54 protein-coding genes and 1 pseudogene (1 of these 55 running past the window's edge) are annotated in these 56,667 nt (G+C 64.3%); 29 read left to right on the plus strand and 26 right to left on the minus strand.

Features of this window, described 5'->3' with window-relative positions; translation table 11 throughout:
• Positions 1-1,252 (plus strand): flavin-dependent oxidoreductase (locus tag UP06_RS20425; protein WP_045005212.1); only part of this gene is annotated, 1,252 nt, incomplete at its 5' end.
• A 229-nt stretch (positions 1,253-1,481) separates the two neighbouring features.
• On the opposite strand, the gene UP06_RS20430 is transcribed toward UP06_RS20425, so the two are convergent.
• Positions 1,482-1,904 (minus strand): PaaI family thioesterase, encoded by a 423-nt coding sequence (locus tag UP06_RS20430; protein WP_045005213.1) that lies wholly within the window; start codon positions 1,902-1,904, stop codon positions 1,482-1,484.
• Between the two features lie 67 nt (positions 1,905-1,971).
• Positions 1,972-3,063, minus strand: coding sequence for an A/G-specific adenine glycosylase (gene mutY / locus UP06_RS20435; protein ID WP_045005215.1), 1,092 nt, complete (start codon positions 3,061-3,063; stop codon positions 1,972-1,974).
• A gap of 84 nt (positions 3,064-3,147) precedes the next feature.
• Between mutY and UP06_RS40080 the strand changes: the two are divergent.
• The 11 genes and pseudogenes from UP06_RS40080 to UP06_RS20485 all read left to right on the plus strand — a co-directional run bounded on the left by UP06_RS40080 (position 3,148) and on the right by UP06_RS20485 (position 13,888).
• A pseudogene (locus UP06_RS40080) lies at positions 3,148-3,427 on the plus strand (type II toxin-antitoxin system RelE/ParE family toxin).
• Positions 3,399-3,722 carry a HigA family addiction module antitoxin gene (locus UP06_RS20440; RefSeq protein WP_045005216.1) on the plus strand — a complete coding sequence of 108 codons (324 nt, stop codon included), beginning with the start codon at positions 3,399-3,401 and terminating at the stop codon, positions 3,720-3,722. The pseudogene UP06_RS40080 and the gene UP06_RS20440 overlap by 29 nt, the downstream one beginning before the upstream one ends.
• 2 nt (positions 3,723-3,724) lie before the next feature.
• Complete coding sequence (locus UP06_RS20445; protein WP_082078447.1) at positions 3,725-4,213, plus strand: DUF721 domain-containing protein; 489 nt, start codon at positions 3,725-3,727, stop codon at positions 4,211-4,213.
• A gap of 127 nt (positions 4,214-4,340) precedes the next feature.
• The gene (locus UP06_RS20450; RefSeq protein ID WP_045005217.1) at positions 4,341-4,997 is read left to right on the plus strand and encodes a DsbA family protein; all 657 of its coding nucleotides are present in this window, start codon (positions 4,341-4,343) and stop codon (positions 4,995-4,997) included.
• A 217-nt stretch (positions 4,998-5,214) separates the two neighbouring features.
• Positions 5,215-8,679, plus strand: a complete 3,465-nt coding sequence (gene smc, locus UP06_RS20455; protein WP_045005219.1) for a chromosome segregation protein SMC — start codon at positions 5,215-5,217, stop codon at positions 8,677-8,679.
• Positions 8,680-8,829: 150 nt separating this feature from the next.
• Positions 8,830-9,810 (plus strand): small ribosomal subunit Rsm22 family protein, encoded by a 981-nt coding sequence (locus tag UP06_RS20460; RefSeq protein ID WP_045005220.1) that lies wholly within the window; start codon positions 8,830-8,832, stop codon positions 9,808-9,810.
• 133 nt (positions 9,811-9,943) lie between these two features.
• Positions 9,944-10,504: a LemA family protein gene (locus UP06_RS20465; protein WP_045005221.1), complete on the plus strand. Its 561-nt coding sequence runs from the start codon at positions 9,944-9,946 to the stop codon at positions 10,502-10,504.
• Between the two features lie 32 nt (positions 10,505-10,536).
• Positions 10,537-11,769 (plus strand): M48 family metallopeptidase, encoded by a 1,233-nt coding sequence (locus UP06_RS20470; protein ID WP_045005222.1) that lies wholly within the window; start codon positions 10,537-10,539, stop codon positions 11,767-11,769.
• Between the two features lie 208 nt (positions 11,770-11,977).
• The gene (locus tag UP06_RS20475; protein ID WP_045005223.1) at positions 11,978-12,733 is read left to right on the plus strand and encodes a P-loop NTPase family protein; all 756 of its coding nucleotides are present in this window, start codon (positions 11,978-11,980) and stop codon (positions 12,731-12,733) included.
• 63 nt (positions 12,734-12,796) lie between these two features.
• On the plus strand, positions 12,797-13,465 hold the full coding sequence (locus UP06_RS20480) for a hypothetical protein (protein ID WP_045005224.1): 669 nt from the start codon (positions 12,797-12,799) through the stop codon (positions 13,463-13,465).
• A 90-nt stretch (positions 13,466-13,555) separates the two neighbouring features.
• A complete protein-coding gene (locus tag UP06_RS20485; RefSeq protein ID WP_045005225.1) occupies positions 13,556-13,888 on the plus strand; it encodes a GIY-YIG nuclease family protein in 333 nt (110 codons plus the stop codon).
• Between the two features lie 22 nt (positions 13,889-13,910).
• Here UP06_RS20485 and UP06_RS20490 read toward each other — a convergent pair whose 3' ends face one another.
• The 5 genes from UP06_RS20490 to petA form a co-directional block, all read right to left on the minus strand.
• Positions 13,911-14,450 (minus strand): adenine phosphoribosyltransferase, encoded by a 540-nt coding sequence (locus UP06_RS20490; protein WP_045005226.1) that lies wholly within the window; start codon positions 14,448-14,450, stop codon positions 13,911-13,913.
• 76 nt (positions 14,451-14,526) lie between these two features.
• The gene (locus UP06_RS20495; protein ID WP_045005227.1) at positions 14,527-16,692 is read right to left on the minus strand and encodes an anthranilate synthase component I; all 2,166 of its coding nucleotides are present in this window, start codon (positions 16,690-16,692) and stop codon (positions 14,527-14,529) included.
• A gap of 393 nt (positions 16,693-17,085) precedes the next feature.
• Positions 17,086-17,760: a dienelactone hydrolase family protein gene (locus UP06_RS20500; protein WP_045005229.1), complete on the minus strand. Its 675-nt coding sequence runs from the start codon at positions 17,758-17,760 to the stop codon at positions 17,086-17,088.
• Between the two features lie 150 nt (positions 17,761-17,910).
• Positions 17,911-19,974: a cytochrome b/c1 gene (gene fbcH, locus UP06_RS20505; protein ID WP_045005231.1), complete on the minus strand. Its 2,064-nt coding sequence runs from the start codon at positions 19,972-19,974 to the stop codon at positions 17,911-17,913.
• Between the two features lie 62 nt (positions 19,975-20,036).
• The gene (gene petA, locus UP06_RS20510) at positions 20,037-20,567 is read right to left on the minus strand and encodes a ubiquinol-cytochrome c reductase iron-sulfur subunit (protein ID WP_082078448.1); all 531 of its coding nucleotides are present in this window, start codon (positions 20,565-20,567) and stop codon (positions 20,037-20,039) included.
• A 278-nt stretch (positions 20,568-20,845) separates the two neighbouring features.
• On the opposite strand from petA, the gene UP06_RS20515 reads away from it, so the two are divergent.
• From UP06_RS20515 to UP06_RS20540, 6 genes are all read left to right on the plus strand, one after another.
• A complete protein-coding gene (locus UP06_RS20515; protein ID WP_045005234.1) occupies positions 20,846-21,304 on the plus strand; it encodes a tRNA (cytidine(34)-2'-O)-methyltransferase in 459 nt (152 codons plus the stop codon).
• Positions 21,305-21,322: 18 nt separating this feature from the next.
• Positions 21,323-21,955, plus strand: a complete 633-nt coding sequence (queE, locus tag UP06_RS20520) for a 7-carboxy-7-deazaguanine synthase (RefSeq protein WP_045005237.1) — start codon at positions 21,323-21,325, stop codon at positions 21,953-21,955.
• 17 nt (positions 21,956-21,972) lie between these two features.
• Positions 21,973-22,338: a 6-pyruvoyl trahydropterin synthase family protein gene (locus UP06_RS20525; RefSeq protein ID WP_045005239.1), complete on the plus strand. Its 366-nt coding sequence runs from the start codon at positions 21,973-21,975 to the stop codon at positions 22,336-22,338.
• A gap of 113 nt (positions 22,339-22,451) precedes the next feature.
• Positions 22,452-23,339 carry an oxygen-dependent coproporphyrinogen oxidase gene (hemF, locus tag UP06_RS20530; RefSeq protein ID WP_045005315.1) on the plus strand — a complete coding sequence of 296 codons (888 nt, stop codon included), beginning with the start codon at positions 22,452-22,454 and terminating at the stop codon, positions 23,337-23,339.
• Positions 23,330-24,091 carry an HAD family hydrolase gene (locus UP06_RS20535; RefSeq protein ID WP_197087333.1) on the plus strand — a complete coding sequence of 254 codons (762 nt, stop codon included), beginning with the start codon at positions 23,330-23,332 and terminating at the stop codon, positions 24,089-24,091. Before hemF ends, UP06_RS20535 begins: the two co-directional genes overlap by 10 nt.
• Positions 24,092-24,410: 319 nt before the next feature.
• A complete protein-coding gene (locus UP06_RS20540; protein ID WP_045005241.1) occupies positions 24,411-24,620 on the plus strand; it encodes a YodC family protein in 210 nt (69 codons plus the stop codon).
• A 182-nt stretch (positions 24,621-24,802) separates the two neighbouring features.
• Here UP06_RS20540 and UP06_RS20545 read toward each other — a convergent pair whose 3' ends face one another.
• From UP06_RS20545 to UP06_RS20555, 3 genes are all read right to left on the minus strand, one after another.
• Positions 24,803-25,753 carry an amidohydrolase family protein gene (locus tag UP06_RS20545; protein WP_082081528.1) on the minus strand — a complete coding sequence of 317 codons (951 nt, stop codon included), beginning with the start codon at positions 25,751-25,753 and terminating at the stop codon, positions 24,803-24,805.
• Positions 25,754-25,757: 4 nt separating this feature from the next.
• Entirely contained in the window at positions 25,758-27,077 is a 1,320-nt protein-coding gene (locus UP06_RS20550; RefSeq protein ID WP_082078450.1) for an MFS transporter, read from the minus strand.
• A 64-nt stretch (positions 27,078-27,141) separates the two neighbouring features.
• Entirely contained in the window at positions 27,142-28,236 is a 1,095-nt protein-coding gene (locus tag UP06_RS20555) for an isocitrate/isopropylmalate dehydrogenase family protein (protein WP_045005244.1), read from the minus strand.
• Between the two features lie 41 nt (positions 28,237-28,277).
• On the opposite strand from UP06_RS20555, the gene UP06_RS20560 reads away from it, so the two are divergent.
• Positions 28,278-28,961 (plus strand): GntR family transcriptional regulator, encoded by a 684-nt coding sequence (locus UP06_RS20560; RefSeq protein WP_045005246.1) that lies wholly within the window; start codon positions 28,278-28,280, stop codon positions 28,959-28,961.
• A gap of 1,032 nt (positions 28,962-29,993) precedes the next feature.
• Here the strand turns inward: UP06_RS20560 and UP06_RS20565 are convergent.
• The 7 genes from UP06_RS20565 to UP06_RS20595 all read right to left on the minus strand — a co-directional run bounded on the left by UP06_RS20565 (position 29,994) and on the right by UP06_RS20595 (position 35,909).
• The gene (locus UP06_RS20565) at positions 29,994-31,067 is read right to left on the minus strand and encodes a TauD/TfdA family dioxygenase (RefSeq protein ID WP_045005248.1); all 1,074 of its coding nucleotides are present in this window, start codon (positions 31,065-31,067) and stop codon (positions 29,994-29,996) included.
• Between the two features lie 177 nt (positions 31,068-31,244).
• Positions 31,245-32,042 (minus strand): class I SAM-dependent methyltransferase, encoded by a 798-nt coding sequence (locus tag UP06_RS20570; protein ID WP_045005250.1) that lies wholly within the window; start codon positions 32,040-32,042, stop codon positions 31,245-31,247.
• 293 nt (positions 32,043-32,335) lie between these two features.
• Positions 32,336-33,106, minus strand: a complete 771-nt coding sequence (locus UP06_RS20575; protein ID WP_045005252.1) for a sulfite exporter TauE/SafE family protein — start codon at positions 33,104-33,106, stop codon at positions 32,336-32,338.
• Positions 33,103-34,359: a CCA tRNA nucleotidyltransferase gene (locus tag UP06_RS20580; protein WP_045005254.1), complete on the minus strand. Its 1,257-nt coding sequence runs from the start codon at positions 34,357-34,359 to the stop codon at positions 33,103-33,105. Before UP06_RS20580 ends, UP06_RS20575 begins: the two co-directional genes overlap by 4 nt.
• Before the next feature lie 10 nt (positions 34,360-34,369).
• Positions 34,370-34,633, minus strand: a complete 264-nt coding sequence (locus tag UP06_RS20585) for a DUF6111 family protein (protein WP_045005257.1) — start codon at positions 34,631-34,633, stop codon at positions 34,370-34,372.
• Positions 34,630-35,301 (minus strand): CoA pyrophosphatase, encoded by a 672-nt coding sequence (locus UP06_RS20590; RefSeq protein ID WP_045005259.1) that lies wholly within the window; start codon positions 35,299-35,301, stop codon positions 34,630-34,632. Before UP06_RS20590 ends, UP06_RS20585 begins: the two co-directional genes overlap by 4 nt.
• Positions 35,298-35,909 (minus strand): DUF1285 domain-containing protein, encoded by a 612-nt coding sequence (locus tag UP06_RS20595; RefSeq protein ID WP_045005261.1) that lies wholly within the window; start codon positions 35,907-35,909, stop codon positions 35,298-35,300. The genes UP06_RS20590 and UP06_RS20595 overlap by 4 nt, the downstream gene beginning before the upstream one ends.
• 312 nt (positions 35,910-36,221) lie before the next feature.
• On the opposite strand from UP06_RS20595, the gene UP06_RS20600 reads away from it, so the two are divergent.
• From UP06_RS20600 to UP06_RS20630, 7 genes are all read left to right on the plus strand, one after another.
• The gene (locus UP06_RS20600) at positions 36,222-37,220 is read left to right on the plus strand and encodes an AAA family ATPase (RefSeq protein ID WP_045005262.1); all 999 of its coding nucleotides are present in this window, start codon (positions 36,222-36,224) and stop codon (positions 37,218-37,220) included.
• Positions 37,220-38,164: a DUF58 domain-containing protein gene (locus tag UP06_RS20605; protein WP_045005263.1), complete on the plus strand. Its 945-nt coding sequence runs from the start codon at positions 37,220-37,222 to the stop codon at positions 38,162-38,164. The genes UP06_RS20600 and UP06_RS20605 overlap by 1 nt, the downstream gene beginning before the upstream one ends.
• Positions 38,161-40,974 carry a DUF4159 domain-containing protein gene (locus UP06_RS20610; RefSeq protein ID WP_045005264.1) on the plus strand — a complete coding sequence of 938 codons (2,814 nt, stop codon included), beginning with the start codon at positions 38,161-38,163 and terminating at the stop codon, positions 40,972-40,974. Before UP06_RS20605 ends, UP06_RS20610 begins: the two co-directional genes overlap by 4 nt.
• Before the next feature lie 154 nt (positions 40,975-41,128).
• Positions 41,129-43,192 carry a membrane protein gene (locus UP06_RS20615; protein WP_045005266.1) on the plus strand — a complete coding sequence of 688 codons (2,064 nt, stop codon included), beginning with the start codon at positions 41,129-41,131 and terminating at the stop codon, positions 43,190-43,192.
• Positions 43,193-43,334: 142 nt separating this feature from the next.
• Positions 43,335-43,733 (plus strand): DUF2946 domain-containing protein, encoded by a 399-nt coding sequence (locus UP06_RS20620; RefSeq protein WP_045005268.1) that lies wholly within the window; start codon positions 43,335-43,337, stop codon positions 43,731-43,733.
• 143 nt (positions 43,734-43,876) lie between these two features.
• The gene (locus UP06_RS20625; protein ID WP_045005270.1) at positions 43,877-46,147 is read left to right on the plus strand and encodes a TonB-dependent receptor; all 2,271 of its coding nucleotides are present in this window, start codon (positions 43,877-43,879) and stop codon (positions 46,145-46,147) included.
• A 164-nt stretch (positions 46,148-46,311) separates the two neighbouring features.
• Positions 46,312-46,725 carry a nuclear transport factor 2 family protein gene (locus UP06_RS20630; RefSeq protein ID WP_082081530.1) on the plus strand — a complete coding sequence of 138 codons (414 nt, stop codon included), beginning with the start codon at positions 46,312-46,314 and terminating at the stop codon, positions 46,723-46,725.
• Here the strand turns inward: UP06_RS20630 and UP06_RS20635 are convergent.
• The 5 genes from UP06_RS20635 to UP06_RS20655 form a co-directional block, all read right to left on the minus strand.
• On the minus strand, positions 46,701-47,198 hold the full coding sequence (locus UP06_RS20635) for a GNAT family N-acetyltransferase (RefSeq protein WP_045005272.1): 498 nt from the start codon (positions 47,196-47,198) through the stop codon (positions 46,701-46,703). The genes UP06_RS20630 and UP06_RS20635 overlap by 25 nt on opposite strands.
• A 121-nt stretch (positions 47,199-47,319) precedes the next feature.
• Positions 47,320-47,835: a GNAT family N-acetyltransferase gene (locus tag UP06_RS20640; protein WP_045005274.1), complete on the minus strand. Its 516-nt coding sequence runs from the start codon at positions 47,833-47,835 to the stop codon at positions 47,320-47,322.
• A gap of 55 nt (positions 47,836-47,890) precedes the next feature.
• The gene (locus UP06_RS20645) at positions 47,891-48,826 is read right to left on the minus strand and encodes a glycosyltransferase family 2 protein (RefSeq protein WP_045005276.1); all 936 of its coding nucleotides are present in this window, start codon (positions 48,824-48,826) and stop codon (positions 47,891-47,893) included.
• Positions 48,823-49,974 (minus strand): hypothetical protein, encoded by a 1,152-nt coding sequence (locus UP06_RS20650; protein ID WP_045005278.1) that lies wholly within the window; start codon positions 49,972-49,974, stop codon positions 48,823-48,825. The genes UP06_RS20645 and UP06_RS20650 overlap by 4 nt, the downstream gene beginning before the upstream one ends.
• A gap of 48 nt (positions 49,975-50,022) precedes the next feature.
• Complete coding sequence (locus UP06_RS20655) at positions 50,023-50,514, minus strand: NUDIX domain-containing protein (RefSeq protein ID WP_045005280.1); 492 nt, start codon at positions 50,512-50,514, stop codon at positions 50,023-50,025.
• 104 nt (positions 50,515-50,618) lie between these two features.
• On the opposite strand from UP06_RS20655, the gene UP06_RS20660 reads away from it, so the two are divergent.
• Positions 50,619-51,500 carry a metallophosphoesterase family protein gene (locus UP06_RS20660; RefSeq protein ID WP_045005282.1) on the plus strand — a complete coding sequence of 294 codons (882 nt, stop codon included), beginning with the start codon at positions 50,619-50,621 and terminating at the stop codon, positions 51,498-51,500.
• Positions 51,501-51,539: 39 nt separating this feature from the next.
• Here UP06_RS20660 and UP06_RS20665 read toward each other — a convergent pair whose 3' ends face one another.
• The 3 genes from UP06_RS20665 to UP06_RS20675 all read right to left on the minus strand — a co-directional run bounded on the left by UP06_RS20665 (position 51,540) and on the right by UP06_RS20675 (position 54,148).
• A complete protein-coding gene (locus UP06_RS20665) occupies positions 51,540-52,094 on the minus strand; it encodes a hypothetical protein (RefSeq protein ID WP_045005284.1) in 555 nt (184 codons plus the stop codon).
• A 190-nt stretch (positions 52,095-52,284) separates the two neighbouring features.
• The gene (locus tag UP06_RS20670; RefSeq protein WP_045005285.1) at positions 52,285-52,491 is read right to left on the minus strand and encodes a DUF4170 domain-containing protein; all 207 of its coding nucleotides are present in this window, start codon (positions 52,489-52,491) and stop codon (positions 52,285-52,287) included.
• A 22-nt stretch (positions 52,492-52,513) separates the two neighbouring features.
• A complete protein-coding gene (locus UP06_RS20675; RefSeq protein ID WP_045005286.1) occupies positions 52,514-54,148 on the minus strand; it encodes an isocitrate lyase in 1,635 nt (544 codons plus the stop codon).
• 204 nt (positions 54,149-54,352) lie between these two features.
• On the opposite strand from UP06_RS20675, the gene UP06_RS20680 reads away from it, so the two are divergent.
• Positions 54,353-55,798, plus strand: coding sequence for a helix-turn-helix domain-containing protein (locus UP06_RS20680; protein ID WP_045005287.1), 1,446 nt, complete (start codon positions 54,353-54,355; stop codon positions 55,796-55,798).
• A 203-nt stretch (positions 55,799-56,001) separates the two neighbouring features.
• On the opposite strand, the gene UP06_RS20685 is transcribed toward UP06_RS20680, so the two are convergent.
• A complete protein-coding gene (locus UP06_RS20685) occupies positions 56,002-56,295 on the minus strand; it encodes an antibiotic biosynthesis monooxygenase (RefSeq protein WP_045005289.1) in 294 nt (97 codons plus the stop codon).
• A 228-nt stretch (positions 56,296-56,523) separates the two neighbouring features.
• On the opposite strand from UP06_RS20685, the gene UP06_RS20690 reads away from it, so the two are divergent.
• Positions 56,524-56,667, plus strand: the start of a protein-coding gene (locus UP06_RS20690; RefSeq protein ID WP_045005290.1) for a hypothetical protein. Its footprint extends 669 nt past the window's final position; 144 of the gene's 813 nt are visible here — the first part of the coding sequence; its start codon is at positions 56,524-56,526; the stop codon falls past the right edge of the window.

Consider the following 56,667-nt stretch of genomic DNA (forward strand, 5'->3'; position numbering starts at 1 on the left):
CGGCGGGTTGACGCTTGCGCTCAGCCTGCACGGAATCGGCGTTCCCGCAAAAGTGTTCGAGAGCGTCGCGGAACTGAAGCCGCTCGGCGTCGGCATCAACGTGCTGCCGCATGCGGTGCGCGAGCTGATCGAGCTCGGGCTGATGGACAAGCTCGATGCCAGCGGCGTACGCACGCGCGAGCTCGCCTATTTCTCCAAGCACGGCAAGCCGATCTGGAGCGAGCCGCGCGGGCTGGAAGCCGGATACAAATGGCCGCAATTCTCGATCCATCGCGGCACGCTCCAGCAGCTCCTGCTCAACACCGCGATCGAGCGGCTCGGCCGCGAGAATATCCTGACCAGCCATCATCTGACCGGATGGAGCGAGACCGCTGATGGCGTCCGCGCCGATTTCATCGACAAGGCGACCGGCAAGGCCGCAGGGACCTACGACGGCGCGATCCTGATCGCCGCCGACGGCATCCATTCCGCCGCGCGAGAAAAGCTCTATCCGCAGGAGGGACCGCCGATCTGGAACGGCCGCATCCTCTGGCGCGGCGTGACACCGTCGAAAGCGTTCCTCAGCGGGCGCACCATGATCATGGCCGGGCACGAGATCCTGAAATTCGTCTGCTATCCCATCAGCAAGGCGCCGGATGCAAACGGCAACCATCTGATCAACTGGGTCGCCGAGCGCCACATGCCGCCGACCTATCAGTGGCGCCGCGAGGACTACAACCGCACCGCGCGGCTGGAAGAATTTCTGCCCTGGTTCGAGAGCTGGCAGTTCGACTGGCTCGACGTCCCCGGCCTGATCAAGAACTGCCCGCACGCCTATGAATATCCGCTGGTCGATCGCGATCCGGTGTCGCAATGGACGTTTGGCCGCGTCACGCTGATGGGCGACGCCGCGCATCCGATGTACCCGATCGGCTCGAACGGCGCCTCGCAGGCGATCCTCGATGCCCGGACTATCACGCGTGAGATTCTTGCGCATGGCCCAACCAATGCGGCGCTGCTCGCCTACGAGGCCGAGCGCAGGCCGGCGACCACTGACCTCGTGCTGCTCAACCGCAAGAACGGTCCCGAGCAGGTGATGCAGCTCGTCGAGGAGCGCGCGCCTGACGGCTTTGAGGTCGTCACCGACGTGCTCTCGCAGAAGGAGCTGGAAGACATCGCCGCGAACTACAAGCGCGTTGCGGGTTTCCAGGTCGAGGCGCTGAACGCGAAACCGGCGATCGTGAGTGGGGATGCGAAGCGCGTGGGGGCGTGAGTTCGGCTCAATATCCATAGTGCTTTCGCACGAAGCGAGATGCGCATTGATGTGCCCTCGCCCTTGCGGGAGAGGGCAGCGACGCCCGTAAACGCAGACTCACTCGGGTGAGGGGTCTGTCTCCGCGCGTGACTCGCGCGCGTTAGTGTTCGCTGAAGCAACCCCTCATCCGGCGCTTCGCGCCACCTTCTCCCGCAAGGGGAGAAGGTGCACCGCGTGCGCGGCTAGACTATTTACCCACCACCCTCGCGGCTTCGAGCAGCCGCTCGCTGGCCGTTGCTGTCGCAAGCACTGTGCCGTCCTCCGCCATTAGCTTGGCCTCGACGAACGCGATGGTCTTGCCGAGTTGCGTCACCGTTGCTTCGGCGATGATCGGGCCGGGCCCGGCGGGGCTCAGAAAATTGACCGTCATGCTGATGGTGGTGGTGTAGAGCCGGCCCTCGCTCATCACGAGCACCGCGGGCCCCATCGTGTCATCGAGCATGGCCGAGAGCATGCCGCCCTGGATGAAGCCCGCCGGATTGCAGAACTCAGGTCTCCCCTCGAAGGCAAGCTTGATCCAGCCATCCGCGGGACGGGCATCGAGCAGGCGCCATCCCAACAGCTCGGCGCAGGGCGGCCTTTTGAAGTTGTCGAGCGCGGTCTTGACCATGCCAACCTCCGTGACCCCCGACAGATAGCGTAGGCCTGCTGACAGCCTGGTGTCAGCAGGATGTCGGCTAGCGGCCCAGCGCGTGCGCAATCACCTTGCGCATGACGTTGGGCAGCGCCTCGTCGGCAAGCGTCGCGATCGGCACCCAGCGCATGCCATTGGGTGCGCGCGTGCGGGCTTCGGCTTTTGCGGTGTAGACCACGAGCTCCAGCGGGAAATGCGTGAAGACGTGGGTGACCACGCCGACCTTGCGCTGCCAGCGCGATAGTCCCTTCAGCTCCGGCGCCTGCTGCTTCGCGGTCGTATCCTCCTGACCGGCAAGCCAATCCGAGCCCGGCACTTCCGTCATGCCGCCGAGCAGGCCTTTCTCGGCACGGGTGCGGACCAACAGCTCATCGCCACGCGTGACGATGAAAGCCGCACCACGGCGCAGCGTTCCGCTTTTCTTCGGCGTCTTGCGCGGAAAACTCTCCTGCGTCCCCTGCGCGCGCGCCGTGCAATCCTCGTTCAGCGGACATAGCGAGCAGGCCGGCTTCTTCGGCGTGCAGATCGAAGAGCCCAAATCCATCAGTGCCTGTGCGCTGTCGCCGGCGCGCGAATCCGCGAGCATCGTCGCCGCCAATTGCTGGATCAGCGGCTTGGCCTGCGGGAGCTCTTCTTCAACTGCAAAGAGCCGAGACACCACACGCTCGATATTGCCGTCGACCGGCATGGTGCGGCGATCGAAGGCGATCGCGGCAATTGCGGCCGCCGTGTAGGGCCCGATCCCCGGCAGCGCGCGCAGCCCCTCCTCCGTGTCGGGAAACACGCCGCCATGCTCGCGCGTCACCGCGACCGCACAGGCATAGAGATTGCGCGCACGCGAGTAATAGCCGAGCCCGGCCCACATCCGCAGCACGTCATCCTGCGAGGCTTGGCCCAGCGCAGTCACATCAGGCCAGCGCGCGACGAATTTCTCGAAATAGGGCCCGACGGCCTTCACCGTGGTCTGCTGGAGCATGATCTCCGACAGCCAGACACGGTAGGGATCAGACGTCTCGCCGGGAAGGGCCCGCCAGGGCAACCGACGGCGGTGACGGTCGTACCAATCGAGCAGCAGCTTCGGACGGTCAACCGCCGCCGAATGTCGTTGCCGCTTGATGGCCGTCGTTGGGGACATTGAAGCCTTCTAAGGGAGGATTCGGCGGGTGACCAGCGTTGGGCAGGCAGTTGTACGCTATAACGCCTTGCGTTATAGATCAGCATGATCCAGAGCTTCGCAAACTCCGAGACAGAGCTGATCTGGTCCCGGCGGCGAAGTCGGAAATTGCCAGCTGATATCCAGAACGTCGCCCTGCGAAAGCTGCGTTTGCTGAACCAGGCCCGGGTATTGAACGATCTCAGGATTCCTCCGGGCAACCGGCTCGAGGCAAGCGGACCGCCAGGGCCAGCATTCGATCCGGATCAATGATCAATGGCGCATCTGCTTCATCTGGGATGAGGGAGGACCGAGAGATGTCGAAATCGTCGACTACCACGGGTAGGAGCGGGCTTCTTCGCAATCCCCATCCGGGTGAAATCCTGCTGGAGGAATTTTTGAAGCCGATGGAGCTCAGCCAGAACGCGCTGGCGCGCGCCGTTCGCGTGCCGCCACGCCGGATCAACGAGATCGTCCTGGGCAAGCGTGATATCACGGCCGACACGGACCTGCGGCTCGCCCGCTATTTTGGCCTGTCGGAAGGCTTTTTCCTGGGCCTCCAGATGGACTACGATCTCATGCAGCGGCGCCGCGAGATTGATCGCGACTTGAAGGCCATCCGGCCCCGCGCGGCAGCATAGCTATGGCCCGCATATACAAACCCGGCCCCATCAGCGCAAAGCCGCTGTCGCTGCTGCTCAACGACGTCTTTGCCGAGGCCTATGCCAAGCAGGGTTTTGCCGCGCGCGAGCTGGTGACGCGGTGGGCGCAGATTGCCGGACCGGAGATCGCGGCCCATGCCGAGCCGCTGAAGATGCAATGGCCGCGACCGGTCGAGGGCCAGCCGCAGGAGCCGGCGACGCTGGTGCTGCGGGTCGAGGGGCCGATGGCGCTGGAGATCCAGCACTCGGCCGATGTCATCCTGGAGCGGGTCAACCGCTTCTTCGGCTGGAGCGCGGTCGGCAAGCTCGCCTTCCGCCAAGCCCCCCTGTCACGCGCCCGGCGCCCGGTGCGGCCCGGCCCGCCGGACCCCAAGGCCGTCGCCAAGGTCGCCGAGGACCTGGGCGACATCGAAGATGAACAATTGAAAACCGCGCTGGCGCGGCTCGGGGCCGCAATCAAGCGAAATTGAGCCTTATTCTGCCGCCAATCTGGGCCTGTCCTTGCGGCGCGCCATTGCCTCAAACGACGTTTCAAGCTAGCGACAGGCCGCTCGGGAAGGGAACCGGGCGAGACCACGCCAATCCCGGGAGCCGACCTTGATCATCACCCGCCGCGCCTTCACCACGATGCTGTCGCTGACCGGGCTTGCCGCGCTCGCCGGGCTCTCGCCGCTGCGGTTCATCTCCGAAGCCATGGCCCAGGCCGCCGCTGACGTCGCGAAGCCGGTGTCGCTGCCCGACATGGCGCTCGGGTCGAAGGACGCCGCCGTCACCATCACCGAATTCGCCTCGATGACCTGCCCGCATTGCGCGGCCTTCAACGAGCAGGTGTTCCCCAAGATCAAGTCGGAATACATCGACACCGGCAAGGTGCGTTACATCTTCCGCGAATTCCCGCTCGACATCAAAGCCGCCGCCGGCTCGATGCTGTCGCGCTGCATCGCCAATGGCGACGCGCCGAAATATTTTGCGGTCACCGACATGCTGTTCCGCCAGCAGAACGACTGGGTGATGAAGAACACCACTGAGACACTGGCGCGGATCGGCAAGCAGGCCGGCCTCACCCAGCAGCAGGTCGAAGCCTGCCTGAAGGATCAGGCGCTGCTCGACAAGATCGCCGCCGACCAGAAATATGCGAGCGACGTTCTGAAGGTCGATTCCACGCCGACCTTCTTCGTCAACGGCGAGAAAATCAAAGGCGAGACCTCGTTCGAGGAATTCGCCAAGAAGATCAATCCGCTGCTGAAGAGCTGATTCGCTCGTCAAGGTCCTGATTCGCATCTCAAAAGCCGTATCTTTCCCGGCATAAATCCCTTGGGAAAAGCGGCTTTCGCAGGTTGCCCTCGCGGCGCACCGCGGCCATTGTCCGACCGCATGAGGCGCCTCGCGCGACTCGCCCGGATAGCGACACTGCCTTCCATGGTATTGTCCCGGCAGGGGGATTCGCGCCTGCCAAAAGAGATGCGTGCTTATGAAAATCACCCGCCTGCGCCTACACGGCTTCAAGTCCTTCGTTGAGCCCACGGACTTCGTCATCGAGCCCGGCCTGACCGGCGTGGTCGGTCCCAACGGCTGCGGCAAGTCGAATCTCGTCGAGGCGTTGCGCTGGGCGATGGGCGAGACCTCGTACAAATCGCTGCGCGCCGCCGACATGGATGCGGTGATCTTCGCAGGCTCCGGCAATCGTCCCGCGCGCAACCACGCCGAAGTGACGATGACGATCGACAACGCCGATCGCACTGCGCCTGCGGCGGTGAACGACAGCCAGCTTCTCGAAATCTCCCGCCGCATCGAGCGCGAGGCCGGTTCGGTCTATCGCATCAACGGCCGCGACGTGCGCGCCCGCGACGTGCAGATCCTGTTTGCGGACGCCGCCACCGGCGCGCGCTCGCCCGCCCTCGTCCACCAGGGCAAGATCGGCGAAATCATCCAGGCCAAGCCCGAGCAGCGCCGCCGCGTGCTGGAAGACGCCGCCGGCGTCGCCGGTCTTCACGCCCGCCGCCACGAGGCCGAGCTGCGGCTCAAGGCGGCCGAAACCAACCTTACCCGCGTCGAGGACGTGATCGGCCAGCTCGCGGGCCAGATGGAAGGCCTCAAGAAGCAGGCCCGCCAGGCCGTGCGCTATCGCGAGGTCGCATCCAAAGTCCGCAAGGCGGAAGCCACCCTGTTCCATCTGCGCTGGATCGGCGCCCACGCCGACGTGAATGAGTCCGGCCAGACCCATGATCTCGCGGTCCGCGAGATGGCCGAGCGCACCCAGCATCAGGCCGAAGCGGCCCGCATCCAGGCGATTCGTGCCGCCGAAATGCCGGCGCTGCGCGACGCGGAAGCGCGCGCCGCAGCAGGCCTTCAGCGCCTCACCAATGCGCGCGAACTGCTCGACCGCGAGGAAGAGCGCGCCAAGGAGCGCGTCGCCGAGCTCGAGCGCCGCCTGGCGCAGTTCGAAGGCGACATCGCCCGGGCCCAGCAGCAGACCATGGATGCCGATGTCGCGCTCGAGCGGCTCGACACCGAAGACGCCGAGCTGAAGGAAGAGATCAAGTCGCGCGTCGAGAAGCGCTCCGGCGTCGACGAGCGCGTCTCTGAAGCAGAAGCGACGCTGACCGAAGCCGAGGGCCAGTTCTCCGAGCTCACCACCGCGCTCGCCGACCTCACCGCCAAGCGCAATCAGCTCGAGGCCAATGTCCGCACCCACCGCGACAAGCTCGCCCGGCTCGACCAGGAAATCACCAATGTCGCGGCCGAAGAGCAGAAGCTTGCTGACGAGACCGGCGGTTTCGGTGACCTCGACGAGCTGACCGCGACGGTCGAGAACGCGGAACAGACGCTGGCGGCTTCCGAAGCGGCCGCCCAGGCGAGCGAATCCGCCCATGTCGCCGCACGCCAGACGCTGGAATCCTCGCGCTCACCGCTGAACGAGGCCGACAAGCGCGTGCAGCGGCTCGAGACCGAGGCGCGCACGATCTCCAAGATCGTCAACGGCGAGACCAAGAATCTGTGGCCGCCGATCATCGACGGCATCACCGTCGACAAGGGTTTTGAAAAAGCGATCGGCGCAGCCCTCGGCGACGACCTCGATGCACCCGTCGATCCGTCGGCGCCGATGCGCTGGACCAATGCAGGCGTCACCGAAGGCGATCCGGCGCTGCCCGAGGGCGTCGTGCCGCTCGCCGACCACGTGCAGGCGCCCGCTGAATTGGCGCGCCGCCTGGCGCAGATCGGCGTGGTGCCGCGCGAGCGTGGCGCCGAGCTCGTCTCGCAGCTCAAGACCGGCCAGCGGCTGGTGTCGCCCGAGGGCGACGTCTGGCGCTGGGACGGCTTTGTCGCCGCCGCTCACGCCCCGACCGGCGCCGCACGGCGGCTGGCCGAGCGCGCCCGCCTCGTCGACCTCGAGAACGAGCTGGAGCAGGCCCGCATCGACGCGCAGATCCAGCGCCAGGCGCTGGAGAACGCCGAAGCCGAATTGCAGATGGCCGCGAGCACCGAAGGTGCTGCGCGCGAAGCCTGGCGCGCCGCACAGCGCGAGCTCAACACCGCGCGCGAGCGCCATGCCACCGCCGAGCGCGAGATCAACCGTCATGCCGCCCGCAAATCGGCGCTGATCGAGGCCCACAGCCGCCTCGCCGCCGACCGCGCCGAGGCCGAGGCCGCGCATGAATACGCCGCCGCCGCGATCTCCGAGCTGCCGCCCAGCGAAGACGCCGAGATCCGTCTCGCCGCAGTCCGCAGCGACATCGAAGGCCATCGCCGCATGGCCGCCCAAGTGCGCGCCGAGGCGCAGGCGCTGGCGCGCGAGGCCGAGCTTGCCGACCGCCGCGTGCAGGCGATCCTCGCTGAGCGCACCGAGTGGCAGAACCGCAAGGGCAGCGCGGCCTCCCATATCGACACCATCCAGGCCCGCATCACCGAAGTCTCGATCGAACGCAGCGATCTCGAGAACGCGCCCGCCGTGTTCGCGGAGAAGCGCAGCGCGCTGATCACCGAGATCGAATATGCCGAGAACGACCGCCGCGTCGCTGCCGACGCGCTCGCTTCCGCCGAAACCGCCATGGCGGAGACCGATCGTGCCGCCAAGCTGACGCTCGAAGCGTTGTCGAGCTCGCGCGAGGCGACCGCACGCGCCGAAGAACGCATGGAAGGCGCGCGGCGCCGCCTCGACGACATCGAGCGCGAAATCCGCGACATGCTCGAGGTCGAGCCGCAGGCCGTCGCCGGCCTTGCCGAGATCGAGCCCGGCGCGGAATTGCCGCCACTCGGCGAGACCGAGGAAGAGCTGGAGAAGCTCCGCCGCGACCGCGAGCGCCTCGGCGCCGTCAATTTGCGCGCCGAGGAAGAGCTGCGCGAGGTCGAGACCCAGCACACCAGCCTCACCACCGAGCGCGACGACCTCGTCGAAGCCATCAAACGGCTGCGCCAGGGCATCCAGAGCCTCAACAAGGAGGCGCGCGAGCGGCTGCTGACCTCGTTCGAGGTGGTCAACAGCCACTTCAAGCGGCTGTTCGTCGAGCTGTTCGGCGGCGGCGAGGCGGCACTGCATCTGATCGAGAGCGATGATCCGCTGGAAGCCGGTCTCGAGATCATCGCCAAACCGCCGGGCAAGAAGCCGCAGACGTTGTCGCTGCTCTCGGGCGGCGAGCAGGCGCTGACTGCGATGGCGCTGATCTTCGCGGTGTTCCTCACCAATCCCTCGCCGATCTGCGTGCTGGACGAAGTCGACGCGCCGCTCGACGACCACAATGTCGAGCGCTACTGCAACCTGCTGAACGAGATGACCGCCTCGACCGACACGCGCTTCGTCATCATCACGCACAACCCGATCACGATGGCGCGGATGAACCGGCTGTTCGGCGTCACCATGGCCGAGCGCGGCGTCTCGCAGCTCGTCTCGGTGAACCTGCAAGAGGCCGTGGACATTCTCGACCAGAACGTGGCGTGAGGCCGCGCGCGTTCGGCAACCATTGACGTCATCATCCGCCTTGTGCGCAAATTGCGCACTGGAGCGGATGATCCAGTACGCCGCGGCTTCTCGGCTGACGGCCCTATCTCGGAATACTGGATGCCCCGCCTTCGCGGGGCATGACCGCGGATGATGATCGCTCCCACCCTCCCTGCCGAACTAAAGGCCGCCCTCGACGGCAAGCTCCAGGGCTTTTCGCGAACCGACGCCGCACAGCGATCGCAGAAGATCTCGAACACCTATCGCTCGGGCGGCGGCTCCGGAACGATCAAGTCGGAGGCTGACGCGCTCGCCTATGCGCTCGCGCGCATGCCGGCCACCTACGCTGCCGTTGCCGCCAGCCTGAACGCACTGACCGAGATCGTGCCGGACTTCGCGCCGGAGACGCTGCTCGATGTCGGCGCAGGTCCGGGTACTGCAAGCTGGGCGGCCGCGGAGGCCTTTTCGTCGCTGCAATCCTTCACCCTGCTCGATGCCAACGGCACGCTGAGCCGGCTCGCGCTCGAGCTTGCGCAAGACAGCGCGCGACTGGGCGATTGCCGCTATCTGCCGGGCGACGCCGGCGCGAACCTCGCGGAAATCTCGCCCGCCGATATCGTCATCGCAAGCTACCTGATCGGCGAGCTCGGTGAGCACGATCAGCGCGCGCTCACGGAAATGATGTGGTCCAAAGCCCGCCACGCGCTGGTCGTGATCGAGCCCGGCACGCCGGCCGGCTATTCACGCATCCTCGCGCTGCGCCAGCAACTGATCGCGGCAGGTGCCTTCGTCGCGGCGCCCTGCCCGCACGAAAAGCCCTGCCCGCTCACGGCACCCGACTGGTGCCATTTCTCCCAGCGCCTGCCGCGCTCGCAGGCGCACCGCCAGATCAAGGGCGCCGAGGTGCCGTTCGAGGACGAACGATTCATCTTCATCGCCCTGACCCGCACGCCGCCCGCAACGCGCGCCGCGCGCGTGCTGGCGCCGCCGGATATCGGCAAGGCTGAGATCACCGCAAAGCTCTGCACCGAGGAAACCCTCACCATCACCAAGGTGCTGCGACGCGACAAGACTGCCTATGCGGATGCCCGGCGCTGGCGCTGGGGCGATGCCGTCATGGCCGAAAGTTAACCTCGTTACCCGCTTTTGCCTTGAACTCGGATGGCTCCCCATTCGACCAAGTCTTACCTTTCCTCCGCGCCGGGCTCTCGCCCGGCCCCGTTTTAGGTTACGCTGCCCGCCTTAATCCCTTCAGGAGTTCTCCATGTCGACCGGCTGGATCGTTCTCGGCGTTATCGTCGTCCTCGTGTTCTTGGCCTTCAGCGCCTACAATCGGCTGGTGGCGCTGGGCCAGCGTGTCAGCCAGGCCTTTGCCGATATCGACGTGCAGCTCAAGCAGCGTCACGATCTGGTCCCGAACCTGGTCGAGACGGTGAAAGGCTACGCGTCGCATGAGCGCGGCACGCTCGACGACGTCATCAAGGCGCGCAATTCGGCGATGTCGGCGCAAGGACCGACGCAGGTGTCCTCGGCCGAGAACCAGCTCTCCGGCGCGCTCGGTCGGCTGATCGCGCTGTCGGAGGCCTATCCCGACCTCAAGGCCAACGCCAATTTCCAGCAGCTCGCGAGCGAGCTTTCCGACCTCGAGAACAAGATCGCGGCGAGCCGCCGCTTCTTCAACAACGCGGTCCAGGAATACAACACCGGCATCCAGCAGATGCCCGCCGCGCTGTTCGCCGGCATGTTCGGCTTCACCAAGAAGGACTTCTTCGATCTCGGCGCGAGCCGCACCGAGGTCGAGGCAGCGCCACAGGTGAAGTTCTGATTTGAGCCGATAGGCCGGCAGGACAGCGCGCCATGGCCGCGTATGGTCTCTACACGCACATCGCCTCGAACAAGTTTCGTTCGATGCTGCTGCTCGCCGGCCTGTTTGCGCTGGTCTATGTGCTGGTCTATGCCGGCGCGCTGGTCGCCGAAGTCGTCATCAACGGCAATGAGACGGTCGCCTATTATCTGAGCCGCGCGTTTTCTGACCTGCTCAAAGCCGCGCCCTTTGCGACGGTCGCGGCGGTCGCCTGGATCATCATCGCCTATTTCTTCCACCAGTCGATGATCGACGCGGTGACCGGCGGCCATGACGTCACGCGTCAGGAAGAGCCGCGGCTCTACAATCTGCTCGAAAATCTCTGCATCTCGCGCGGCATCACCATGCCGAAGCTGAAGATCATGGAAAGCCCGGCGCTGAACGCGTTCGCGACCGGCCTCAACCCGCGGCAATATGCGGTCACCGTCACGACGGGCCTCCTGAAAGCACTGAACGATCAGGAGATCGAGGCCGTGCTGGGCCACGAGCTGACCCACATCAAGAACGGCGACGTGCAGCTGATGGTCGTCGCCGTCATCATCGCCGGCGTGGTCGGCTTCTTCGGCGAGTTGTTCTTCCGCCTGTTCACGAATTTGAGCTGGAGTTCCGGCGGCTCGTGGTCGTCGGGCTCCTCCTCGTCGTCGCGATCGTCCTCGTCATCGAGTGACAGCAAGAGCTCCGGCGGCGGCGCCATCGTGGTCATCATCATCGCGGTCGTGCTGATCGTGGTGGCCTGGCTGGTGTCGCAGGTGGTCAAGCTCGCGCTGTCGCGTTCGCGCGAATATCTGGCGGATGCAGGCTCAGTCGAGCTCACCAAGAATCCCGATGCCATGATCTCGGCGCTACGCAAGATCGAGAATCGCGGCGAACTGCCGGGCGCGACCTCGGCGGTAATGGAGCTGTGCCTGGACAATCCGCGCGAGGGCTTTGCCGATCTGTTCGCGACCCACCCGTCGGTGCAGTCCCGGGTCGATGCGCTGGTCAAGTTTGCCGGCGGCCATGATCCCGGCCCGCTGCCGCCGCCCGCTGAAGAGGCGGAGGCGCCCGAAGAACAACAGGCCGACCAGCAGGACGCCCCTCCGCCGCTGCCACAAGGACCGTGGAACGACGCAGGCAGCCGGCCCAGTCCGCCGCCCGTACCCGCGCCAAGCCCCTCCGGAACCTCTGCCGGCAATCCGCTGGGCAATCCCAAAGGCAATCCCATGGGTCCTTGGGGCCGCCACTGAGCGTGCAATCTGCTGCGCCTTGCGGCCGGTTTCGCGGCGATCGGGAAAAACTCCGGAAATTGCCGCGACCGAACCCCAAGGAATTGAATTCTCCCTTGTTTCTGCCATGTTCGCGCCCAACAGCAGACTCGGGACATCCTTGGGACATCGATTTGGGGCCCGGCCGATTGCGAACCTCGCAATCGGGGGCGCGCGTTAGGGGACAGCAATGGCAAAGCCGGCAGTGGTTGTGGTGGGCGCGGACAAGGGCGGGGTCGGCAAGACCACGGTGTCGCGCACGCTGCTCGATTATTTTTCCGCCAACAACGTACCGACCCGTGCCTTCGACACGGAGTCGCCACGCGGAACGCTGAAGCGCTTCCATCCCGAGATCACCGAGATCGTCGACATGACGACGACCTCCGATCAGATGAAGATCTTCGATACGCTCAACGCGACAAGCCCGTCGGTCACCGTGATCGACGTCCGCGCCGGCCTGCTCTCGCCTGCGCTCGCCTCGCTGCGCGATATCGGTTTCCTCGACGCCGCCAAGGCCGGCCAGATCACCTTCGCGGTGTTCCATATCCTCGGACCCTCGATCGCCTCGCTCGACGAGATCGCCGAGACCGCGGGCTTCATGGGCGGCGCGAAATATTTCCTGGTGAAGAACTTCATCAACGATACCCAGTTCTTCCAGTGGGACCAGGCGACCTACCAATCGTATTTCAACCGCATCAAGGATGCGACCGAGCTGACCATCCCCAAGCTCAACGAAATGGCCTATGAGCAGGTCGAAGTGTCCTCCGTCCCGTTCCTGAAATTCGTCGCCAACAAGGGCATTCACGACGAAGCCGCGAACTATTCGTTTGTGCTGCGCGGTTATGTCCGGCACTGGCTCGCGAACGTCTGGAGCGAGTTCGACCGGATCCGGCTGACCGACATCGTCGGCTCGACGAAATCCGGGGCCCGCAGCAGCGAAAAATAGTTGCGAGCGGCGTGCGGATACGGCTGGATTGGGCGGTGAGTTTCGCTCAGATAGTAGCGCAAGATGCCCGCAACGCCCCTCTACATCATCTGCTCGCCCCGCCCGCAGGTCGGCAAGACGCTGCTGGCGCGGCTATTGAGCGAATTCCTGTTGCTCAAGAACGGCAACGTCACGGCCTTCGACGTCAATCTGAAGGAACCGTCGCTGCTCGACTATCTGCCGAAGGTCACCGAAACGGCTGATGTGATCGACACGTTCGGCAAGATGCAACTGATGGACCGCGTCATCGTCGACGATGGGCTTGCCAAGGTGATCGACCTCGGCTTCCACGCCTTCGACGAGTTCTTCAAGATGGCCGACGAGATCGGCCTGCTGAAAGAGGCGGCGCGCCGGCATGTCGCGCCGATGATCCTGTTCGTCGCCGACACCGACCGCGTCTCGGCCCGTGCCCATGAAATGCTGCGGCAGCAGATCCCGCGGGTGAACCTGATCACAGTGGACAATGAATTCATCATCCGCGGCGAGTTGCCGCCCGCGATGGCCGAGGGCCGGCTGCTCCGCCTGCCGGCGCTGCCCGGGTTCCTGAAGACGTATATCGACCGGCTGAACTTTTCTTTCACCGGCTATCTGCGACAGGAGAAAGACTCCTCCACCGAGCTGCACCAATGGGTCCGGCGGAATTACCTCGCGTTCCGGGAGCTCGAGCTCAGCCTGATCCTGCAACGGTCCTAGGCAATAATTTTACCCGGATAATATTGACTGCAAGCGGGATCGAGCCTATTGAGGGCAGCCATTAGCATCCCCTCAACAAGGGCGCATCCCGTGAGCATCGACCGCAAAGCAGCCATCGCCGCCTACAAGGAGCGCAAGACCGTTGCGGGCATCTACGTCGTTCGTTGCGCGGCCTCGGGCGAGACCTGGGTCGGCCAGGCTCCGAACCTGGAGACAATCCAGAACCGCGTCTGGTTTTCGCTGCGCCAGGGCAGCCACACCTGCCGCACTCTCCAGGCCGCCTGGAACGCGCATGGCGAGGCGGGCCTAACGTTCGGCGAATGCGAGCGGCTGGAAGATGAGGAGACCGCCTATGTCCGCAACGCGCTCCTCAAAGAGCGCATGCTGCATTGGCTGGCAGAGCTGAAGGCCGAGACGATCTGAACGTCGCTAGCGACGACGATCCTCAGTGCCCTTCGAACGTCATCAACGTGCGCACCGGCACGTCCATGGCGCGGAGCTTGGCAGCGCCGCCGAGTTCAGGCAGGTCGATGATGAAACAGGCGGCGACTACATTGGCCCCGATCTGCCGCAACAGTTTGACTGCGCCTTCCGCGGTGCCGCCGGTTGCGATGAGGTCATCGACCAGGATGACGCGCTCGCCGGGCTGGATGGCATCGACATGCATCTCCATCTCGTCGATGCCGTATTCCAGCGAATAGGCGATGCGCACGGTGGTGTGCGGCAGCTTGCCCTTCTTGCGGATCGGTACGAAGCCGGCCGAGACCTGATGCGCCACCGCACCGCCGATGATGAAGCCGCGCGCTTCCATGCCGGCGACCTTGTCGATCTTGTTGCCGGCCCAGGGATTGACGAGTTCGTCGACCGCGCGGCGGAAGGCGCGCGCGTCGGCGAGCAACGTGGTGATGTCGCGGAACATGATCCCCGGCTTGGGATAATCGGGGATGGTGCGGACGCTCGCCTTCAGATCGTGGTCAAAATTCATGGCTGTCTCGTTTCAGTTGTCATTCCGGGCTCGCGCTTCCCGCGCCCCGGAATGACGCGTGTGAAATATCCTGCCCTCAATTCGTCCCCGCTTCCAGCCGGAACGCATTCTCGACAATCCTCAAGCCCACCTCGTTGCCGAGCGACATCAACGATTCCGGGTGGAATTGCACGCCGGCGACCGGCAGCGTCTTGTGCTCGAGTGCCATGGCAACGCCATCTTCAGTGCTGGCGGTGACCGACAAAACCTCCGGCATGCTGTCGCGCTCGACAAAGAGCGAATGATAGCGGCCGATCACGATCTCATTCGGCAAATTGCGCATCAACCGCCCGCCGCGCACCTGAACCCGTGAGGGCCGGCCGTGGGCGGGATGGGTGAGCTGCCCGAGCTCGCCGCCAAAATATTCGCCGATCGCCTGCACGCCGAGGCAGACGCCGAACACCGGCAGCTTGTTCTCCAGCGCCGCATCGATGGTTGTCTTGATCCCGAAATCCTCAGGCCGGCCCGGGCCGGGCGACAGCACCAGCAAATCCCACCTCTTCTGCTTGAGCATGTCGAGCGCATGCACATAGCGGACCACGGTGACGGTGGCGCCGACCTGGCGGAAATAATCGGCGAGCATGTGGACGAAACTGTCGTCATGATCGATCAGCAGCACCCGCTTGCCCGAACCGGTGGCATCGGGCGCAAACGCCGACAGCGGCTTTGGCGGATCGCCGCGCAGCGCCTGGAACAGCGCCGCCGCTTTCACCTGGCATTCGCGATCTTCCGCGGCAGGATCGGAGTCAAACAGACAGGTGGCGCCGACGCGGACCTCGGCAAGACCGTCCTTCATACGAATGGTACGGATGGTGAGGCCGGTGTTGATGCTGCCGTCGAAATTCACCGCGCCGATCGCGCCGGCATACCAGCGCCGCGGCGAGCGCTCATGATCCTCGACGAACTGCATCGCCCACAGCTTTGGTGCACCGGTAACGGTGACGGCCCAGGCATGGGTGAGGAAGGCGTCGAGCGCGTCGAAGCCGGGACGCAGCATGCCCTCAACATGATCGACGGTGTGGAACAGCTTGGAGTAGGTCTCGATCTGGCGTCGCGCCAAAACCTTGATCGTGCCGGGGACGCAGACGCGCGCCTTGTCGTTGCGATCGACATCGGTGCACATGTTGAGCTCGAACTCGTCCTTCTCCGAGTTCAGGAGCTGGCGGATCTGCTCGGCGTCGCCGATCGCATCGGTGCCGCGCGCGATCGTGCCGGAGATCGGGCAGGTCTCGACGCGGCGTCCGTCGGAGCGCACGAACATCTCGGGCGAAGCCGAGACGAGAAATTCGCCGTCACCGAGATTCATCAGCGCGCCGTAAGGCGACGGGTTGATGACGCAGAGGCGCTGGAAGACTTCGGCCGGCGAACGGTCGCAAGGCTCGGCGAAAAGCTGGCCCGGCACGGCCTCAAAGAGATCGCCACGCGCAAAGGCGGCGCGCGCGGTCTCCACCGTGGCCTGATATTCGCCGGGGGCGTGATCGGCAAAACCCTGGCGCGGCGTTTTCTGATACGGGCTGTCGGCCGTCTCGCGCGGCAGGCCTTCCGTCGACTTGCCCTTCCACGCGAAGTCGTAGGTCAGCATCACGCCGCGGCCGGTGGCGCGGTCATAGGCGAGCAGGCGATCGGGGATGTAGAGCACGATGTCGCGCTGGTCTTTTTCGCGCGGCCGCTTCTGCACGATATCCTCGATCTGGAACACGAGGTCGTAGGCGAAGGCGCCGAACAGGCCGAGCAGCCCGTCGTCGTTGGCGGAGAAGGCGGCAACGAGATCGCGCACCAGCGACATCACGCTGGCGCGGCGCGTGCGCTGATCCTCCTCGATCGGCGCAGCGCCGCGAATGATGTGGCCGGCAAGGTGCGATTGCGTCTTCTCGGAGATCACGACGCAAGGTTCGCGCAGCACGTCAGCGAGGAAGGCGATCAGCACGCGCCCACGTTCGTTGAGCGCTTCGAGTTTGAAATTGATGCCGACGGTCTCGAGCTTGAGCGGCGGGTCGGAGAAGCCGAGGTCAAAACTCTCGTAACGGCCGGGCACGGTCGTGCCCGACGACAGCACCACGCCATGGCGGCGGTCGAGCAGGCTGATGAGATCATCGAGCCGGTTGGCACCACCGGTAAACTGCTCCGCCACGCGCGTGACCGCGAGACCTGCGCGGGTCACATAGTCGCTTCTGGGCGGAAGGGTAAATACGGTCCTGTTCATGGGGTCCTCTTACGAAACTTGCCGAGGGAACGCCACACAGGACAAACGATCAGGCCGCCGCACTGCGTGGGCGACCTTCGACGATTTATGGAAAAGAAATCGCACCGGCCACCTCTTAGGAGGTGCGCCACCAAAGACGAGTTGGGCGGACGGCGGTGCTCATGGGGCGGGATACTCACCATGGCCGGGGGACGGCGTCAAGGGTGGCTGCTCGTCGCATAGCCGTCGACGTCGATCTCCGCCGTCGTCCCGGCGAAGGCCGGGACCCATAGCCACAAAATTGAATTTTGCGAAGACTCGGAGTGACAGCTCGCCCTAGCGACAAAATCCTGTGGTTATGAATCCCGGCCTTCGCCGGGACGACACGGAATTTGTGGCGCCGCCAGCAAGCCCCTACCCCAAATGCTTCCGGAAAAACTCCGTCGCCCTGCCCCAGGCGAGTTCGGCGGCTTCGCGGTCGTGCACGGCCTGGCGCTGCTCGTTGACGAAGGCGTGCTCGGCATCATAGCGCAACAGCTCCAGCGACTTGCCGGCGGCCTTCATGGCCTTCTCGAAGCCGTTGACCAGCTCCGGCGTGCACCAATCGTCCTTGTTGGCGAAGTGGGCCTGGAGCGGGATCTTGACGTCGGCGGGCTTGGCCGCCTGCTCCGGCGGAATGCCGTAGAATACGACACCGGCCGCAAGCTCCGGCACATGCACCGAGCCGATGATGGTCACCGCGCCGCCGAGGCAGAAGCCGGTCAGGCCGACCTTGGCGCCGTTGCGCGACAGATATTGCGTGGCGCCGCGCACGGTCTGCGTGGTGGCGTCCATGAAGTCGAGCGAGTTCATCTCTTTGCCGGCGGCATCCGTGTCGTGATACGGCACCACCTTGCCCTTGTAGAGATCGGGCGCCAGCGCATCGAAGCCGGCCAGCGCAAAGCGGTCGCACAGGCCCTTGATCTGGTCCGACAGCCCCCACCATTCCTGGATCACGACCACGCCTGGCGCATTTCCGCGCGCAGCGTTGGCGAGATAGCCCGAGGCCTCCTTGCCGTCCGGGCGCTTGAAGGTGATTGCGGTTCCCATGGTGTCCTCCGACGATGTTGTGGGGAGCGGTTGGAGCTATTTTGGCGGTTGCGCGCGCGATAGGCAATCGCGTCAAACAACACACGCTCGTGTCCCAAACAAAAAAGCCCCCTCGCGGGGGCTTCTTCATTCTCGTCTCGCGTGCGCCGCTCAGTGCGAGTCGGCCCAGACTTTCTTCTTGGTGAAGTACATCAGGCCCGCGAAGATGATCAGGAAGATGAAGACCTGGAAGCCGAGGCGCTTGCGCGCTTCCATGTGCGGTTCGGCGGTCCACATCAGGAACGTGGTGACGTCCTTGGCATACTGCGCGACCGTCGCCGGCGAGCCGTCGTCATAGGTCACCTGGCCGTCGCTGAGCGGCTTCGGCATCTTGATGGCGTGGCCCGGGAAGAACTTGTTGTAGTACGAGCCCTCCGGGATGGTCACGCCTTCCGGCACCTTGTCCTCAAAGCCCTGCAGCACGGCCGCGACATAGTCCGGGCCCTGTTCCTGGTATTGGCTGAAGAAGTCGACCAGGAACAGCGGGAAGCCGCGGCCATAGGAACGCGCCTTGGTGATCAGCGACAAATCGGGCGGCGCCGCGCCGCCGTTCGCCGCGCGAGCCGCCTGCTCGTTCGGGAATGGCGAGGGGAAGTAGTCAGCCGCCCGGCCGGGGCGCTCGAACATGTCGCCCTGATCGTTCGGACCGTCCTTGATCTTGTAGTCGGAGGCGAAGGCCGCGACCTGCGCCACCGAATAGCCGGGGCCGCCGTCGTCTCCGAGATTGCGGAAGGCGATGAAGGACAGGCTGTGGCAGTTGGAGCAGACTTCCTTGTAGACCTTCAGACCGCGCTGGAGCGCACCGCGGTCATACTTGCCGAAAGGGCCGGCAAAGGACCAGCTGTTGCCCGGCGGCTTGGGGCCGCCTTCCTCGGCGCGGGCATCTTGCAACGTGCCGACGAACAGTGCGCCGGCGGCGACGAGCGCGACCGCGATCGAGGCGACAGCCTTGCTGCTCTTGGCGAGGATCGCCTCCGAGATCGAGTTCGGCACCGGCCGCGGCGTCTCGATACGCGAGAGCAGCGGCAGCACGATCAGGAAGTAGGCGAAGTAGCAGACCGTCAGGACCCGGCCGGCGATCACGTAGATGCCTTCCGGCGGCTGCGCGCCGAGATAGCCGAGCAGGATGCAGACCGCGACGAAGATCCAGAAGAACTGCTTGGCCAGCGGACGGTACTTCGACGATTTGGTCTTGGCGGCATCGAGCCAGGGCAGGAAGCACAGGATGATGATCGCCGAGAACATCCCGATCACGCCCGCAAGCTTGTTCGGGATCGAGCGCAGGATCGCGTAGAACGGCAGGTAATACCATTCCGGCACGATGTGCGGCGGCGTCACGCCCGGATTCGCCGGAATGAAGTTGTCGGCGTCGCCGAGATAGTTCGGCATGTAGAAGATGAACCAGGCGTAGAGCAACAGGAAGCAGGCGACGCCGAAGCCGTCCTTGATGGTCGCGTGCGGCGTGAACGGCACCGTGTCCTTTTCCGTCTTCGGCTCGACGCCGTCCGGATTGTTCTGGCCGGCGACATGCAGCGCCCAGACGTGGAGCACGACGACGCCCGCAATCAGGAACGGCAGCAGGTAATGCAGCGAGAAGAAGCGGTTCAGCGTCGGGTTGCCGACCGAATAGCCGCCCCACAGCAGCGTCACGATGCTCTCGCCGACATAAGGAATGGCGGAGAACAGATTGGTGATGACGGTGGCGCCCCAGAAGCTCATCTGGCCCCACGGCAGCACGTAGCCCATGAAGCCGGTCGCCATCATCAGGAGATAGATAATGACGCCAAGGATCCACAGCACCTCGCGCGGCTCCTTGTAGGAGCCGTAGTAGAGACCGCGCAGCATGTGGACATAGACCGCGAAGAAGAACATCGACGCGCCGCAGGCATGCATGTTGCGCAGCAGCCAGCCGTAATTGACGTCACGGACCAGAAGCTCGACCGACTTGAAGGCGAGATCGGCATGCGGCGTGTAGTGCATCGCCAGGATCACGCCGGTCAGGATCTGCATCCCCAGCATGAAGGAGAGGATGGCGCCGAAGGTCCACCAGTAGTTCAAATTGCGCGGGGTGGGATAGACGACGAAGGAGGAATGCACGAGACCCAGGATCGGCAGACGTCGCTCGATCCATTGCAGGGCCGGATTGCTCGGCTGGTAGTCGGATGGTCCGCTCATGATGCGATCCTGAGGAAATAATACGACATGACGGTTCGAGGCTTCGGAGGAGGATCCGAAGCTCAGCCGATCTGGATTTTGGTGTCGGAAACGAACTGGTACGGCGGCACCGGCAGGTTCGCGGGCGCGGGCCCCTGGCGGATGCGGCCGGACGAATCGTACTGCGAACCATGGCAGGGGCAGAAGAACCCGTCGTAATTGCCTTCATGAGCGATCGGGATGCAGCCGAGATGGGTGCAGATGCCGATCACGACCAGCCACTGGTCATGGCCGGCTTTGACCCGGGCCTCGTCGGATTGCGGATCGGGCAGGCTCGCCACAGGAACGGCGCGCGCCTCGTCGATCTGCTTCTTGGTGCGATGGCTGATGTAGATCGGCTTGCCGCGCCAGAACACCTTGATGTCCTGCCCCTCGGCGACCGGGGTCAGATCGACCTCGATCGGCGCACCGGCGGCGATGGTCGAGGCGTCCGGATTCATTTGGGAGATGAAGGGCCAAAGTGCGGCCGCGCCCCCTACTGCTGCGGCAGCCCCCGTTGCAACGAATAAGAAATCACGGCGTGTCGGATGGTCCGCCGAAGACGCTGTCGTCACGATTCCAACCCTTTCTTCTTATGCTGCCGGTGGAACCGCTCTAGGAGCCCCCAAGGTCCCCAGAACAGGCTGCCGGCGCCCGCGGCCCCCCGCGGCGGCAGAACTTGGCTAGTCCCCGCCAAAACAAGGCGAAAACAGCAGTCCAGAATCGTTCTATTGGCACCCTTGCCGGGCGAGCGCAAGCCCGCTAACGGCGCGGAAGGGTGCAATGCACGAATTCCGCGGCTAGCGATGTTTTAATGAGACATTTCCGACCCGCACCAACCCGGTCACGACACATGCAGATCGCGCTTTTCCAGCCGGACATCGCCCAGAACACCGGCACGATTCTCAGGCTCTGCGCCTGTCTGGGCATGGCTGCCCATATCATTGAACCGGCCGGCTTCCCCGTTTCCGACCGACATTTCCGCCGGGCGGGAATGGACTATCTCGACCATGTGAGTGTGACCCGCCACGACTCCTGGTCGAAATTCGAGGAATGCCGCGCGGCGCAAGGCACCCGGCTGCTGCTGTTCACCACCAAGGCCGCCACGGATTACCGCGATTTTCATTACCAGACGTCGGACATCCTGCTATTCGGGCGCGAGAGCGCCGGTGTCACCGACGCGGTGGTCGAGGCCGCGGATGCGCGGCTGGTGATCCCGATCACGCCCGGGCTGCGGTCGCTCAATGTCGCCATGACCGCGGCGATGGCCGCAGGCGAAGCGCTGCGGCAGGTCCGGAACCCGCAAGTTTGATATGTTGAGGAGAGACGAGTGAGTTACGCGGTCAAGGAAATCTTCCTGACCCTGCAAGGCGAAGGCGCCCATGCCGGGCGCGCGTCCGTGTTCTGCCGTTTTGCCGGCTGCAACCTCTGGAGCGGGCGCGAGGCTGACCGCCTCGAGGCGACCTGCAAATTCTGCGACACGGATTTCGTCGGCACCAACGGCACGCTCGGCGGCCGCTACGCCTCGGCCGTGGAGCTTGCCGACACCATTGCCGCGCAATGGCGTGCGACGGCCGACAACCGCTACGTGGTGCTGACCGGCGGCGAACCGCTGCTCCAGGTGGACGCCGACCTGGTCGAGGCGCTCCATGCCCGCGGCTTCGAGATCGGGGTCGAGACCAACGGCACGATTGCTCCGCCCGCGGGGCTCGACTGGATCTGCGTCAGCCCCAAGGGCGGCAGCGAGCTGGTGCTGAAGCGCGGCCATGAGCTGAAGCTGGTCTATCCGCAGGCGCTGGCAGCGCCGGAGACTTTCGAGGGCCTCGCCTTCGAACGCTTCTCGCTACAACCGATGGACGGGCCCGAGGTCGCCCAGAACACCGCACGCGCCATCGATTACTGCCTGCACCATCCGCAATGGCGGCTCAGCGTGCAGACGCATAAATCGCTCGGCATCAGATAGGATTGGTTGACGGACAGATGTGGGAATTGACGAAATCGTTCCGCTTCGAGGCGGCGCATTCGCTGTCGGGAACGACCTTTGGTGCGGACAGCGAAGAGATCCACGGCCACTCCTTCCGCGCCGAGGTGACAGTGCGCGGTACGCCCGATCCTGCAACCGGCATGGTGGTCGATCTCGGCCTGCTCCAGCGCGCGATCGAGGACGTGCGGCTGACGCTGGACCACAAGTTCCTCAACAAGATCGAGGCGCTGGGAATGCCGACGCTGGAAAACCTCTCGCGCTTCGTCTGGGAGCGGCTACAGCATATCGGCCAGCTCACCCGCGTCAGCATCCACCGCGACAGTTGCAACGAGAGCTGCACCTATTACGGTCCGCAAGATTAGACTTCGAGGATTTCGTAGGGTGGGCAAAGCGTAGCGTGCCCACCATTCAAGACGACGGTGAAGGATGGTGGGCACGGCGCAAGGGCGCCTTTGCCCACCCTACAGGAATGCAGATGGACGCATCGACAATCGAAGACCGCAAGACGCGCGCCCGCGCCTGGTTTGAATCCTTGCGCGACGACATCTGCGCGAGCTTCGAGCGGCTCGAGGACGACGCGCCGCAAAGCCTCTATCCCGGCGAGGCCGGCCGCTTCGCGCGCACGCCCTGGCAGCGCACCGACCACAGCGGCGCGCCCGGCGGTGGCGGCGTGATGTCGATGATGTCAGGCCGCCTGTTCGAAAAAGTCGGCGTGCACTGCTCGACCGTGCACGGCGAGTTCGCGCCCGAGTTTCGCGCGCAGATTCCGGGCGCGGCGGACGATCCGCGGTTCTGGGCCTCCGGCATCTCGCTGATCGCGCATCTGCGCAATCCGCACGTGCCGGCCGTGCACATGAACACGCGCTTCGTCGTCACCACCAAGGCCTGGTTCGGCGGCGGCGCCGACCTCACGCCGGTGCTGGACCGCCGGCGCACGCAGGACGATGCCGACACGATCGCCTTTCACGCCGCGATGAAAGAGGCGTGCACGCAGCCGAACGGCATCGCCGACTACGACAAGTATAAGAAATGGTGCGACGAGTATTTCTACCTGCCGCACCGGAAAGAGGCGCGCGGGATCGGCGGCATCTTCTACGACTGGCACGACAGCGGCGATTGGGACGCGGACCTCGCCTTCACGCAGGATGTCGGCCGTACTTTCCTGAACACCTATCCTGACATCGTGCGACGCAATTTCGCGACCGCATGGACCGCGGAAGACCGCCAGGAGCAACTGATCCGTCGTGGACGCTATGTCGAATTCAACTTGCTCTATGACCGCGGCACCATCTTCGGGCTCAAGACCGGCGGCAATGTGGATTCGATCCTGTCGTCGCTGCCGCCGGAGGTGAAATGGCCATGATGACGATGACGCCGCCCAAGACGAAGCCGCTCCCCCGCGCCATGCTGATCGACATGGACGACACTATCCTGTCGGCCTATGGCCGACCCGAGATCGCCTGGAATACGATCGCGAACGAGTTTGCCGACGAGCTCGCACCGCTGCCGCCGCAACAGGTCGCCGCGGCCGTGCTGGCCTATGCGCGGCAATTCTGGTCGACCGCGGAAGCCGCGTGGCGGATGAAGCTTGGCGAGGCGCGGCGGCTCACGGTGCGCGGCGGCTTCGCCGAGCTCGCCGCAAACGGCCATCGTGCCCTCTCCGACGATCTTGCCGATCGCCTGGCCGACCGCTTCACCACCTATCGCGAAGAAGCGATCTTCGTCTTCCCGGGCGCGCATGATGCGATCGATGCTTTCAAGGCGCACGGCGTCAAGCTCGCGCTGGTCACCAACGGCGCCGCCGACATGCAGCGCGCCAAGGTGGAGCGCTTCGAGCTCGCGCATCGCTTCGACCACATCCAGATCGAGGGCGAGCACGGTTTCGGCAAGCCCGAGGAGCGCGCCTATCTGCACGCGATGGACGCACTCGGCGTCACCGCAAAAGACACCTGGATGATCGGCGACAACCTCGAATGGGAAGTCGTGACGCCGCAACGGCTCGGCATCTATGCGATCTGGATCGACGTGCATGGCGAGGGCCTGCCAGAGGGCTCGACCGTCAAGCCCGACCGCATCATCCGTTCGCTGACCGAACTCGTGCCGGACCGGGCGTAACAACAAAATATCGAAAACAACCCCATGCACAGTAGCCGGATGCTGCAATTTCAACAGCTTGCCGCCAAACGCAATGCATTGCTGATTTTACGAAATCCTTTGACTTGTCGGGCAAAACAGGCGCATGATGCCATCATCGCCGCGCCTGGGACGGAATAGCCCTAGGGCCATCGAGCGATCCCCCACTCGAACCTCTGCCATCGACGTTTCGCGCAGCCTACGCAAGCCGGAGCACATTCACGGGTCCCGCAGCCCGTGATGGGCATGTCATGACGGCTTGCTAGCCTTCGCCTCGTCGATCAACCTGAAAGGACCATCCATGGAACTGAAAACCGGCGACGTCGTGATGCTGAAATCCGGCGGCCAGCCGCTGACTGTCGCGGAGGTGAAGGGCGACGATATCCTCTGCCTCTGGATGGGCTCGGAGGGCGATCTGTTCCGCGAGACGCTGCCACTGGCCACGCTCGAACGCCTGGAAGTCGAAGACGACGATGATGAGGACGACGAGGATGACGAAGACGAAGAATAAGCACGCCTAAGAAATGAGGGCGGCATGGTCTCCAAGACTCAGACCGTGCTGCCTTGATTTTCATTGGCTGCGTTTCCGGCCACCTTCTCAGGGTGGCGAAAACCAAGATTCCAAAGCCACACTTCGTCTTCATCGGTACCGACCGCCGCTTGTCGAGCACCCGGTCGATCGGATCGATCTGGTCAGACAAAACGATAGAGCTGCGCCGGTGTCTCGGCCAGAATCGTCCGTTCCAGCGCCTTGTCGCCGCACCACTCCGCGAGGCCGCCGAGAACAGCATGATCGTCGATGATGCGAAACGGGTGGATATCGAGTGGCGGGCGATCAGGCACGCGATCGGTATGCGGCCAATCGCTGGCCCAGAGCATGCGATCAGGCCCCGCCGCGATCAAGGCGCGCGCGATCGGAGCTGCATCGGCATATCCCGGCGCCTGTCGTGATATCCGATAGGGAGCGGACAATTTGACGTACGCCTTGCGCGCCTTGACCAGATCCAGCAGCGCGGCAAAGCCGTCCTGTCGAATGCCGTCGCGAGCTTGCGCCATGCCGAAATGATCGATGACGACCTCCACCGGCAGCGCGGCGATCCGGTCGGCGGCGGCGGCAATCACCGGTAAAGCCGCATAGATCTGAATATGCCAGCCCAGATGGCCGATACGTCCCGCGATCGCATCGAGAGCCGCAACGGCGGCGCGCGGATCACGGTTCTCGCCGCTCTCGAGGTTGATCCTGAGGCCGCGAATTCCCCGTCTGTCGAGTTCGGCAAGTTCGATATCGCCGATGTCGGGGGCGACCACCGCGACGCCGCGCGCGCTGTCGCCGAGCTGCGCGAGCGCGTCCAGCATGCAGCGATTGTCGGTGCCGTAGAACGATGGCTGAATCAGCACATTGCGGGTGATGCCAAGGCGCCGGCGCAGCTCATGAAGATCGGAGACCGAAGCCTCTGGCGGGGTGTAGCCGCGTTGCGGCACCATCGGATACTGCCCGGCCGGGCCGATGATGTGGACGTGGCAGTCGCATGCGCCCGCTGGCATCTCGGAGACGTCTTTTGCTGAAGCATGGGCCATCGGCAGCGTCGCTCCCAGGGCAGAAACCGCGATCCTACCAACGTCGCGTCGTGTCATCATCAACATGGCTTTACTCCTTCGATACGACGAGCTTCAGTGACACCGAGGCAAGTGTCGCCGCGACCATGATCGCGGCGACCGCGCCAAGACCGATGACGTACGATCCGGAAAGCTCCTTCAACCAGCCCATCATCCACGGACCGACAAATCCGCCGACCGTGCCGATACTGTTGATGAACGCGAGCCCGCCCGCGGCGGCGACGCCGGTCAGGAACCGGGTCGGGATGGTCCAGAAGATCGCCCTTGCCGCGGTCACGCCGATCAAAGCCAGGCTGAACCCGATCAAGGCGACGGTGAGCGACCCCGACAGGATCGGCGCGGCGAGACCGATCCCGCCGAGCAGACAGGCGATCGCCAGGTTGACGACACGTCGTCCTTTCCGATCCACATGGCGCGCCCACACGATCATGCCGACGGACGCAGAGAGATAGGGAATGGCCGAGATCCAGCCGATCGTCAGCGTCGACAAGTGATATTCCCTCAGGATCAGGGGCAGCCAGATGCCGATCCCGTAAGATCCCAATGTGAAGCCGAACTGGATGGCCGCGAGAATCTGGACACGGGTGTCTTTCAGGGCCGCCAGCAACGAGGAATGCGGCCGCTCCCGCACTTCCGACGCAAGGACGTCACGCAGGGCACGGCGTTCGTCCGACGTCAGCCATGCTGCGGTCTCCGGACGATCGGAGAGAACGCGCAGCATCAGGAAACCCAAGGGGATGCAGGGCAAGCTGACCAGCAGGAACAGCCATTGCCATCCGGTCAGTCCCCAGATTCCATCCATTTGCAGCAGCATGCCACAAACCGGACCACCGATCAGCGACGACGCGGGAATGCCGATCAGGAACCAGGCCAGCATGCGCGTGCGGTATTGTGCCGGAAACCAGGCGGCGAGAAAAAACGTGACGCCCGGGAAGAAACCCGCTTCCGCAATCCCCAGCAACAGCCGCACCGCATAAAAACTGTTCGGGCCGACCACAAGTGCGGTCGCCGCCGAGACCAGGCCCCAGCTGATCATGATACGGGCAAGCCAGCGCCGGGCGCCGATGCGATAGAGCAACAGATTGCTCGGCACTTCGAACAGGCTGTACCCCACGAAGAATATGCCGGCGCCGAGGCCGAACTGGCTGGCCGACAATCCGATCTGCTGATTCATGGTGAGCGCAGCAAAGCCGAGGCTGGTGCGATCGAGATAATTGAAGATGTAGGCGATCGTCAGCAGCGGCACGAAACGCAGGGCGACTTTGCGGGTCGCGCTTTGCAGCATGGCCTCTGCACCAGACGGCTCGGCAACGTCGCGATGGCGTAGGACGCTCTGCTGCAAGAGTGTCATGTCCGGTTTCCCCTCCCATCATTATTGTTTTAAAATTGCCGGCGGCGATTCCGCCGCCGGTTTGTCAGACGCGCTGGCGCTGCCGATCCGGTCCTTCATGCTCCTTGAGTGCTTCGGCCAGTGCCTGCCCCGCTTCGGCGGTACCGAGATTGCCGCCGATATCGCGGGTGACGTCGCGCGCTGCGACGGCCGCTTCCGCCGCCGCTTCGATCGCTTCGGCCGCCGCTTCGAAGGCAGGCTTGCCGGTTCGTCGCCCATACCAGGCAAGAAGCAGCGCAGCCGACAGGATCAGCGAATAGGGATTGGCGACATTCTTGCCGGCGATGTCCGGCGCGGAGCCGTGCGCAGCCTGCGCCATGGCATAGTCCGCACCCGCATTGAGCGAGCCGCCAAGACCGAGGCTGCCCGACAGTTCAGCGGTGAGATCGGACAGAATATCGCCGAACATATTGGTGGTGACGATGACGTCGAAGCGCTGCGGCGCGCGCACGACATGCGCCATCATCGCGTCGACCAGCACATCGTCGACAACGACTTCGGGAAACTCGGCGGCCACCTTCCTGCACTCGTCGAGGAACAGCATGCCGTCCGCAATCTTGAGAACGTTGGCCTTGTGAACGAGCGTCACGTGCCGGCGCCGCCGCATCGCCAATTCGAAGCCGGCGCGGGCGATTCTCTCGCAGCATTGACGAGTGATGCGCCGGAGCGAAACCGCGACGTCGGGCGTCATCAGGATCTCGCCGTTTCCCAGCTCCATGTTGCGATCGGCATAAAAGCCCTCGGTATTTTCGCGCACCACGACAAGATCGAATTTGCCGACCGGCCCGGGAAAGCCTTCGTAGGTTTTGGAAGGGCGAATGTTGGCGAACAGGTCGAGGCTCTTGCGGAAGAATTTGGACGGGTTGATCTCGCCTTTGGCCTCGTCCTTGAAATCAAAGGTGGCGGTGGGTCCGAGGATGATCCCCTGCACCGTGCGCGCCTGATCCAGAATCTCGGGGCGAACCGTCGTCCCGTAGCGGCGCAGGCTGTCATGGCCAACGACATCCTCGATCAGTTCGAGGCCGAGATTGAAACGGCCCGAGGCAGCCGTCAGAACCTGTATGGTAGCGGCTGTGATTTCGGGGCCGATGCCATCGCCTGGCAAAACGAGAATGCGCATGGTATCTCCTGTCAGAACTTTGGATACAAGGGTATACAGTGATGTCCAAGAAGTCCATCCCTGCTCTGGACTTGGGCCAGGACGCCTATGTCAGACTCAAGGAGGCGATCCGCGATGGCACCTTCGCGGCCGGGGGACGGCTGACGGAACTCGACGTGGCGGCTCGGTTGCGAGTCTCGCGAACACCCGTGCGCGAGGCCATGCACCGCCTGGAAGCGGAAGGCCTGCTCAGTTACGAGCCCCGGCGAGGGGTGACGGTCACGCGCCCCGATCATTCCATGGTCATCGAACTCTATGTGATGCGGGAGGCGCTGGAGGGCACGGCGGCGGGATTGGCGGCACAGCACGCCTCCAGTATCGAAATCGCGGCGCTCGCCGAACTGATCGAGGGCGAGAGCGCGCATCTCGATGACGGCGCCGAACTCTCGCGCATCAATCAGCGGATCCACCGGCTATTGTATTTTGCTGCGCATAATCGCTATCTGCTGCGCAGTCTCTCGAGCCTCGCGGACACCATGACTCTTTTGCCGACGATGCTCGGCGACATCGACCGGGCAAAGGAATCTCACGACGAACATTTGCGCCTTCTCGCCGCGCTTCGCGCGCGAGATCCGGCTGCGGCGGAAGAAGCTGCCAGAATCCATCTGCGCTCAGCCCATCGTCATCGCCTGTCGTGGCTTCTTCGCAACGAAACGCCGCCGGATGCCGGAGGGCTGCCGCCCTAAAGAGTTTAAGCGCGTCTAAGACCGCATCCTGGTCAGATCGGAGTGTTCCGCTCCGGCACCTCCGATGTCCGCTTCTCTGCCAAAATACGGCGCAATAGCGGACATCGCTGGATCGCAATGCATGAATCGCGATCTACGATCACAACTAATCGCACGACAGGCATATCGCCTCAGGCGGGGTATTCGCAGCCTCGGTTCTGCCTCGCGGTGTGGCCACCACGTGCATGGCGATGATCGGCAGAAATCTTTTCTACCCTCGGTAGCCAGGTTTGGAAAGTTCGGTTAGCATCTGGTGGTCGGTCACGTGTGCGCATTGGGACGGAAAGTCCCTCCTTGAAAGGACATGTCATGAGACTGTCGTCAAAGTTTGTCGCGCCTTCAGCCTTCGCTTTCTTGTCGACTGTCTTGCTGTGCGGTCCTGCAACGTCGCAAACCGGAGCCAGCTCCACCGCCACACTACCCTCCGTCACGGTCGATGCGCCGAAGCCGGCGGCAACGCCGAGGCCGGTGGTCAGCACAGAGACATCTCACCGGACATCGTCAACCCATCACACGCGATCGGCAACCGCTCAGCCGTCAACCGCTCGAACGCCATCGCCAGATTCACCCTTGGGGCGGATTGCCAGGCTGGAGAAAGTCGCCAGCAGTTGCAACGGTGGCTGTGCATCAAGCTTCCCCAGCGGCAAGGATCCCTGGGTTGGATGTAGCGAGTCGGGCGGCGGCCTGAATTATGGACCTCTCTCGCCAACGTGCCGGGACACCATCACCCATTCATCCTACGAGAATTGCGTCGAGACGAAGGTGTTCCTGGGCGAGTTTCGAAACAGAGCCCACTGGTTTTGCAGCAGCCTGCAGGCCGGCAACCGGTTCAAGGTCGCCGAACTCAAGCGATCAAGGCGCTAGCGCTGGAGCCTTTTCGAGCGAAGCTCGCCTGGACCTGCATCCCGATCGGGGTGCACGGCTCCAGCGCGCCTGATGTCCACTTCTCCGCCACAACGGAGCACTCGCGGACATCATTCGATTTCGCAGACGTCAATCCAACGGCACGTTCAGACTGGTACCTTTGGTAATAATGCCACCACGGTTGCCAATTTCAATCGAACCATAGCGCTGCTTGAAGCAATCGGGCAGCGGCCGGTCACCTTCCATGCTGAGCCAAAGGCGCAGCAAATGACGTTTCTGGCCTGCAATGGGCCAATCGCGAAATCCGGTCCGATCATGCAACAAAGCATGATTGTAGACGAACTGCATGTCACCTGGCTGAAGCCGCATCCCAAAATGCAGAGTGGCATCGTTTGCGAGCGCATCGAAGAGATCGAGCGCCTCGACGTGAGCTGGCGTCAACCTTGGCGCATCGGGAAAGCGCTGCGCACTATCGATATACTGGCGCTGATAGAACCCGGTTAGGAAACCCGCATGCCAATTCAGCACCGGGATTTCGAGATACGGCTTTTCGTTCTCCGGCACCTCGCCTCGCCGGTCTGTCGCGATTGGATCAAACAAGAGAGCGGCAAGGTCGGGACGTCTGGCAAACATCTCGTTGTAGATTGTCGTCGTACTGACAAGGAGAGACTCGCCTCCCTCCATCGCCTCGCGAATGCATAACAGTCCAACCACGTCGGACGAATCCGTGTGGAATGTCTGCCTTTCCGAAGTTTGATAAATTCGGGTGTTCGGATCCCTCGCATCGGCGCCGACGTCACGGACGTGGCCAAGAATGTGCCCCGCTGCATTTTGGGACCGCGCCGATCCGAGATGCGCGCCCACCCCGCAAAATATCGTCGCCGCAAACTCCTGGCTATAATTTGCCACCGGCAGGCCGCGTATGACTTCGAAACCCAAGCCAAGCAGAAGCTTTGTCTTGAGCTTTTCCAGATGCGCGCCGAAGTGAGGAAGCGGAAAGCCTTCCTTGGTGATGGCGGCGATTTTCTTGCTTCTGCCAAGATATGATTCAGCCGCGTTCTCAAGCTCGGTGATCTCGCGGGCCCCAAGCGATATCAACCATCGATCAGGATTGACCTTCATCTCAGCACCCAGCCAAGCAGATTGGATGTCGATCTTCCCCGGAGGGCGATCGATCCCGCCGGGCGCTGAGATCACATTCATATTGTTGGCTCCCGAGAAGATGGGTCGTCAGAAAGAGCGTCGGACCATCAACGATATTGTGCCGACCGCTTGTTTGCAACGCTGCCGGGCCAGATGCACGGACAGCAGGGCCATGAGGTTGTCAGCGCAGGGGTCGTGAATAGTTGGTCGGGCAGATTGATGGCCCCTTCGCCTTGTTCAAGATGGCTTGCGTGCCGAGACCAGCAAGTAAGATTTGCAGACCATACCGATACAGGCTGCCAGCAGCCCGCAAATCGGAGCCGCAGCAAGGCTCTGCAGCAAATCCATGCGGCCTGCCCGGCGCTCCGCGCTCGGCCACCGACTTAAGTTCTTGCGGAATCCGCCGAGGCAGAAGCTGGTCGCGTCGGTCACGTCGATGGCAACCAGGCCGGCGGCGGCCAGACGGTCACGGTAGTCGACAATTCTCGGCACCAGATTCGCTGCCGACACGTGACCGATCTCGATCAGCGCGTTGAAAGGCGTCCGGAACAGGATATCGGACATGACCAATGATCCACCCGGCTTGAGCACGCGAAGAGCCTCCTCGAGAAATTTGTCGCGGGTGTCGAAATGATACGCCGACTCGACGCAAATCACCGCGTCAAAATGATTGTCAGGAAAATCCAGTTCGGTCGCGTTCATCACCTGGAAGGTGCAGTCGGGCGCTCTGATGCGCGCATCGGCGATCTGCGTGTCGGAAATATTGATGCCGGTAATCATGTCGGGCGCGAAGGTCAGCGCCAGCCGTTGCGTGGAGGCCCCCAGTCCACACGCGACATCAAGCATCGGCCCTCCTTTGTCGAGAATGCGCGCGACGAGCTGATCGACGAGCTCTTCGCTCGCCTCGCGTTGCGATTTTGCCCCTCCGCCCCAGTACCCGATATTGTAGAAGCCGCTATTCTCGTAGAAGCGCTGCGGATTCAAACCTCGCATCGTGCGATCATAGAATCGGATCATTCGCTCGCGCGTCGGCATTGCATCGTTTCTCCCTAGAGCTTCCGTTCCGACAGAATCGGAACGGAAGCTCCAGATCTTTGTTTTGACGCGTTTTCGTCACGCGAACCGGCATCCACTTCGCTGAAAGACGCTCTCACCGTTCGCAACGGGCGTGGTCCTGGCGGTGTTGGGTGTCTTCGCTTTTGGGACCATCGGCATCAATATGGGATACCATCGGCTTTTGACACATCACCTTGACGTGTCCACCTTGGCTCAAGCGCATACTCGTTCTGCTCGCGGTCCAGGCGGGAGTCCACGTCGCCCGCGCTCATCTACGCGATCAGCTGCCTCGCCGCAGCCGAAATCATCACCAGCCCGCCGGTGATCACGGCAACATCGAGGATCGCGGTGTGGATGTGCACCGGCATCCGCTCGACGAAGGCCTTTGCCAGGAACGCGCCGGGGATCGCAATCCCGCCGATCAGAAGCGCGAAGGCGAGCACCTGCGCGGTCACGGCGCCGGCGAGGCCGAATACCGAAATCTTGATGAGGCCGGTGCCGAGCGAGATCATTGCATCGGTTGCGATCACGGCGGCGCCTTCGAGGCCTGCCGCCATCAGCAGCGAGAGCAGGATCACGCCGGAGCCGGAGGTGCCGCCGACCAGCACGCCGTAACCGACCGAGCCGGCCGCAAGACCGGTGTCACCGATCTTGACCTGGCGGCGGCGAAGCACGCGGCGCAAGGGCACGCTCAGGATCAGCATGGTGCCGATCACGAGCGCCGCGCCGGCGTTGGTGAGGCGCGTGTAGCCGTAGGCGCCGAGCGCCGTCGTCAATGCAGCGCAGGCGAGCACGATCAGTGCGCGGCGGCGGTCGGCATAACGGAGATAGGCAATCGCGCGGCTCGAATTGGTGAAGATCGCGGAGATCGCGATGATCGGCACCACGGGCTCGGCGCCGACCAGTGGCACCAGCACCAGCGGCATCAGGGCGCCGGTGCCGTAGCCGGCGAGACCACCGATGATCGAAGCAAACAACGCCATCAACGCGACCAGCAGCAGCTGAAAAATCGAGATGTCGGCGAAGCCTGAGACGATGGTCACGTTCTCTCATCGCGGCTGATGCGTGCCGCAGCTTGATCGGCGATGGAAGCGAGTGCGGCTTCCTCTAGTGGAAAATCCGCCGCAAGCCAAGCGTCCTCGGCCAATGTCAACACATGTCCGAGCGCAGGCCCTTCAGCCAATCCGCGCGCGATGAAATCGGCGGCCTTCAGCGGAAATTTCGGCGCGGTCCAGCGCTGCGGCAGCTCGGCGAGCTCGCGCCAGCGCGACGAATTCACGTCGCCGCCGGCCCGCGCCCAGGCCAGCAACACACGATCGTGATAGCGCTCGGCCCCCAGCCGGTACAGCAACCGCCGCGCATTGGCTTCGTCCTTGGTCGGGAAGCGCCACCAGCGATGACCCATCGAATCCAGCGCCTTGGCTTCCGCATTGGAGAGCCTTAACCGCGCGGCGACACGCTTGGCATCTTCGGTGACGGCCACCGTCAGCGCGGCCAGGCGTCGCGTGACGCTCGCCGGCAGGCCGATCTCGCCTTCGATCGCAATCATCGCCGACAAGGGTCCGGTATAGACGACACCGCCGATCAGCGCTTGCAGCAATCCGCCCTCGGCCATTGCGATCGCCGCGGCAGCCGCGCCGCCCGCGACCAGCAGCTTCAGCATTTCCATGCGGACCCGCTCGGCCGACAGGGTCGCAAGACCCGCGCGGCCGCGGATGCAGGCGAGATAGCCGTCGCGGTCGGGCTCACCGACGCCGAAGGCGGCATGGATGCGGAAGAAGCGCAGGATGCGCAAATAATCCTCGGCGATGCGCTGGTCGGGGTCGCCGATGAAGCGCACGCGCCGCGCTCTCGCATCGGCAATCCCGCCGACATGGTCGTAGACGACACCTTTCGCATCAACCGACAGCCCGTTCATGGTGAAGTCTCGCCGTTCGGCGTCCTTCACCCAGTCGCGACCGAACGCGACCTTGGCCTTGCGGCCGAAGGTTTCGGTGTCCTCGCGCAGCGTCGTGACTTCATAGGGCTGGCTGTCGATGACGAGCGTGACGGTGCCGTGGTCGATGCCGGTCGGCACGCTCTTGATGCCGGCGCTCCTGGCCCGCCGCATCACCTCGTCGGGCAGCGACGTGGTCGCGATGTCGATGTCGCCCGGCGGCAGACCAAGAAGCGCATTGCGCACGGCGCCGCCGACCACACGCGCCTCCTCGCCGTCTGCATTCAACAGTTGCAGAACGCGCGCGGTCCCGCCCGAGATCAGCCAGGGCGCATCGGCGAGTATGGGCTCTGCGCTCATCCTTCGGCCCTTATTTTTCCGTGCCCGGCACGAGCTTGCCGTTCACGACATGGGCGGGAAAATAGGTCGAATTCGGCGCGGCGCCGGAGAAATGCGCGAAACCGATCAGCCCCGCGATCACCAGCACCAGCGCCGCCAGAGCCAGGCGCGCGACGACGGTGATCGGCCAGGACGTTTGCACGAACAGGCCGGAACGGGTGGCGGCCAGGAACAGCGCATAGACGGCAAAGGGGATGAGGAAAATTCCGATCTCGGTCAGCACCGGCCGGATCATGATGCGTAGATCCGCTCATAAAGCACACGCAGCATGCCGGCTGTCGCGCCCCAGATGTAGCGCTCCGCGAACGGCATCGCGTAGTAAAACCGCTCCAAGCCGCGGAATTCCTTGCTGTGCATCTGGTGGTTTGCCGGATTCATCAGGAAGGATAGCGGCACTTCGAACGCGTCATCAACCTCGGAATGGTTGATGGTGAGCTGAAAACCCGGCCGCACCCTGGCGACGGTGGGCAGGATGCGGAAACCGAAGCCGGTGCCGTAGAGATCGAGATAGCCGATCGGCTCGACGAAATCGCGCGACAGCCCGACCTCCTCCTCGGCCTCGCGCAGCGCCGCATCGAGCGGCGACGAATCGGTCGCGTCGATCTTGCCGCCGGGAAAGGAGATCTGGCCGGCGTGGTCGTTGAGATGCGCCGAGCGTTGCGTCAGCAAGATGGTCGGCTCGGGATGGTCGACCACCGCGATCAGGACTGCAGCCGGGCGCACCGGCTGCTCGCGCGCGACGATCTCGAGCATCTTGTCGGTGCCGGGATCGCCCGAGGCCGGAATGATGTTCGGATCGTAGAGCCCGGGCGGAACGTCGAAGCCGAGCCGCGCCCTGGAGCGGGCGAAAAAATCCGCCGCACTGATCGCGACGGGCTCGTTCCTCAGGATAGGCTTGTTCAAAGCGCGGCCCTCACCTGCTCCGCGTCGGCCATGGCGAAGAATTCGCCGGCCGACTCGACACCGAACATCGGCTGGCCATCGACCATCCGCTCCTCGCCCATGTCAACCAGATCGTAATAGAGCGCGCGGGTGACCTTGGCCCAGAGATCGGCGCGAACGTGCAGATAGGGCGTCAACCCGCCGTCCTTCGCCTGCTCGAAACGGAGCCGGTGCGCGCCATCGCAGGTCACCCAGTCGTCGACATTGGTGCGGAAGCGCAGCACGCGATGGTTGTCCTCGTCATCCTTCTGCATCTCGACCGCCATGAACGGCGCGTCGTCGACGCGAATGCCGACCTTCTCCACCGGCGTGACGAGGAAATGCTTGTCGCCTTCGCGCTTCAGGATCGTCGAGAACAGGCGCACCAGCGGAAGCCGCCCGATTGGCGTGCCCATGTAGAACCATGTACCATCGATGCCGATTCGAATGTCGAGATCGCCGCAAAACGGCGGATTCCACAGATGTACCGGAGGTAGTCCTTTTTTGACGCCTTCGGCATTGGCAGCGACTTTGGCGGCGGCAGTCAGCCCCTCAAGACCACGATCGGCGCTCTGCCCTTGGTTCGCCATGGTTTGCCCTGACTTTGTCATTTGTCGCGGATGTCGTTTGGCACGATTGGTGCAGGTCTGATTTCTAAGTCTACGTTGTGTGTCGGTGCGCGGTTCCACCCCGGATTAGTCCGGTGTGGAGTTCGCCACTTCGTGATGCCCTACATAACCCTAAGCCGATAAGGTGGGGATAGGTTAATTCAACGAATACATGGCCTTCCTGCAAGTCTAGCATGGGGCCCGAGAGATCAAGTCAATAGATCACGAGATCGCGTGACGACAGGCGATTTGACGACGCAGAATAGCCGCGTGGCAGGCTTAAGGAGCTAACGGATGGCGGAAAGTGTCGAGAAACTCGAGGACGGAATCGTCCGTTCGGCCGAGCAGGTGTCGAGTCAGGTTCGCGCAGCGAAGGACGCGATCGCGTCCGTCATCTTCGGCCAGGATCGCGTGATCGAGAACACGCTGGTCACCATCCTCTCCGGCGGCCACGCGCTGCTGATCGGTGTGCCCGGCCTTGCCAAGACCAAGCTGGTCGAGACGCTCGGTGTCACGCTCGGTCTCGACGCCAAGCGCGTCCAGTTCACACCCGATTTGATGCCGTCGGACATTCTCGGCGCCGAAGTGCTCGACGAGAGCAACGCCGGCAAACGCTCGTTCCGTTTCATCGCCGGCCCCATCTTCGCGCAGCTATTGATGGCCGACGAGATCAACCGCGCCAGCCCGCGCACGCAGTCGGCGCTGTTGCAGGCGATGCAAGAGCAGCACATCACCGTTGCCGGCGCGCGCCACGATCTGCCGAAGCCGTTCCATGTGCTCGCGACGCAAAACCCGCTGGAGCAGGAAGGCACCTATCCGCTGCCGGAAGCGCAGCTCGATCGCTTCCTGATGGAGATCGACGTCGATTATCCCGATCGCGACGCCGAGCGCCGCATCCTGTTCGAGACCACCGGCGCCGAGGAGACGCTGGCGAAGGGCTCGATGACCGCCGATGCGCTCATCACCGCGCAGCGACTGGTTCGCCGCCTGCCGGTTGGCGATTCCGTCGTTGAAGCCATCCTGTCGCTGGTGCGCGCGGCCCGTCCGGGTCCGGACAGCGGCGAGACCGGCAAGTTCATTGCCTGGGGACCTGGCCCGCGCGCCAGCCAATCGCTGATGCTCGCGGTGCGCGCACGCGCGCTGATCGACGGGCGTCTCGCGCCGTCGATCGACGACGTGCTCGACCTCGCCGAACCTGTTCTGAAGCACCGCATGGCGCTGACCTTCCAGGCCCGCGCCGAAGGACGTACGATTCCGGACGTGATCCGGCAATTGAAGACACGGATCGGTTGATGGCCGCAGATACCGGGCACACAGCGAAGGAGATTGTAGCGATCCGACGTGCCGATGGCGAAAGCCGTACGCTCGCCGCTTCGCTCCCGCGCCTGGTGCTCGAGGCCCGCCGTATCGCCGCCAACGTCATCCACGGCCTGCACGGTCGCCGCCGCGCCGGCTCCGGCGAAAACTTCTGGCAATACCGCCGCTTCGTTTCCGGCGAGCCGTCGCAGAACGTCGACTGGCGCCGCTCGGCGCGTGACGACCATCTCTATGTCCGCGAGCTTGAATGGGAAGCCTCGCACACGGTCTGGATCTGGCCCGACCGTTCGCCTTCGATGGCCTTCGCTTCGAAGACTGCGCGTGAATCCAAGCTCGAGCGCACGCTGATTGTCGCCTTCGCGCTGGCCGAGTTGCTGGTCTCCGGCGGCGAGCGCGTCGGCATTCCCGGCCTGATGGCGCCGACCGCAAGCCGCAGCGTCATCGACAAGATGGCGCAGGCGATGCTGCATGACGATGCCGATCGGCTGAGCCTGCCGCCATCCTTCGTCCCCTCGGCGCTGGCCGAGATTATCGTCTTGTCGGATTTCTGGTCGCCGATCCCGGAGATCAAAACCACGCTCGCAGGTCTGTCCGGATCGGGCGCGCACGGCACGATGGTCCAGGTCGTCGATCCCGCCGAAGAGAGCTTCCCTTATTCCGGCCGCGTCGAGTTCGTCGAGCCCGAAGGCTTTGGCGTGATCACCGCCGGCCGCGCCGAAAGCTGGGCCCAGGACTACACCGCGCGGCTCGCGCTGCATCGCGACCAGATCCGCGCCGAAACCAACAAGCTCGACTGGCTGTTCACGACACATGCGACCGACCGCTCGGCCGCCGAGCTGCTGCTGTTCCTCCATGCCGGCATGCAGGTGAGCAAGTCGGGCGCCCGCACCACGACGATCAAGGCGGGGCCGGCCGCATGATGGGATTGCCGCTCGCCTTCACCGAACCGCTGCTCCTGATCGGCCTCGTCAGCCTGCCGGTGCTGTGGTGGCTGTTGCGGGTGATGCCGCCGCGGCCGCGCCGCATCGAGTTTCCGCCGACGCGACTGCTGTTCGACATCGCGCCTCGGGAAGAGACACCCTCGCGGACGCCGTGGTGGCTGACCGCGCTGCGCCTCTTGGCTGCGGCGCTCGTGATCTTCGCCGCCGCCGGCCCGATCTGGAATCCGCCAACGGGCCTCGCCGCCAGCAAGGCGCCGCTGATGATCATGTTCGACGACGGCTGGAGCGCCGCATCGAACTGGGACATCCGGATCAGGGCCGCCGACGAGCTGATCGCCAATGCCGACAACGACCGCCGCGCCATCGCGCTGGTGCCGTTGTCCGAGCCGAACCGCGACATCACCTTGATGCCGGCTGGCGCCGCGCGCGTCGCGCTGCGCCAGCTGACGCCAAAGCCCTATTCGATCGACCGCGTTGAAACCCTCACCGCGATCGACCGCTTCCTGAAAGCCACCGGCGACTGCGAGATCGCCTGGCTGTCTGACGGCGTCGACACCGGCCGCGGCGAAGAATTCGTGCAAGCCCTCGGCAAGACCATAGGGGATCGCAGCTTGACGGTGTTCGAAGGCGGCACCTCCTCCCCGATGGCGCTGGTCGCTGCAGAAAACGCAGCGGCGAAAATGACGGTGAAGGTGCTGCGCACCGACAGCGGTATTGCTGCCGGCACGGTTCGCGCGCTCGACCAGAAGGCGTCGCCGATCGGCGAAGCCCGCTACACCTTCGGGCCGCAGGACAAGGAGACCGAGGCGGCGTTCGACCTGCCGGTCGAGCTGCGCAACGACATCGCCCGGCTCGAGATCTCCGGCGAGCGTTCGGCCGGCGCGGTGCAGCTGCTCGACAAGCGCTGGCGTCGCCGCGCCATCGGCATCGTCTCGGGCGCGAGCAGCGAGACCGCACAGCCGCTGCTGGCGCCGACCTTCTATCTCACCCGCGCGCTGGCGCCGTTCGCCGATGTGCGGCTGGCCGACAAGGGCTCGCCGCAGCAGGGCATCACGCAATTCCTCGACCAGAAGCTGCCGATGATCATCCTCGCCGACGTCGGCACCATTGCGCCCGAGCTGCGCGAACGTCTCAATGCCTGGGTCGACCAGGGCGGCGTGCTGGTGCGGTTCGCGGGGCCCCGGCTGGCGCAGGCCGAAGACGATCTCGTTCCGGTCAAGCTGCGCAAGGGCGGCCGCACGCTCGGCGGCAGCCTGACCTGGGAGAAGCCGCAGCATCTCGCCACCTTCGCGGCCGACGGTCCTTTTGCCGGCGTCGTGGTTCCCAAGGACGTCACCGTGAGCCGCCAGGTTCTGGCCGAGCCCGATGCAGTGCTCGCCACCAAGAGCTGGGCCTCGCTCGAAGACGGCACGCCGCTCGTCACCGGCGAGCATCGCGGCAAGGGACTGGTCAGCCTGTTCCATGTCAGCGCCGACATGCGCTGGTCGGATCTGCCGATGTCGGGCACCTTTGTCGAAATGCTGAGGCGGGTCGTCGACATGTCCGGCTACACGTCCAAACCCGGTGCCGGTGTCGCCGGCGAAGCCAATGCCGAGACGCTGGCGCCGCTGCGCATGATGGACGGCTTCGGCGCCTTCGGGCCGCCGCCGGCCACCGCAAAGCCGCTAACGGCTGATTACCGCGACCGCGCCACGCCGGATCATCCGCCCGGCTTTTACGGTCCGGCAGAAGGACCGCTCGCCGTGAACACACTCGCTAGCGCCGACCGCATCGCAGCCCTCAACACCGCGAGCCTGCGTGCGCGGCACGCCACCTACACCAATGCCGAGCCGCGCGACTTGCGCGGCTGGCTGCTGTCGACATCGCTGGCGCTGTTCCTGGTCGACGCCATCATCGTTGCGCTGCTCGGCGGCGGTCTTGCCGCGCTGCTGCGCCGGCGCGCCGCGCCCGCCATGATCGTGCTCGGGCTGGTGCTAGCGGGCCTGCTGTCGTTCGCGCCGACGCCATCGCGCGCCGACAGCGCATCGGACGAGTTCGCGATGAAGGCGGTGTCGCAGACCCGGCTCGCCTATGTCGTCACCGGCAATGCCGACGTCGATTCCATCGTCAAGGCCGGCATGTCCGGCCTGACGCTGTTCCTGGCGCAGCGCACCGCGCTCGAGGCCGGCGATCCCGTCGGCATCGATCCCGCGCGCGACGAGCTCGCCTTCTTCCCGCTGATCTACTGGCCGATCGTGCCGGGCGCGCCGAAACCGCCGCAGGACGCCATCAACAAGATCGACGCCTATATGAAGCAGGGCGGCACCGTGATCTTCGACACCCGCGACGCGGTCGAAGCGCCGCCCGGCGAGAACGGCGCCTCGCAGACGCCGGGCATGCAGACCTTGCGCGAGATCCTGTCCTCGCTTGACGTGCCCGAGCTCGAGCCGGTGCCGCGCGAGCACGTGCTGACCAAGACCTTCTATCTGCTGCGCGACTTCCCCGGCCGCTTCAACTCGGGCCAGACCTGGGTCGAAGCGCTGCCACGCGAGGATGACGACGAGAGCGCGCAAAAGCCCGCACGCGGCGGTGACGGCGTCTCGCCGATCATCATCACCTCGAACGACCTTGCGGGCGCCTGGGCACTCCGTCCCGACGGCCAGCCGATGCTGCCGCTCACGCCAGGCGAGCCGCGCCAGCGCGAATTCGCTTACCGCGCCGGCGTCAACATCGTGATGTACACGCTGACCGGCAACTACAAAGCCGACCAGGTGCACGCACCGGCCCTGATCGAACGGCTGGGGCAATGAGCACCGTCGTCATCCTGAGGTGCGAGACCGGCGGTGCGCTCGCACCGCTGGGCGAGCCTCGAAGGATGGGCCACACCCACCGCCCGAGCATCCTTCGAGGCGCGTCGCAAGTGCGACGCGCTCCTCAGGATGACGCCAACGTGCTGGATCTAACATGAATTACGGCATCGCTTTCACGCCGCTGGTTCCCGCGATCGTCCTGTGGATCGCGCTCGCCGCGATCGTGGTCATCGCCGGCGTGCTGCTGCTTGCACGGGCGCGCGGCACGGCCGTGCGCGTGGCAGCGCTGGCGCTGTTCCTGCTGGCGCTCGCCAATCCCTCGTTCACGCGCGAAGACCGCGATCCCCTCACCTCGATCGCCGCCGTCGTCGTCGACAAGAGCCCGAGCCAGAACTTTGGCAACCGCAATCGTGAAGCCGCGCAGGCGCAGGAGGCGCTGGTCGACAGCCTGAAGAAGATCAAGGGCCTCGAGGTTCGCGTCGTCGAGGCCGGACAGGCCGATGGCGAGACCGACGGCACAAGATTGTTTGGCGCTCTCGCCTCCGCGCTGGCGGATGTGCCGGTCGATCGCGTCGCCGGCGCGTTCCTGATCACCGACGGCCGCGTCCACGACATCCCGCCCAACGCCGCCGCGCTCGGCTTCCAGGCGCCGGTGCATGCGCTGATCACCGGGCAGAAGGACGAGCGCGATCGCCGCATCGCGGTCACGGCGGCGCCGCGCTTCGGCATCGTCGGCCAGAACCAGACCATCACCTACCGGCTCGACGACCAGGGCGTCAGCAACGAGCGCGCCAAGGTCACGGTCCGCCGCGACGGCGAGGTCATCAACGAGCGCACGCTCTCAAGCGGCCAGACCGCCAGCGTCGACGTCGAGATCAAGCATGCCGGGCCCAACATCGTCGAGATCGAGGCCTCGCCGCTCGAGCGCGAGCTGACGCCGGTGAACAACCGCGCCGTCGTCGCCATCGACGGCGTGCGTGACAAGCTGCGGGTGCTGCTGGTCTCCGGCGAGCCGCATTCCGGCGAACGCACCTGGCGCAATTTGTTGAAGTCCGACGCCAGCGTCGACCTCGTGCACTTCACCATTCTGCGTCCGCCGGAGAAGCAGGACGGCACGCCGATCAACGAATTGTCGCTGATCGCGTTTCCGACCCGCGAGCTGTTCCAGCAGAAGATCAACGAATTCCAGCTGATCATCTTCGATCGCTATGCCCGCCAAGGCGTGCTGCCGATCGCCTATTTCGACAACATCGCGCGCTATGTGCGCTCGGGCGGCGCCGTGCTGGTCTCGGCCGGACCCGACTATGCCTCCAACACCAGCATCTGGCGCACGCCGCTGGATTCAGTGCTGCCGGCTGAACCCGTCGGCGTGACCGAGAAGCCGTTCTATGCGCATCTGTCGGATGTCGGCAAACGCCATCCGGTCACGCGCGGGCTGGAAGGCTCGGCATCCGAGCCGCCGCACTGGAGCCGCTTCTTCCGCACCGTCGACACCCGCAATTCCGTCAACCCGCCGGTGATGACGGGCGCTGACGGCAAGCCGCTGTTGTTCCTGACGCGCTTCGGTGAGGGCCGCGTCGCGCTCTTGCTCTCCGACCACATCTGGCTGTGGGCGCGCGGCTATGAGGGCGGCGGCCCGCATCTCGATCTGCTGCGGCGGATGTCGCACTGGCTGATGAAGCAGCCGGACCTTGATGAAGAGGCGCTGCGCCTCCAGGTGCAGGGCAAGGACCTCGTGGTGGTGCGCCAGACCATGTCGGACAGCGTCCAGCCGGTGAGCGTGACCTCGCCCTCCGGCGTGTCGCGCGACCTGACGCTCAGCCCCGGCGACCCCGGCGAATGGCGCGCCAGCCTGCCGGCGAGCGAGCTCGGCCTGTGGCAGGCGACCGACGGCACGCTGAAGGCGCTGATCAATGTCGGCCCGACCAATCCGAAGGAATTTTCGGAAGTCACCTCCACGACCGATACCTTGAAGCCGCTGACACAGGCGACCGGCGGCGACGCGGTGCGCGTGGTCGACGGCTCCAGCGTCGAGCTGCCGCGCATCGCGCCGGTACGCTCCGCCAGCATCTTCCATGGCGACGGCTGGATGGGCGTGCGGATGCGCGACGCCAGCGTGGTGAAAGGCGTCGGCGTGCTGCCGATCTTCGCCGGCCTGATCGGCCTATTGCTGCTGCTCGGCGCATTCGCCGCGACCTGGGTCCGCGAGGGACGCTAGTTGCCGGAACGACACATCGCGCGGCCACCCGCGCGAGATCGCCTGACCGCCGTTGACATCCGCTGACTGATCGGGCGATGTTATAATATAACATCGCGACGCCAGGGGTTTGGCGCCTCGCGATGCGGGGTGGCGTTTCCAGATGAAGTGGTTCCGGTCGAATATCAGGCACGGCGCCCGGCTCGCGATGTTCGCGATGCTGGTGCAATTCGCGCTGACGTTCGGCCACAGCCACTGGTTCGCCCAGGCCGCGCCGCTAGCGCAGTCTCATCTGACCGACAGCGCCAAGACGACCGCCTCGATCGACCGCGCCGTCGTCCAGAAGCAATCACCCGCCGGCCCCGATCGCGAGCAGCCGGGCGACGACAATTGCGCGATCTGCGCCGTCATCGCGTTGGCGGGCAGCGTCATGTCCGCGACGCCGCCTTTGCTGCTGCTGCCGCAGGCGGTCGAACTGCTCTACCGCACCACCGATGCCGAATTCGTCCATCTGAACTCGGCCCGCACGGCGTTCCAGCCGCGCGCCCCTCCCGTCTCCTGATCCCCATCGATTGAGCTGCCATCGGCATCGGCTGTTGCGCCGATCTCGCAAGGCTATCGAAATTGACCCGTCGCGTAACGACGGTGCGTGACGCCCGCAAAGCCTCGGAATGAGCGCGGCGGTGCGCAATCGGAATCAGGACAATGGTGTCTCCAAAACCAATATTGGCGGGCTCGAGCCTCGCCGCACTCACGCTTTTCTATCTCGGCGGCAGCGCCATGGCACAGACCGCACCGACCGGCGGCGTCACGACACTGCCCGGCATCGAAGTCGACGCCCCCAAACAAACAACACCACCGCGCAAGCCCAAGGTCCGCGTCGTCACCGACAAGCGACGCGAAACGCCGGTTGTGCAGCCGCAGACGGAGGCCCAGGTCACCGCCGGCCGGAGCGAGAAGTTCGACACCGCGCGTCAGGCGATCCTCGCGCCCGCGGGCGCCACGACGCACACGCTCAATCGCCAGGCCATCGAGGCGCTGCCTCAGGGCACCAATGCCTCGCTGGACAAGGTGCTGTTGCAGTTCCCCGGCGTCACCCAGGATTCGGCCGCGAGCGGCGACCTGCATGTCCGCAACGAGCACGCCAATCTGCAATACCGCATCAACGGCGTCATGCTTCCTGACGGCGTCGGCGCGTTCGGGCAGATTCTCGACACCGGCATCGTCGGCAGCCTCAGCCTGCTCACCGGCGCGCTGCCCGCGCAATATGGCCAGCGAACCGCGGGCGTGCTGGACATCCAGACCAAGGCCGACGCCTTCAACAATACCGGCGTCGTCGGCGTCTACGGCGGCAGCAACGGCACGATCTCGACGAATGTGGAATATGGCGGAACGGTCGGGCAGACCCAGTATTTCCTGTCGGGACGCTTTCTCCAGAACAATCTCGGCATCGAGAACCCAACCCCGTCGGTCAATGCGATTCACGACCGCACCAACCAGGAGAAGGGATTTCTCTATCTCTCGACGATGATCGATCCGACCAGCCGCCTCACCTTCATGAGCGGCGTCTCGAACTCGACGTTCCAGATTCCCAACAATCCCGGCCAGACGCCGAATTTCACGGCCTTCGGTGTCTCGAACTTCGACTCGTCGCAGCTCAACGAGCACCAGAACGAGTTCAACCAATTCAACGTCGTCGCCTATCAGACATCGAACGGCGAGTTCGATACCCAGACGTCCTACTTCAACCGCTATAGCCAGCTGCACTTCTATCCCGACACGGTCGGCGATCTCGTGTTCAACGGCGTGTCCTCGGACGTCTATCGCCAGAGCGTGGTCAACGGCATCCAGCAGGATACTTCGTGGCGCGTCGGCTATGCGCACACGCTGCGCTTCGGCTTCTCCGTGAGCGCGGAGCGGACGCTGGTCAACAGCGGAACGACGGTGCTGCCGCTGGTCGATCCTGCGGATCCGACGGCAGGCACGATCGACGCCCCGTTCTCGGTGTTCGATTCCAGCGCCAAGACCGGTTGGCTGATCGGGACCTACGTCCAGGACGAATGGAAGATCACCAACAATTTGACGCTCAACGCCGGCCTGCGCTTCGACCAGATGTACCAGTATGTCGATGCGAACCAGCTCAGCCCGCGCGTCAGCCTGACCTGGAAGCCGTTCGACGGCACGACGTTCCACGCCGGCTATGCCCGCAACTTCACCCCGCCCTCGCAGGTGATCGCCGCGCCGGTCAACCTCGCGCTGGTGACGCCGCCGGGTGCGCCGGCCAACACGCAGACGCCGGAGGTCGGGCAGAACAGCCCGGTGCAGCCGGAACGCTCGCACGTGTTCGACGTCGGCGTGGTGCAAAAGATCTATCCGATCCCCGGCCTCGAGGTCGGCGCCGACGCCTACTACAAGAAGGCGCGCGACCTGCTCGACGACGGCCAGTTCGGCGCGGCCTATGTGCTGAGCGGCTTCAACTACGATCGCGGCGAGAATGTCGGCGTCGAGCTGAAGTCGACCTACCACAACGGCAATTTCAGTGCTTACGCCAATCTCGCCTGGGCCAAGCAGATCGCGACCAGCGTCGTGTCGAACCAATATCTGTTCGGCGCAGATGAGCTCGCCTATATCGCGGGCCATTACGTCTATACCGACCACGCGCAGATGCTGTCGGGCTCGGCCGGTGCCTCCTATCTGTGGGAGGGAACGCGCTACAGCGTGTCGATGATCTATGGCAGCGGCCTGCGCTCGGGCTTTGCCAACACCGATCATCTGCCGGGCTACACGCAGGTCAATTTCGGCCTGTCGCACGACTTCAACATCGTCGCGCCGAACAAGCCGACGACGGTGCGCTTCGACGTGGTCAATGCGTTCGACACGATCTACCAGATCCGCGACGGCTCCGGCATCGGCGTGTTCGCGCCGCAATACGGACCGCGGCGCGGATTCTATGCCGGAATCTCACAGCGGTTCTAGCCGCACGCCTTGCTCCAGTCGGGGCCTACGGGCCCCGGCACGCCTCGGCTGCTTGTAGGCGCCATCGCCCACATCCCAAAAACTGAAACGATGACTTTCAGTTATTTCTGTTTCGCTCGTTGAGCCAGCAACCACATCATCTCCCTATAGACAGGGAGCCTCCGATGACCCAACAGGCCAGCAAGACCAGCGCTCCGCCATCGGTGGGCGCCGATGTGAGCGGGATCGAGACACTGCTCAACCGCAATCTTCCGGAAGTGTTCGGTGAAGGCGATCCGGCTCGCCGACGGCGCGCCATTCAGGACCTCTACACCGAGGACTGCGTGCTGTACGCGCCGCCGGGCACGTTCGTCGGTCACGACGCGCTGGACAAGTTCGCCGGCGATCTCCGCGCGACGCATCCTCACTTTGTCTACACGCCGCACGGTGCGCCCCAGGTCCTGCACAATTCGGGGCGCTTGGCGTGGGAATCCGGGCCGAAAGGTGAAGCGGCCGCCTACACCGGCGTGGATTTCATCATCGCCCGCGACGGCAAGATCGCGGCTCTCTATGTCTACCTCGACTCGCCGCCCGCATAGCGCGTGAGTCGCTTCTCGTAGCGCCATTGGTCCACGGGGAAGGGACCGTTCGAGGTCTCCGACAGCATGACGAAGGTGCCGGCCAGATGCCAACCGCTCTTCTCGTAGAACCGCGCAGCGCGCGTGTTGCCGATCGCGCATGCGAGCCACGCCGTCTCCACGCCGCGCGCGGCGAGCCGAGCCTCCGCATCGGCAATCAACGCCGCGGCCACGCCCGAGCCGTGCGCTTCGAGCGCCACGAACAGCTGATATAATTCCTCACCCCTGAGGACACATAGGCCGAGAGGCGCGTCGACCGGGCCGGCAACATAGACGTCGGGGAGTGCGGCCTCGAGCCGATCGCGAAAGCTCGCAAGCGTGCGGAGGCGGATCAGCTCAGGTGGCGCAAAAACCGCATGCGATTCATGCCATACGTCGTGCCACAAGCGCGCGAGATGATCGAGTTCACCGGCATCCGCGGGTCTCACTTGCATCTGCGATACTCCGTAAGGCGGACGTCGTAGCCCGGATGGAGCGAAGCGAAATCCGGGGTCTGTCCGCGCACCGAGATCGTCCCGGATTGCGCTTCGCTCCATCCGGGCTACGTGCCTAACACTATCCCCGCGCCTTGCTCCAGTCGGGCGCGACCGCCCCCGACACACCTTCGAACGCGCCGTCGACGAGCTCGAACACCAGGACACGGCCTGCATCGACCGGGCCCGGCATGGTGACGCGGCCCTTCGCAACCTGCTTGAAGCCGACACGGCTGTAATAGGCCTCGTCGCCGACCAGCAGCACAAGGCGGTGGCCCTTTTCCCTGGCGTCCTTCAGCGCGCGCTCCATCAACACGCGGCCGATGCCGCGGCTGCGGAATGGCGGCTCGACGGTGAGCGGCCCGAGCAGCAGCGCCGGTGTCTCGCCGATCAGGATCGGCAATTGCCGGACCGAGCCGACAAGAAGCGTGCCAATGCGGGCGGTGAAGGAGACGTCGAGCAGATGGTCGACGTGCTCGCGGATGCGATAGGCGCTGAGCACGAAACGGCCGGGGCCGAAGGTGCGCTCATGCAGCCGCTCGATCGCCTGGGCGTCGCCAGCGGCCTCGGGACGAATGGTGAGTGAGAGATCGGTCATAATTATTTCGCGGATTAGCATCTGGACGTTCGGACGTCCATGGGAGCGCCCGACGTCAGTTCCTTTTCGGCGCCGGCTGGGACAAATAGGCCAGCATCTTCATCTCCCGCCGCCCCCGCGTCACGGTATCGAGCACGAGCCCGGACGAGACCGACAGCATCGCCATGATCATCAGGCCCATCGACAGCACGGCGGTCGGAAAGCGCGGCACGAGACCTGTTTCGATGAAGGTGATGACAATCGGGATCGCCAGGATGATCGCGGCCAGCGCCAACAGAATTCCGATCACCGTGAAGAATCGCAACGGCCGCTCCGAGCGATAAAGCTTCAGGATGGTGCCGAGGATGCGAAAACCGTCGCGCCAGGTGTTGAGTTTCGAGAACGAGCCTTCGGGCCGCGCATAGTAAGGCGTCTCGACCTCGGCGACCGGCAGCGACAATTCCAGCGCGTAGACCGCGAGCTCGGTCTCGATCTCGAAACCGTCAGAGAGCACCGGGAAGGATTTGACGAAACGGCGGGAGAAAACGCGGTAGCCGGACAGGATGTCCTTGAACTCCTGTCCGAAGGTCGACGACAGAAAGCCCGTCAACATGCGGTTGCCGGTTCGGTGGCCGAGCCTGTAGGCGGCTTGCACCTGGTCAACGCGAAGCCCGACCACCATGTCGAGATGCTCGTCGAGCAACTTGTCGATCATGCGCGGCGCGCTCGGCGCATCGTAGGTGGCATCGCCATCGACCAGCACATAGATGTCGGCCTCGACGTCGGCGAACATGCGGCGCACCACGTGGCCCTTGCCCTGCCGGCGTTCGCCGCGCACGATCGCGCCGGCCTCGCGCGCGACGGCAGCGGTGCGGTCGCGCGAATTGTTGTCGTAGACATAGATCTCCGCCGAAGGCAGCGCCTTGCGGAAGTCGGCGACGACGGTCGCGACCGCCGCCTCCTCATTGTAGCAGGGCACCAGCACCGCGATGCGAGGTTGCGCGGATGTCATCGCGGTAACGCTCCCAGACTGGCCGGCTCATGCCGGAGCGACATGGCCTGTCGCGTTTCTTTCGGCTGCATCAGCCAGGCGAACGACACGCTCCACAGCGAGAGCATCGCGATCGGCACGATGTAATAAGGCGTGAAGATCGGATGGCTCAGGAAGAACACGAGGTTGACGAGGAGGTTGGCGGCGACAACAAGCGCAACCTGCCGCACGCTGCCCTCGCCCGCCCGCAGCAGCCATGCCGTCGAACCGATCGCGAGCACGATGAGCACGAACTGCATGTCGCGCAGATATTGGCCGATCACGGCTAGATCGAAACCCGGCGCGACGACGTCCGCACTGCCATAGGTCGTGGCGAGCGGGCTGCCGGCATTGATGGCCTGGGCGATCAGGGTCGGGGCCATGCCGACGAGGACACCGACTCCGAAGCCGAGGCCCTGCACGAAAGTGGCGAGCTTGCGCGACCACACGAAGGGAATGCCAAGGAACAGGAAGTAGCCGGCGGCGAGCAGCGCGTTCGGTAATCTGAAATTGACGGAGGCGCCGAGCAGGAGACCAATCAGCGCAATCAACAATACGCTGCGCTTGTCCCTGGTCAGCCACAACGCGGTCAGGAAGCCCGCGACGGCGCACACCGCCATGGTCGGCGCGACTGAATAGCTCGCCTTGGCCGGATTGATCATGAGATAGACGGCCAGCGCGCCGAACAGGCCCGCACCTGATATCGACGGCAGCGTCCGCGCCATGGCAATGCCGTATAGTGCAAGACCGCACACGATCAGGCTCGCGGCAATGTAGAGCGGCACCACCTGATGGCCTTGCGGAAACAGCGCCAGTAGAAATCCGGTGCCCGGCGGATATTGCATCACCACCTTGCCGCCCGGCATCGGATTGTGGCAGGGCCAGCGGACCGGATCCTTCCACTCGGCGAACGCGATCTCCTTCATCTTGCCTTCGAAATAACGATCGTCGTCCCTGACCGCGTCCGTGTTCAGCCCATCGGCGCCAAAGCGCTGGAACAGATGCGCCTGCCGAAGATAGCAGATGTCATCATAGACCCCGCGCGCCTCGCTCCAGCGCGACATCGTGACGATGTTGCTGGCGAGGATCGCAAGGCAGATCAGGCCGAAGGCGAATTTTGCGATTTTCATCCGGTTTCCGTGGCGCCCGTCGAAGCGAGTTACTAGCACAGGCCGCCCTCAGCGCCACGTCGCAATCAGGGGCTTGCCGTCGAGCACTTCCGCGATCCGCAGCCGCGTACCGGGCGTCACCCCCTCGGGCAGCGCGGCGCTATCGAAGAATCCGCATTCGATGATCTCGCGGTTCGGTTCGGGCAAGCGGTCCTGGCGGAAATGCCTGACCACGTAGACCGCGACATGATCACGGCGAGAGACGTGGCTGTTGAGGAAGATGCCGTGCAGCTCCGCTTCCCCGGTCAGATCGATATCGCCCTCCTCCTTGAGCTCGCGCCGCATCGCCTGCTCCATGGTCTCGCCATGGTCGACGCCGCCACCGGGCAGATACCAGCCGGTGACGTAGGTGTGCTTGACCAGGAACACCTTGTTGTCGGCATCGAGCACCACGGCACGGACGCCGAGCGTCATGCCGCGGACGAGCAGGAAATAGGCGTGGAAAACTCGCCGCAGCAGCGGCTCGCATTTCCGTCGGATCTCGTCCAGGCGCTTCGCCATCAGCCTCTCGTGATGCGCGCCGCTTGAGGCCCTTGCAGGCTTCGCTTGCGCGGCGCTCGCGACCTTGCCATTACAGCACGTGAATAGCGAGGCAATCGCGCGTCATGGCCCCCTTCACACTCGCCCATCTCTCCGACCCGCATCTGCCGCCGTTGCCGAAGCCGCGGCTGATCGAGCTCGCCAGCAAGCGCGCGCTCGGTTACGTCAACTGGACGCGCAACCGCCACAAATATCAACGCCGCGAGGTGCTCGACGCGCTGGTCGCCGATATGCAGGCGCAGGCGCCCGACCACATCGCAGTGACCGGCGATCTCGTCAATCTGGCGATGGAGGCGGAGTTCGCTCCGGCGCGCGCGTGGCTCGACGGCGTCGGCCCGCCCGACCGCGTCACAACGATTCCCGGCAATCACGACGCCTATGTCCGCGCCACGCGCCATCGCTTCGGCGAGACATTTGCGCCTTATCTTGCGGGCGACGATGGCAACATCGGCTTTCCCGCCATACGCCGGCGCGGGCCGGCGGCGCTGATCAGCCTCTCCAGCGCCGTGCCGACCTTGCCGTTGATGGCGACGGGCACGCTCGGGCGCGATCAGCTCGCGGCCCTCGAACGGGTGCTTGAACAGCTCGCAGCCGACGACGTCTTTCGCGTGCTGCTGGTGCACCATCCGCTGAAGTCCAGCGCATGGCAGAAGCGGCTGACGGATTCCGCTGCGCTGCTGGCGCTGTTGAAACGCCATGGCGTCGAGCTGATCCTGCACGGGCACGACCACATTCATTCGACGATGTGGTTCGAAGGCCCCAACGGCAACATTCCCGCGATCGGCGTGCCGTCGGCCTCCGCACTCGCGCACGGGCGCTATCCGACGGCCGCATACAATCTGTTCGCGATCGAGAAGGACAATGCCGGCTGGCGCTGCGAGCAGATCGTGCGGAGCCTCGATCGCGCCTTGCAGATCCGCGAGATCAAGCGCGCGCGGCTGGTTTGAGGCGCGCGCGTCAGCGCGAGCACGGACGACGGAGAGCAATCACCAGCTCCGCAACGCCGCAAGAACGGCGACGCCGAACAGCGCGGCGGCGCCGAGGATGAAGCCGAGCACGAACGGCCAGATGCGCGAGCGGCGGGGCTGCTCGGCGACCTCCGGCTTCGGCTCGGGCAGGACCACCATCGCATGCTCGCGCTCGATCATGCGGCGCGCGACATAGTCCGTGACGGCTTCGACGATCACCGAGGTATCGTGCGATTCGGCGAGCACGATGCGACCGAACCTTGTGTCCTGGACGAAGCGATACATCCGTTTGTCGCGTCCCATCAGGATGTGCGCGACGACGTCGATCCACAGGCGCGGCGTATCGCCCTGGCTGATGCCGCGATCGAACAGGTCGATCTGGTCGGGCACCTGCGCGAACAGGGGATCGAGCGCGTCGTTGAGGATCTCGAGCCGAGCCACCTCGGCATCCCTGAGGTCGACGACGACGCCGGTCCGGTCGGCGGCCTCGATCCGCGCGCGCAACAGCGCGTCGCGCAGCCGTACCGGGCGCGGCTGGCTGGGATGGATCCCGCTGGTCTCGGGCTCTGACATTGTCGGCCTCGTCCTCGACTTTCCTCCGTTAACCTATCAGCAACCAAACGGTCCGCAAAGGGCCTATCATTCCAGATACTTACGGCACCCACAGGCGTCTCACCTGTGCCAAAAACAGACGATCCCACCCGGCTTGCGCCGGATGGGACCCTCCGTCCTTGGACGTCTTCTTAAGTCAGTGAGGCGGCCGTCAGGCCGAAACCCGCGACGGCTCTTCCACGATCGAGAAGCGGACGCCGGCCTTATGGCGGTTCTCTTCCGAAACCGATCGCCAGGCATCCTCGGCTTCCTTGCGGGTCTTGAACGGACCCTGCACCTGGGCCGAGCCTTCCACGAGCTTGTGGAAGTTCATCGAACCGAACTCGCCGCCGATCACCCAGAAATTGCTGCTTGTCATTGTCAGTCTCCTGTTACCCGGTTTAACCGAACTGGTTCATCGTGTTGTGCGCGCCACCCGCCTTCAGGGCAGCCTCGCCGGCGAAATATTCCTTGTGCTCGTCGCCGATATCGGAGCCGGCCATGTTCTGATGCTTGGCGCAGGCGATGCCCTGACGGATCTCGGCGCGCTGGACGTTCTTGACGTAGCCGAGCATGCCCTGCTCGCCGAAATACTCGCGGGCGAGGTTGTCGGTCGACAGCGCCGCCGTGTGGTAGGTCGGCAACGTGATCAGGTGATGGAAGATGCCGGCACGCTTGGCCGAATCCGCCTGGAAGGTCCGGATACGCTCGTCGGCTTCAATCGCCAGCGGCGTCTCGTCGTATTCCACCTTCATCAGCTCGGCGCGGTTGTACCTGCTGACATCCTTGCCGGCTTCCTTCATCGCGTCGTAGACCTGCCAACGGAAGTTGAGCGTCCAGTTGAACGAGGGCGAGTTGTTGTAGGCGAGCTTCGCGTTCGGAACGACCTTGCGGATGCGGTCGACCATCTTGGCGATCTGCTCGATATGCGGCTTCTCGGTCTCGATCCACAGCAGGTCGGCGCCGTTCTGAAGCGACGTGATGCTGTCCAGCACGCAGCGATCTTCGCCCGTACCAGCGCGGAACTGGTAGAGGTTCGAGGGCAGGCGCTTCGGACGCAGCATCTTGCCGTTACGGTTGATGATGACGTCGCCGTTGCGGGCGTTCTCCGCCGTCACTTCTTCGCAGTCGAGGAAGCTGTTGTACTGGTCGCCGATGTCGCCCGGCTTGTGGCTGACGGCGATCTGCTGCGTGAGACCGGCGCCGAGCGAGTCGGTGCGGGTCACGACGACGCCGTCTTCAATGCCGAGCTCGAGGAAGGCGTGGCGGCAGGCGCGGATCTTCGCGAGGAAGACTTCGTGCGGCACGGTGACCTTGCCGTCCTGGTGACCGCACTGCTTCTCGTCGGAGACCTGGTTCTCGATCTGGAGCGCGCAGGCACCCGCTTCGATCATCTTCTTGGCGAGCAGGTAGGTCGCCTCGGCATTACCGAAGCCGGCGTCGATGTCGGCAATGACGGGCACGACATGGGTCTGGAAGTTGTCGATCTTCTCGATCAACTCCTTCTCCCGGGTCTTGTCGCCTTCCTTGCGCGCCTTATCGAGGTTGCGGAAGATGTCGTTCATCTCTCGGGAGTCCGCCTGACGCAGGAAGGTGTAGAGCTCCTCGATCAGCGCCGGCACCGAGGTCTTCTCGTGCATCGACTGGTCGGGCAGCGGTCCGAACTCGGAGCGCAATGCCGCGATCATCCAGCCGGAGAGATAGAGGTAACGGCGATCGGTCTTGCCGCCGAAGTGCTTCTTGATCGAGATCAGCTTCTGCTGGGCGATGAAGCCGTGCCAGCAACCCAGCGACTGGGTGTACTTGGTCGGATCGGCGTCATAGGCCGCCATGTCGGCCCGCATCAGCGCCGCGGTGTAGCGGGCGATGTCCAGGCCGGTCTTGAAGCGGTTCTGCAGGCGCATGCGCGCGACGGCCTCGGCCGAGACACCGTTCCAGGTCGGCTTGGTTTCGAGGAGAGCCTGGGCCGCCTCGATCTCGCTCTGGTACGAGGCCGGGCTCTGGAGGGCGTTGATGCCACGGGGCTGGTAGTTCATGTGCGTGCTCTCTCTCGACATTTATGACAGTGCATTGCGAAATGCGTGACCTGAGCTAAACGCGAGAAAGCGAAGTTCGTATAGAGGCCTTGTATTTGAATGGTGATGTCATGTAACATAAAATCATGTAATAGATGTAATTTTGTAAATCTTGTAAAGATATAGGTCAACAAGACTGCCCTTAGTGGCTCTGGAGACGTGACGATGCCCGCCGAGTCCGGGAAAAAGCTGTTCGTTGGCCCCCGTTTCCGGCGGATCCGGCAGCAATTGGGGCTGTCGCAGACCCAGATCGCCGAGGGGCTCGGGATCTCGCCGAGCTACATCAACCTGATCGAGCGGAACCAGCGTCCGGTCACCGCGCAGATCCTGTTGCGCCTGGCCGAAACCTACGACCTCGATTTGCGCGATCTCGCCAGCGCCGACGAGGACCGCTTCTTCGCCGAGCTCAACGAGATCTTTTCCGATCCCCTGTTCCGCCAGATCGACGTCCCCAAGCAGGAGCTGCGCGACCTCGCCGAGCTCTGCCCGGGCGTCACCCACGCGCTGCAACGGCTCTATGCCGCCTATGCCGAGGCGCGCCAGGGCGAGACGCTGGCGGCAGCGCAAATGGCCGACCGTGATGTCGGCACGCGCTATGAGGCCAATCCGGTCGAGCGCGTGCGCGAGCTGATCGAGGCCAACCGCAACTATTTTCCGGAGCTCGAGCAGGCCGCCGAGACCTTGCGCGACGAACTGAACGTGCCGGCCGAAGGGCTCTATGCGGCCCTTGCCACGCGGTTGCGCGAAAAACATTCGATCCAGACCCGCATCATGCCGGTCGACGTCATGCGCGAGACGCTGCGACGTTTCGACCGCCACCGCCGCCAGCTGCTGATCTCCGAGCTGGTCGATCCGGCGGGCCGCGCGTTCCAGCTCGCCTTCCAGCTCGGACTTGGCGAATGCGCGCAACATCTGGAGACCATCATCGGCCGCGCCGGCCCGCTCGACGACGCGCCGCGCCGGCTGTTTCGCATCACGCTCGCCAACTATTTTGCGGCGGCCGTGATGATGCCCTACCCGGCATTCCTCGCCGCTGCCGAAGCGCTCAACTACGACATCCATTTGCTGGCGCAGCGCTTCAACTCCGGCTTCGAACAGGTCTGCCATCGGCTCACCACGCTGCAACGGCCGAACGCGCGCGGCATTCCGTTCTTCCTGCTGCGCGTCGACAATGCCGGCAACGTGTCGAAGCGCTTTTCGTCCGGCACGTTTCCGTTCTCCAAGTTCGGCGGCACCTGTCCGCTGTGGAACGTGCATTCGACCTTCGATACGCCGGACCGCCTCCTGAAGCAGGTGATCGAGCTCTCCGACGGCACGCGCTATTTCTCGATCGCGCAGATGGTGCGCCGGCCGGTCGCGCCGCATCCGCTGCCGCAGCCGCGCTTCGCCATCGGATTGGGATGCGAGATCCGTCACGCCTCACGCCTGGTCTATGCCGCCGGCATGGATCTGGAGAAGGCGGAGGGAACGCCGATCGGCGTCAACTGCCGCCTCTGCGAACGCGAAAACTGCGCCCAGCGCGCCGAGCCGCCGATCACGCGCACGCTGATTTTGGACGAGACGACACGGCGGGTGAGCTCGTTTGTGTTTTCGAATGCAAGGGAGTTGTGAGGGGGTGGCTGCTCGCTTGGTGAAAGGTACGTCCGACACACTCGGTGTCGTCCCGGCGAAGGCCGGGACCCATAACCACAGGGAGCAGTTTAGCGAAGACTGGCAGTTGATCCCTCGCGGTACGAATACCGCGCATCATGGATGGATCACGCGGTATGGGTCCCGGCCTTCGCCGGGACGACAGGAGAGAGCTCCCACTTAACTCACGCCAGCGTATGCACGATCACAGGCCCCGCCGCCGCACTTGCATGCCCTGCCAGCAGCGAACCGAGATCCTTTTCGATCCAGGCAATCGCGCGCCGGTTCGCCTCCTCCGCCTGCTCGAACTTGTCGAAGATCGAGATCGCGGTCACCGTGTCGTCGCCGGCATAGACCACGTAATAGGCCCTGAAACCGTCGACGTCGCTGATGATTGGAACGGCGCCGTCCTTGATGCGGCGCGCAAGCTCTTCGGCGCTCCCGCTTTTCGCCTTGGCCTGACGGATGGCGGCATACATGGCTTCCTCCTCCGGCTATTGCTGTGGGGCATGGTGCCTCGCTTCGATCCTACGCCGAAGCGCGGACCCGGGATACCCTGCTTGGTTAACCCTGCCCTAATCCGCCTCGGCGATCTGCAACGAACGATTAAGCACGCCTCAACATCGGCGCCTTAGTCTCGCCCCACTCACTTTTCGCAAAGAACGGCGGCCTATCCTGTCGGGCGAAGTGACATCAGGGGGTTCATCATGCGCGTTGCATTGCTGCTGACCGCGACCATTGTCGGCACGCTGTTCGCCAATCCATCCAATGCCGGCTCGCTCGACGTCGCGTCCGCCGATGCCGCGAAGTCGCTGCCGCCCGGCTTCCAGAGCTACCGCGGCTACATGTTC

Origin of the sequence: Bradyrhizobium sp. LTSP857 (assembly GCF_000938285.1) — a bacterium.
In the GTDB taxonomy this organism is placed as follows: Bacteria; Pseudomonadota; Alphaproteobacteria; order Rhizobiales; family Xanthobacteraceae; genus Bradyrhizobium.

Excerpts from the sequence above, each read along its gene's own strand:
- UP06_RS20430 (WP_045005213.1), bottom strand. The coding sequence starts at position 1,904 with ATGGTCAAGACCGCGCTCGACAACTTCAAAAGGCCGCCCTGCGCCGAG.
- mutY (WP_045005215.1), bottom strand. The coding sequence starts at position 3,063 with ATGTCCCCAACGACGGCCATCAAGCGGCAACGACATTCGGCGGCGGTT.
- UP06_RS20440 (WP_045005216.1), top strand. The coding sequence starts at position 3,399 with ATGTCGAAATCGTCGACTACCACGGGTAGGAGCGGGCTTCTTCGCAAT.
- UP06_RS20445 (WP_082078447.1), top strand. The coding sequence starts at position 3,725 with ATGGCCCGCATATACAAACCCGGCCCCATCAGCGCAAAGCCGCTGTCG.
- smc (WP_045005219.1), top strand. The coding sequence starts at position 5,215 with ATGAAAATCACCCGCCTGCGCCTACACGGCTTCAAGTCCTTCGTTGAG.
- UP06_RS20460 (WP_045005220.1), top strand. The coding sequence starts at position 8,830 with ATGATGATCGCTCCCACCCTCCCTGCCGAACTAAAGGCCGCCCTCGAC.
- UP06_RS20465 (WP_045005221.1), top strand. The coding sequence starts at position 9,944 with ATGTCGACCGGCTGGATCGTTCTCGGCGTTATCGTCGTCCTCGTGTTC.
- UP06_RS20470 (WP_045005222.1), top strand. The coding sequence starts at position 10,537 with ATGGCCGCGTATGGTCTCTACACGCACATCGCCTCGAACAAGTTTCGT.
- UP06_RS20475 (WP_045005223.1), top strand. The coding sequence starts at position 11,978 with ATGGCAAAGCCGGCAGTGGTTGTGGTGGGCGCGGACAAGGGCGGGGTC.
- UP06_RS20480 (WP_045005224.1), top strand. The coding sequence starts at position 12,797 with ATGCCCGCAACGCCCCTCTACATCATCTGCTCGCCCCGCCCGCAGGTC.
- UP06_RS20490 (WP_045005226.1), bottom strand. The coding sequence starts at position 14,450 with ATGAATTTTGACCACGATCTGAAGGCGAGCGTCCGCACCATCCCCGAT.
- UP06_RS20495 (WP_045005227.1), bottom strand. The coding sequence starts at position 16,692 with ATGAACAGGACCGTATTTACCCTTCCGCCCAGAAGCGACTATGTGACC.
- UP06_RS20500 (WP_045005229.1), bottom strand. The coding sequence starts at position 17,760 with ATGGGAACCGCAATCACCTTCAAGCGCCCGGACGGCAAGGAGGCCTCG.
- fbcH (WP_045005231.1), bottom strand. The coding sequence starts at position 19,974 with ATGAGCGGACCATCCGACTACCAGCCGAGCAATCCGGCCCTGCAATGG.
- UP06_RS20515 (WP_045005234.1), top strand. The coding sequence starts at position 20,846 with ATGCAGATCGCGCTTTTCCAGCCGGACATCGCCCAGAACACCGGCACG.
- UP06_RS20525 (WP_045005239.1), top strand. The coding sequence starts at position 21,973 with ATGTGGGAATTGACGAAATCGTTCCGCTTCGAGGCGGCGCATTCGCTG.
- hemF (WP_045005315.1), top strand. The coding sequence starts at position 22,452 with ATGGACGCATCGACAATCGAAGACCGCAAGACGCGCGCCCGCGCCTGG.
- UP06_RS20535 (WP_197087333.1), top strand. The coding sequence starts at position 23,330 with ATGGCCATGATGACGATGACGCCGCCCAAGACGAAGCCGCTCCCCCGC.
- UP06_RS20540 (WP_045005241.1), top strand. The coding sequence starts at position 24,411 with ATGGAACTGAAAACCGGCGACGTCGTGATGCTGAAATCCGGCGGCCAG.
- UP06_RS20545 (WP_082081528.1), bottom strand. The coding sequence starts at position 25,753 with ATGTTGATGATGACACGACGCGACGTTGGTAGGATCGCGGTTTCTGCC.
- UP06_RS20550 (WP_082078450.1), bottom strand. The coding sequence starts at position 27,077 with ATGACACTCTTGCAGCAGAGCGTCCTACGCCATCGCGACGTTGCCGAG.
- UP06_RS20555 (WP_045005244.1), bottom strand. The coding sequence starts at position 28,236 with ATGCGCATTCTCGTTTTGCCAGGCGATGGCATCGGCCCCGAAATCACA.
- UP06_RS20560 (WP_045005246.1), top strand. The coding sequence starts at position 28,278 with ATGTCCAAGAAGTCCATCCCTGCTCTGGACTTGGGCCAGGACGCCTAT.
- UP06_RS20565 (WP_045005248.1), bottom strand. The coding sequence starts at position 31,067 with ATGAATGTGATCTCAGCGCCCGGCGGGATCGATCGCCCTCCGGGGAAG.
- UP06_RS20570 (WP_045005250.1), bottom strand. The coding sequence starts at position 32,042 with ATGCCGACGCGCGAGCGAATGATCCGATTCTATGATCGCACGATGCGA.
- UP06_RS20580 (WP_045005254.1), bottom strand. The coding sequence starts at position 34,359 with ATGAGCGCAGAGCCCATACTCGCCGATGCGCCCTGGCTGATCTCGGGC.
- UP06_RS20585 (WP_045005257.1), bottom strand. The coding sequence starts at position 34,633 with ATGATCCGGCCGGTGCTGACCGAGATCGGAATTTTCCTCATCCCCTTT.
- UP06_RS20595 (WP_045005261.1), bottom strand. The coding sequence starts at position 35,909 with ATGGCGAACCAAGGGCAGAGCGCCGATCGTGGTCTTGAGGGGCTGACT.
- UP06_RS20600 (WP_045005262.1), top strand. The coding sequence starts at position 36,222 with ATGGCGGAAAGTGTCGAGAAACTCGAGGACGGAATCGTCCGTTCGGCC.
- UP06_RS20605 (WP_045005263.1), top strand. The coding sequence starts at position 37,220 with ATGGCCGCAGATACCGGGCACACAGCGAAGGAGATTGTAGCGATCCGA.
- UP06_RS20610 (WP_045005264.1), top strand. The coding sequence starts at position 38,161 with ATGATGGGATTGCCGCTCGCCTTCACCGAACCGCTGCTCCTGATCGGC.
- UP06_RS20615 (WP_045005266.1), top strand. The coding sequence starts at position 41,129 with ATGAATTACGGCATCGCTTTCACGCCGCTGGTTCCCGCGATCGTCCTG.
- UP06_RS20620 (WP_045005268.1), top strand. The coding sequence starts at position 43,335 with ATGAAGTGGTTCCGGTCGAATATCAGGCACGGCGCCCGGCTCGCGATG.
- UP06_RS20625 (WP_045005270.1), top strand. The coding sequence starts at position 43,877 with ATGGTGTCTCCAAAACCAATATTGGCGGGCTCGAGCCTCGCCGCACTC.
- UP06_RS20630 (WP_082081530.1), top strand. The coding sequence starts at position 46,312 with ATGACCCAACAGGCCAGCAAGACCAGCGCTCCGCCATCGGTGGGCGCC.
- UP06_RS20635 (WP_045005272.1), bottom strand. The coding sequence starts at position 47,198 with ATGCAAGTGAGACCCGCGGATGCCGGTGAACTCGATCATCTCGCGCGC.
- UP06_RS20640 (WP_045005274.1), bottom strand. The coding sequence starts at position 47,835 with ATGACCGATCTCTCACTCACCATTCGTCCCGAGGCCGCTGGCGACGCC.
- UP06_RS20645 (WP_045005276.1), bottom strand. The coding sequence starts at position 48,826 with ATGACATCCGCGCAACCTCGCATCGCGGTGCTGGTGCCCTGCTACAAT.
- UP06_RS20650 (WP_045005278.1), bottom strand. The coding sequence starts at position 49,974 with ATGAAAATCGCAAAATTCGCCTTCGGCCTGATCTGCCTTGCGATCCTC.
- UP06_RS20655 (WP_045005280.1), bottom strand. The coding sequence starts at position 50,514 with ATGGCGAAGCGCCTGGACGAGATCCGACGGAAATGCGAGCCGCTGCTG.
- UP06_RS20660 (WP_045005282.1), top strand. The coding sequence starts at position 50,619 with ATGGCCCCCTTCACACTCGCCCATCTCTCCGACCCGCATCTGCCGCCG.
- UP06_RS20665 (WP_045005284.1), bottom strand. The coding sequence starts at position 52,094 with ATGTCAGAGCCCGAGACCAGCGGGATCCATCCCAGCCAGCCGCGCCCG.
- UP06_RS20670 (WP_045005285.1), bottom strand. The coding sequence starts at position 52,491 with ATGACAAGCAGCAATTTCTGGGTGATCGGCGGCGAGTTCGGTTCGATG.
- UP06_RS20675 (WP_045005286.1), bottom strand. The coding sequence starts at position 54,148 with ATGAACTACCAGCCCCGTGGCATCAACGCCCTCCAGAGCCCGGCCTCG.
- UP06_RS20680 (WP_045005287.1), top strand. The coding sequence starts at position 54,353 with ATGCCCGCCGAGTCCGGGAAAAAGCTGTTCGTTGGCCCCCGTTTCCGG.
- UP06_RS20685 (WP_045005289.1), bottom strand. The coding sequence starts at position 56,295 with ATGTATGCCGCCATCCGTCAGGCCAAGGCGAAAAGCGGGAGCGCCGAA.